We start from the raw sequence: 56,694 nt of genomic DNA, 5'->3' as shown, positions 1-56,694 counted from the left end.
ACACCGGCCGCGTGCGCAGTCCCACCTACACGCTCGTCGAACCGTACGAGCTCGAGCGTCCCGCTGGGGAACTCACGCTCTATCACTTCGATCTGTACAGATTCACCGATCCGGCCGAATGGGCCGATGCGGGCTTTCGGGAATACTTCGACAGCGGCGCCGTATGCCTCGTCGAATGGCCGCAACGCGCGGGGCGTCTGCTGGGCGTGCCGGATCTGGTCTTCACGCTCGAGTTGGACCACACGGGCGAAGGCCGCGTACTCGTCGCACGCGCATATAGCGAATCAGGAAAGGCATGTCTCGAAAGATGTTGATCAAACCGTTCCGCTCGATCGAATCGGCGGCTACCGCCACGCATAACTGGCGGCGGCGGCAGATTCTCTGCGCGGGCGCGTCCACGCTGATGCTCGGCCTCGTCGCGCCGCGTCTCGCGTGGGCCAGCTCGGTGCTCGGCGTGCGGGTCTGGCCGGCGCGCGACTACACCCGCGTGACGATCGAATCCGACCAGCCGTTGCAGAACGCCCAGCAACTGCTGCAGGCACCGGACCGGCTGGTGGTCGACCTGAGCGGCCTGGACCTCGATCAGGCGTTGAAGGATCTGGTGTCGAAGATCACGCCGAACGATCCGCAGATTTCGTCGGTGCGGGTTGGGCAATATCAGCCGCACGTGGTGCGCATGGTGTTCGACCTGAAGGGTTCGGTGAAGCCGCAGGTGTTCACGCTGCCGCCGGTCGGCGCGTACAAGTACCGGCTGGTGTTCGACCTGTATCCGGCGGTCGCGCCCGATCCATTGATGGATCTGCTCGCGCAAACCGAACACAAACAGCAGACGCTGAACGAAAACAGCGCGCCGCCGGCCACGCTGAGCGGCCCCGGCACCACGCCGCCCACGGCCGACAACAGCGAGGCGTTCTTCGAACGCTATGCGCAGAACGGTGGCGCAGGTTCGTCGAACGGCGTGCCGCGTCCGCCGGCGCATGTCGCGCCTACGCCCATGCCGCCGATCATCGCGAAGCCGGCCACGCCCACCGCGCCGGTCGCGCCGCCTGCCGCGATCGCTCGCAACAAAGGCGGCAACGGCGCAGGCAACCTGGGCGGTGACGACGACACCAGCGGCGACGACAACTACGCGTTCACCGCGCCGAAATCGGGCAAGAGCAACACGGTGCGTCTGCTGACCGTCGCGATCGATCCGGGTCACGGCGGCGAAGATCCGGGCGCGATCGGCAGTTCGGGCACGTACGAGAAACACGTCGCGCTCGACATCGCGAAGAAGTTGCGCGCCAAGATCGACGCGCAGCCGAACATGCGTTCCATGATGACGCGCGACGCCGACTTCTTCGTGCCGCTGAACGTACGCGTGCAGAAGGCGCGGCGCGTCGGCGCGGACCTGTTCGTGTCGATTCACGCCGACGCATTCACCACGCCCGAGGCAAAGGGCTCGTCGGTGTTCGCGCTGTCCGACCATGGCGCGTCGAGCGCCGCGGCACGCTGGATGGCGAACAAGGAGAACTCGTCGGATCAGATCGGCGGGATCAACATCAAGAACGCCGACGCCAGCGTCAATCGCGCGCTGTTCGATATGTCGACCACCGCGCAGATTCGCGACTCGATGCGCTACGGCAACTTCGTGCTGAAGGAAATCGGCGGCATCAACAAGCTGCACAAGGGCTCGGTCGAACAGGCGGGTTTCGCCGTGCTGAAGGCGCCGGACATTCCGTCGATCCTGGTGGAGACGGCCTTCATCAGCAACCCCGATGAAGAGCGTCGCCTGAACGACGACGCCTATCGCGACAAGATGGCGGATGCGATCATGAACGGCATCAAGCGGTATTTCGCGGCCAATCCGCCGCTGGCGAAGAACCGCATGACGTGATGATGTGAGCCGGTCCATCGGTTCACCATCCGGCCACCTGCCCGTCGAATCGCCTCGCGCTCAACACGCAAGCCAAACGGCCGCTCTCCGACGAGGCGGCCGTTTTCTTTTGCACGAGACAAACGCCGCTTGCTACGAATTCCCGGAGCGCCAACCGGCAACAGCCTGCGGCAAGGTGCGCCGAACCGTCGTCGTCACGCCCTCCGCAGTAGAATCATCCATCAAGCAAATCCCCACACACTATTCCTGCCGAGCCTGCCCATGTCTTCCTCGATCAAAGCAGTCCTGAAACCGCATCTGCGCGACGTCGGCAGTCTGACCGTGCGGCGTGTGCTGCCCGCCATGGCCGCGCGTCTGATCGGTCCGTTCATCTTCTTCGATCACATGGGTCCGGCCACGCTCGAACCCGGCGTCGGTCTCGACGTGCGACCGCATCCGCATATCGGCCTCGCGACCGTGACCTATCTGTTCGAAGGCTCGATCATGCATCGCGACAGTCTCGGCTCGGCGCAGAAGATCGTCCCCGGCGACGTCAACTGGATGACCGCGGGCCGCGGCATCGTCCATTCCGAGCGCACGCCGGAAGAAGACCGCGCCACCGGCCTGACCATGCACGGCATCCAGACCTGGGTCGCGCTGCCGCTGGAAGACGAAGACATCGAGCCGTCGTTCTCGCATCATGCCGCCAGCACGCTGCCGGTCGTCGAGCGTAACGGCGTGACGCTGCGGGTGATCGCGGGCAACGCGTTCGGCGAGACCTCGCCGGTCGTCACGTTCTCCGGCACGCTGTACGTGGCCGGTGAGTTCGCGCCGGGCGGCGCCTTCGCACTGGAACCGGAACACGAGGAACGTGGCGTCTATCTGGTGGAGGGCGATCTGGAGATCGACGGCACGCCGCTCGAAGTCGGCCAGATGGCCGTGCTCGCGCTCGACGAAACCGTCACGCTCGCCAGCACGCATGGCGCGCGAGTCATGCTGCTCGGCGGTGAGAAGCTGGACGGCGAGCGCTTTATCGAGTGGAATTTCGTTGCCAGTTCGCGCGAGAAGATCGAAGCCGCGAAGCTCGCGTGGACGAATCAGGAGATGGGCAAGGTGCCGGGCGAGACGGAATGGATTCCGCTGCCGGAACGCAAAGGCGCCTGATCCGCGAAAGCGACGCGTGAACATGCGCCGTATTGAATACGCGCCGACCGGCCCCATTTAATAACAAACCGTTTTATCGACGAGGACGCAATGGACACGACTCTGGCCACTTTCGAACAGGACGTCATCACGGCGTCGACGCTGGCCCCCGTGCTGGTCGATTTCTGGGCGCCCTGGTGCGGCCCGTGCAAGACGCTCGGCCCGATGCTCGAAAAGCTCGAAGCCGAAGCCGCCGGCAAATGGAAGCTGGTGAAGGTAAATGTGGACGAGAACCAGGAGCTGGCCGCGCACTTCCAGGTGCGCAGCATTCCGCACGTCATGGCATTTGCCGACGGACGACCGGTCGATCAGTTCGTCGGCGTACTGCCTGAAGGTCAGTTGCGCGAGTTTATCGAGCGGCTGGTGCCGCAAGGCGCGGACGCGGCGCGTCTCGAAGCCCAAACCGCGCTGGCCGAAGGCCGCCGCGACGACGCGTACGACGCGCTGCAAGCCGCCCTCGCCTACGATCCGGGTTTCGACGAAGCGCGCATGGACCGCATCGAGATGCTGCTCGAAGACAACCTGATCGACGAGGCCCGCAACGAGGTCGACCTGCTGTCGCCGAAAACCACGCAAGGCATCGACGCGCGTTTCAACGCGATCAAGACGCGGCTCGACGCCGTGGATGCCGCCGCGGACCTGCCGCCCACGGACGCGCTCGAAGCCAAAGTGGCCGCCGATCCCACAGATCTCGAAGCGCGCTTCGATCTGGCCAGCGCGCTGATTGCGCATCGTAAGTACGAAGGCGCACTGGAACACCTGCTGGCAATCGTGCAACGCGATCGCACCTTCCGTGACGATATTGGCCGCAAGACGATGCTATCGGTGTTCGATCTGGCCGCGCATCAGCCGGAGCTGGTGTCGCAATGGCGGCGCAAGTTGAGCGCGTCGTTGTTTTAAACGAACTGCGCGATGCTCGAATGCAGTGGCGGCCCCGGCGGCAGCCACTGCATGTTTCTTCAAGCCGCGGCCTGCTGGCCCAACGCCCGCAACACATGCGCGGCGGCGGCAAATCCAAAGCTCGCGGTCACGCACACGCTCGAGCCGAACCCCGCGCAATTCAAACCGACCGGACCCGTGGGCGCCGTGTTCACCTGCTCGGCTTCTTCGTCGCCATCGACAGCGGCCACTTCCGGATAGATCAGCGGTTCGTCCGAATACACCGCGCTCACCTTGAACTTCGCTTTCGGCCCGCGCGGGAAACCATGCTGTTTGCGCAATTGCGCGCGCACCTTCGACAGCAACGGGTCCTGAATCGTCAACGCCAGATCGTCGATGCGGATGCGCGTCGGATCGAGTTGCCCACCCGCGCCGCCCACGGTGATCAACGGCTGTTTCCGCTCGACACACCACGCGATTAACGCGGTCTTGGTGCGCACGCTGTCGATCGCATCGATCACGTAATCGAAGCCACCGCCAAGCGTCGCGGCGAAATTATCCGGCTCGACGAAGTCTTCGATCAGGCGCACATCGCAATACGGATTGATCGCCGCGATGCGTTCGGCCATGGCTTCGACCTTCGGTTTCCCGTAGTTGCCGTCGAGCGCATGGATCTGCCGGTTAGTGTTGCTCTCGGCCACGTTGTCGAGATCGATCAGCGTCAGCGTGCCGACCGCGCTGCGCGCGAGGGCCTCGGCTACCCACGACCCCACGCCACCGATACCGATCACCGCGACATGCGCCGCTTCGAACGCAGCCAACGCCGGCGCCCCATACAGACGGGCAATGCCGCCGAAGCGCCGGGCGCGGTCGGCGGTTTCGCTCCCGTCGAGGCTGGTAGTAAGATCGGAATGCGCGGTGGGGCTGGACATGATGGCGGGGCTCGTTGGATCAGGCGAAATCAGGCGAAACAGATAAAGCGGAAACGCGCGGCGTTGGCGCGCTCGCAGCCGGTATTCTGCCTGATCGCGTCAATCCATATTGGCGCAAGGGTGACTCAGCGCAAGCGGTCAGGAATGTGGCGCAATACACTGGTGTACCGCGCGAAGCCTTGGCCTGGTCGCGCGCAAAGATTTTTCTCCTTAGCTATACTGGACTGACTGTAGCGTTCGCATAAGAACATGACCTCACTCGCCGATCTTCGAAACAACTATTCGCTCGGTTCTCTCGACGTTGCCGATGTCGACCGCAACCCGTTTCGTCAATTCGATACGTGGTTTGAACAGGCCGTCAACGCCCAGCTCCCCGAGCCGAATACCATGACGCTCGCCACGGTCGACTCGCGCGGCCGGCCGTCGGCGCGCATTGTGCTGATCAAAGGCGTCGACGAACGCGGCTTCGTGTTCTTCACCAATTACGAAAGCCGCAAAGGCCGCGAAATGGCGGCGAATCCCTACGCGAGCCTGCTGTTTTACTGGATCGAACTCGAGCGCCAGGTGCGCATCGAGGGCAGCATTATCAAAACCAGTGCGGAAGAAAGCGACAAGTATTTCGCGTCGCGTCCGCTCGGTTCACGCATCGGTGCATGGGCATCCAATCAGAGTCAGGTAATTGAAAGCCGCTCGCAACTCGAAACACGCGAACGCGAAATCAGCCTGCTCTACGGCGACCAGCCGCCGCGTCCGCCGCATTGGGGCGGCTATCGTTTGGTACCCGAAGCAATCGAATTCTGGCAGGGCCGACCGTCGCGTCTGCACGATCGTCTGCTCTACACGCGTTCAAGCGAACACAGCGACTGGCAAATCTCCCGTCTGTCGCCCTGAATCGGAATACAACGCCGTCGCGTGCGCCGCCAACGTAGCAGCGCACGCCGGCCGGATGGCATCTCGCGGCAAGGGAGTTGCGCCGCACCGGGCTGCGATCCACACAAGCTTTGCTCTAATTCAACGGACACGGAGAGATCACATGTTCTGGGAGAAGAAGCTGGCGCAGTGGGTGGAAGACGTAAAAACCAAGGCTAACCTGCCCGCACGCCTCGTGCTGTGGGACGGTCAGCAACACGACTTCGGGCAGTTCGCGGCGCCTCAGGTCACCCTTCATGTCAAAAGCGCCACGGCGCTGCCGTATCTGCTCGAACCGAGTCTCGACAATCTCGGCGAGGCTTACGTGAAGGGCAAGATCGATATAGAAGGCAAGCTGTCCGACATCATCAATATCGGCTACCAGCTCGCGCGTAATACGGTCAACAGCGCGAGCAAGCTGGCGCGCGTGCGGCGCTATTTCCATCACTCGAAGGCGTCGGACAAGAAGGCGATCCAGTATCACTACGACGTCTCGAACGAGTTCTACAAGCTGTGGCTCGACGAGAACATGGTGTACTCGTGTGCGTACTTCGAGAATGGCGACGAAGATCTCGCCACCGCGCAGATCAAGAAGATCGACCACATCCTCACCAAGATCCAGTTGCAGCCCGGGCAGCGTCTGCTCGATATCGGCTGCGGCTGGGGCGCGCTCGTGTTGCGCGCGGCGCAGAAGTTCGGCGCGAAGTGCGTGGGCGTGACGCTCTCGCAGAACCAGTTCGATCTCGCCACCGCGCGCGTGAAAGCCGCCGGGCTGGAAGACCGGATCGACATTCGTCTGCAGGATTATCGCGACATCGAAGGACAGTTCGACCGGATTACCAGCGTCGGCATGTTCGAGCACGTGGGTCGCAAGAATCTGCCGGGCTACTTCCAGAAGATTCACGATCTGCTGGTCGACGACGGCGTGGCGATGAACCATGGCATTACGTCGAGCGATTCCGACAGTGGCGAGACCGCGCTGGGCGGCGGCGAGTTTATCGATCGTTATGTGTTCCCGGACGGCGAGCTGCCGCATATCAGCCTCGCGCTCGAAGCGATGCAGCGCGGCGGGCTCGAAGCGGTTGACGTCGAAAGCCTGCGCCGTCACTATGCGCACACGCTGGATCTGTGGGCGGAAGCTTTCGAAGCGCATGCGGACGAAGCCCGCAAGCTGGTCGACGACGAAAAATTCCGCATCTGGCGCGTGTACCTCGCCGGTTGCGCGTATGCGTTCGAAACCGACGACGTCTCGATCTACCAGGTGGTGTGCCGCAAAGCCGGCCGCAGCGCGAAAACCTTGCCGTGGTCGCGCCGCTATATGTACGACAAAGCCCCGTGATGCGCTTGCGCCGCGGCGTCGTGCAGTAGCGGCCCGGCGCGGCGCAACCTTTGAACGGCAGGTCGACGATCGATGGGTCAGAGTGGGACAAGTCAAGTTGAGCAGGCGGTGAATGGCGCGGTGGACGCCGACGGCGAAGCCGCGCAGTTCGATCTGTTCGGGATGCCGGTGGCGCAGGCGGTGGCGGCTACGGAAAATGACGGGGTCGGGAAGGCGTCGCGCGGGCGACAGCCTCGCGCCCAAACCACCGCCGCCGCCTCCCTTTGGCACGAAGACGAAGCGCCTTCCGAAGAGGCAACGCGACCCGATCCTGAACTCACCGCGGCCCCACCCGCTCCAGCAGAACCGAAGAAAAAACGCCGCGCTCGCGACGTTATCGCCGCCCCGCCTTCGCCTGAACTCATCGCGCTCGCCGCCGGCCTTCCGCCGCAGATCCACCTCGGCACCTCCACCTGGTCGTTTCCGGGCTGGAACGGCATCGTCTACGGCGACGAATACAGCAACAGCAAACTCTCGCGTGAGGGTCTCACGGCCTATGGCGCGCATCCGCTGCTAAAGACGGTCAGCATCGACCGCTCGTTCTATCAGGCGCTCACGGTCACCGAATACTTGCGCTATGCGCAGCAAGTACCCGAGCATTTCCGCTTTATCGTCAAAGCGCCGATGACGATCACCGACGCCACGGTGCGCGCCGAACGCGGCGAGCCGGTCTCGCTGAACCCCTGTTTTCTGAACCCGCAAATGGCGATCGACGACTTCGTCACGCCGTGCGTCGAAGGACTCGGCGCGAAAGCCGGCGCCCTGGTGTTCCAGCTTTCGCCGCTGCCGGATCAGATGCTCGCGCAGCCGGCGGTGTTCATCGAACGTCTGGCCGAATTTTTGACGGCGTTGCCCACGCTGCCCGCCGGCACCTGCTACGCGATCGAAATCCGCGACGCGAGCCTGCTGACCCCACGCTTCATCCGTACGCTGAAGACAGCGGGCGTGCGCTATTGCGTGGGGATTCATGCGCGCATGCCGGACCCCTTGCGGCAGGCAGCGGCGCTCGCGCTGCTGGACGGCGAACCGGCCGGGCCGCTGATCGTGCGCTGGAGTTTGCACGGCGGCTTCAAATACGAACAGGCGAAGGCCAAGTACGAACCGTTCAACCAGTTGGTCGATCACGACCCGGCAACCCGCGCGTCGCTCGCCGAACTGGCCGCGCGCTACGCGCTGGCCGGCCAGCCGGTGGTGATTGCGATCAACAATAAGGCCGAAGGCTCCGCGCCGCTGAGTTGCGTGGAATTGGCGCGCGAGATTATCGAAGCGTACGCGCGGCAAGCTCACGAGCATGAGCATGACGCCGGGAGCCGGGAGCACGAGACTGAGCGTGAGGACCCGGCGCCGCAGCAGGGTGAACCGTAACGCAACGAGCGTCAGGCGCTAACCCGACAAACCCCGGGCGACACCCCCCGCGCGACAAGAAAAAAGCGGCCATCGCTGGCCGCTTTCCTTCACCCCGCCTTGATCCGATGCGCGAACTTCTGCCGAAACTTGGCGACCTTCGGCGCCACCACGAACGAGCAGTAGCCCTGATTCGGATGCTGCGCGAAATAGTTCTGATGATAGGCCTCGGCCGGCCAGTAGTTGCCGTCCAGCGGCAGCACCTGGGTGACGATCTGGTCGTCGTCAATCCGCTGCTCGCCGATCTCGCGAATCGCCTGCAACGCCGTCTCGCGTTGCGCTTCCGAGTGCGTGAAAATCACCGACCGGTATTGCGTGCCGACGTCGTTACCCTGCCGGTTCAACTGCGTCGGATCGTGGATCGCGAAGAAAATATCCAGAATCTCGCGATAGCCGATCTTCGCCGGATCGAAATCGACGTTCACCACTTCAGCGTGACCAGTCACGCCGTCGCAGACCTGTTCATAGGTCGGATGCGGCGTCTGGCCGCCCGCATAGCCCGACTCCACCGCATTCACACCGTCGACGCCCAGATACACCGCTTCGAGGCACCAGAAACACCCGCCACCGAGGGTGGCGACTTCGCCTGTCTGACTCATGCTGCACACTCCTGGATATGCATAAACGGCCGATGCCGGTTCCACGATCCCGCAACGCTCATGCCACCACCGGGTCTTTCCCGTTTAGTGTGCTTAGCCACATGTCGGCTGGGGTCGCGGCCAATTCGCTGCGATTGCAGTTAAAATTGGGATAAATCGACGATTTTCACTATGACTTTCGAATCATTTGTTTTCGGCCGCGCGTGCGACGGGTTCAACTTGGGGTGGGTCCCGTTTGCACGAGGGACATCCTGCCGATGAAGCACGCCAGTCCGCCCAACTTCGACCAGAGCGCGTTCAAACAGGCGCTCGGCCAATTTGCCACCGGCGTCACCGTCATTACAACGCGTGCGGCGTCCGGCCAATTGATCGGCATCACGGCCAGTTCGTTTAATTCGGTTTCGCTCGACCCGCCGCTGGTGCTGTGGAGTCTGGCCACGCGCTCGGCCTCGATGCCGGTGTTTCGCTCTAATAGCCACTACGTGGTGAACGTGCTGGCCGCGTCGCAGATCGATCTGTGCAAACGCTTCGCGACCGTCAAGGGCGACCGCTTCGAAGGTGTGTCCCATGCGGCGGGCGACTCCGGCATGCCGGTGCTCGACGGCGCGCTAGCGTGGTTCGAATGCCATAACCGTAGCCGCTACGAGGAAGGCGACCACGTGATTTTCGTCGGCGAAGTGGAGCGCTGCGGCGTGCATGAGCATGCCGCGGAAATCTCGCCGCTGGTGTTTCAGAGCGGTCAGTTCCACGGGCTCAAATCGATCTGAAGCGCGGCGGCCCGGCAGCGCCGTGGCTCGTTGGCCGACGGCGCTTTCACCCGATCAGCGGTCGTTATGCGCGGTGCCGTGGCTGGTGGTTTTGGTCACCAGCGCCACCGGTACGCCGGAATCTTCCTTCAACGTCTGCAGCACGATATTCGAACGAATATCCATCACGCCTGGCGCCTTGTAGAGGCGTTGCAGCACGAAATCCGAATAGTGTTTGAGGTTGTGCGCGAGAACCCGCAGCAGGTAATGGGTCTCGCCGGTCACGACGAACGCGCCGACCACTTCCGGCCAGTCCCGCACCGCTTCGGCAAAGCGCTCGTGCCAGTTCTCCTGGTCGTTGCGCATGGACACCTGCACGAACGCTTCCAGTTCGAAACCCAGTACTTCGCGGTTCAGACACGCACGGTAATGTTCGATGACGCCCTGCTCCTCCAGGAGGCGCAGACGTCGTAGACAGGCCGAGGGCGAGAGCGAAATGCGCTCCGCCAGGTCGAGATTGCTGATCCGTCCTTCTTGCTGAAGCACCGTCAAGATACGGCAATCGGTGGCGTCGAGCGAGATCGCGTTCATATTCGGTCTCCCTTTCCCATTTATGCCAAATTATGTTCCAAGACACGACGCAGAAGGAGATTTTTTCGCAATCACATTTCGCGGCAAGCCACCTATCATTTCGAGATAGACACGATCCGCCGTTGGAGACATGCAAACAATCTGGGACATCACCCCCGCCGTCGACACCGCGACGCCCGTCTGGCCGGGCGATACGCCGGTCGGCATAGAGCGCGTGTGGCGCATGGAGGCGGGTTCGCCCGTCAACGTCGCGCGCCTGACGATCTCGCCGCACACCGGCGCCCACACCGACGCGCCGCTGCACTATGACGCGCAAGGCGCCGCAATCGGCGACGTGCCGCTCGACGCCTACCTCGGCCGATGCCGCGTGATTCATTGCATCGGCGCCGCGCCTGTTGTGACGCCACAACACCTGACCGGCTCACTCGACGACCTGCCGCCGCGAGTCTTACTGCGCACTTACAAAAACGCGCCCACCGCCGCATGGGACAGTGCGTTTTGCGCGGTCGCGCCGGAAACGATCGATCTGCTCGCCGCGCGCGGCGTGCAGCTGATTGGCATCGATACACCGTCGCTCGATCCGCAAGAATCGAAGACGATGGATGCGCACCACCGAATCCGCGCGCACCGCATGGCGATTCTCGAAGGCATCGTGCTGGATGCCGTCGCGCCCGGCGACTACGAGTTGATCGCGCTGCCGCTCAAGCTGACCACGCTCGACGCGAGCCCGGTGCGCGCGATCCTGCGTGCGCTGCCGACGGCGAACGGCGACGCCCGCTGAACGCCGAGCACCGGTTGGCGCCGAACCCCCACTATCCCGCTCCCGATCCGACTGACGGAACCACCATGAACCACCGTGAAGAAGCCCTCGCGCTCGACAGCGCCGACCCGCTCGCCTTACTGCGCGACCAGTTCGCGCTGTCGCCGACCACCATCTATCTCGACGGCAATTCGCTCGGCGTGCCGCCGGCCGCCGCCGCGCAACGCGCGCAGACCGTGATCGCCGCCGAATGGGGCGAAGGCCTGATCCGTAGCTGGAACAGCGCCGGCTGGTTCGCGCTGCCGCGCCGCCTCGGCAACAAGCTCGCGCCGCTGATCGGCGCGGCGGACGACGAAGTCGTCGTCACCGATACGATTTCGGTCAACCTGTTCAAGCTGCTCTCCGCAGCGCTGCGCGTGGCGAATGCGCGCGACCCCAAGCGTCGTGTGATCGTGTCCGAGCGCTCGAATTTCCCGACCGATCTGTACATCGCGCAAGGTTTGATCGAACAGCTCGATCGCGGTTATGAACTGCGCCTGGTCGACGATCCGTCCGAACTGCCTGCCGCGATCGGCGACGACACCGCCATTGCGATGATCACGCATGTGAACTACCGCACCGGCTACATGCACGACATGGCTGCGCTGACGAAGCTGATTCACGACAAAGGCGCGCTCGCGTTGTGGGACCTCGCGCATTCGGCGGGCGCTGTGCCGGTCGATCTGAATGGCGTCGGCGCCGACTATGCGGTGGGTTGCACGTACAAGTATTTGAACGGCGGGCCGGGTTCGCCGGCATTCGCGTGGGTGCCCAAGCGTCATCAAAACGATTTCACGCAGCCGCTGTCCGGCTGGTGGGGTCATCGCGCGCCGTTCGAGATGGACCCGGCGTATCGGCCGGATGACGGCATCGGCCGGTTTTTGTGCGGCACGCAGCCGATGGTCTCGATGTCGCTGGTCGAGTGCGGACTCGATGTGTTTCTGCAAACCGATATGCAGGCGATTCGCCGCAAGTCGCTGGCGCTGACCGATCTGTTCATCGAACTGGTCGAAGCGCGTTGCGCCGAGTTCCCGTTGACGCTGGTCACGCCGCGCGAACATGCGCAGCGGGGTTCGCATGCGAGCTTCGAGCATCCGCATGGGTATGAGGTGATGCAGGCGTTGATCGCGCGTGGCGTGATTGGCGATTATCGCGAGCCGCGCGTGTTGCGGTTTGGTTTTACGCCTCTGTATACGCGTTTCGTGGATGTGTGGGATGCCGTGGAGACGCTGCGCGACGTGCTCGTGCATGAGACCTGGCGGGCGCCCGAATTTGCCGCTCGCGGCGCGGTGACCTGAGGAGCGGGCGATGAACGATCATATGGAAACGCCGGGGCTGCCGGAAGAGAAGCCCGCGCAGGGGTGCCCGTTTGGGCATGGGGCGATTTCTGCGACGTCCGCAGGCGATGGCTGGCATGATGCGCAGCTCGATTTTTCGGACTCGATGAGTTATGGCGACTATCTGTCGCTTGGGTCGGTGCTCGAAGCGCAGCATCCGTTGTCGCCGGATCACAATGAGATGCTGTTTATCATCCAGCACCAGACGAGTGAGCTGTGGATGAAGCTTGCCTTGTACGAACTGCGCGCGGCGCTGCAGGCCGTGCATCGCGATGAATTGCCGCCGGCGTTCAAGATGCTTGCTCGCGTGTCGCGCATCATGGAGCAGCTCGTCCAGGCGTGGAGCGTTCTTGCCACCATGACGCCGTCTGAATACACCGCTATGCGGCCGTTTCTCGGGAGTTCTTCCGGGTTTCAGTCTTATCAGTATCGGCAGATCGAGTTTTTGCTCGGCAACAAGAATGAGCAGATGCTGAAGCCGCATGCGCATCGGGCTGACGTTTTTGCTGAGGTTAAAGCTTCGCTCGAGGCGCCTTCTTTCTACGATGAAGTGGTCCGGTTGCTGGCGCGGCGAGGGTTTCCTATTTCAGCTTCGCGGTTGGAGCGGGATTGGACTCAGCCTACTGTGCACGATGCTTCGGTCGAAGCTGCGTGGCTGGAGGTTTATCGGAATCCTTCTCAGCATTGGGAACTGTATGAGATGGCCGAGGAACTTGTCGATCTTGAAGACGCGTTTCGGCAATGGCGGTTTCGGCATGTGACTACCGTCGAGCGGATTATTGGGTTCAAGCAGGGGACCGGTGGGACGAGTGGGGCGACCTATCTGCGGAAGATGCTGGATGTGGTTTTGTTTCCTGAGCTTTGGCATGTGCGGACCATGCTTTAGGGGCCTGCTCGGCGGGTTGGGGTTTGGGGTTGGTGTTGGCCTTTACTTGAATTGTTAGTGGTCTATTAGCGTTGCCCCTGTGCGGGGCGGCACCTACTTCTCTTTGCCGCGGCAAAGAGAAGTAGGCAAGAGAAAGCCGCTCACACCGCCAGCTCATAAGCGGGTCCCCCGCGCAGTCACGGTAGTGGCTCATCTGGAATCCGGGTTCTCGCGCACTCCGCGTTCGTGGTTCAGCAGTCATTCTTCCGGCGGCGCTTCGCGCGCCGTCGCGGCCATTCTTCAAACCATTTGGTGGTTGCGGCGCTCACGGCATTTTGTCGCGCCACGCCCGAGCCCGCCCCTCGTTTTTAAGCGCACCGTTCCGGCGAGCGCGCAGCGCGAGGCGGGATGCATGACTGCTGTACCGCTTCCGTCAAATGCGCGAGAACCCGGATTCCAGATGAGCCACTACCGTGACTGCGCGGGGGGCCCACTTATGGGCTGGCGGTGTGAGCCCGCTTTCTTTGCTTACTTTCTTTGCGGCGGCAAAGAAAGTGAGTGCCGCCCCGCACAGGGGCAACGCTAGCAGACCACTACCAAAGCAAGAAAAGGCCAACACAGCAATCGCCAAGCAGACAAAAACCCCAAGAACTACCGAGCCGTATACCCCCCATCGACAGCCAAACAAACCCCACTAACCATAGAAGCAGCCTCGCTGAGCAGAAACAGCACCGGCGCAGCAACTTCGCGAGACTCAGCAAAGCGCCCCAAAGGAATAGCCTTCAAAGCAGGCCCCCGCTTAGCGGGATCACTCCAGGCCTGCACCGCCATCGGCGTCAAAGTAACCGTAGGATTCACACTATTCACCCGAATCCCAAACGCCCCCAACTCAACACACAAAGCCCGAGTAACCGCATCAAGCGCAGCTTTAGAAGCCGAATAACTCAAATGATCATCCAGAGCCACGAGCGCAGCCTGACTCGAGACGTTGACGATACTGCCCGCGCGCCTGGCCCCGATCATTCCTCGCGCCACATGCTTGGCCACCAGCACAGCCCCCCGTGCATTCACCGCCATCACCCGATCGAAACTCGCCGCCGTGGTGTCCACTGCCCGCTCGAGCAAAGCAATCCCGGCACAATTAACCAGCCCATCGAACACCCCAAGCGACGCGAACGCCTCGTCGATAGCGGCCTCATCGCTCACGTCGAGCACCAACGGCTCACACCCCGTCTCTTCAGCCAACCGCGCCAGTTCATTCACATTCCGGGCAGCGGCGACAACATGCGCACCCGAGGCACACAACGCCTCGACGATAGCCAGGCCAATCCCGCTAGAAGCGCCCGTCACCAGAACCGACCGACCGGAGAAATCAAAAGTAGCATTCATGATGTCTGCAACCGATGCATGACCGGCTTCAACGCCGGATACAAATCCGTATAAACGCCGAAGCGCTGTTCGTACAGCGCCATCCGCACCGCGTCCGGCTGCGCCCGTTCGACCAGCGTCACCCACCCGCCCTGCGCCTCTTCGCGCGACACCAGGCCGACACCCACAGCCGCCAGCAACGCCGCACCCATCGCCGCTTCGACATCCTGCTCGATCGTATAGACCGGATAACCGGTCACGTCCGCGATAATCTGCATCCACAAATCCGAATGCGCGGCGCCGCCCACCACGATCAATTTGTCATCCAGCGACAATGCGCCCTGACGCCCCGCCTCGATGTTGTGCTTCAACGCAAAAGACACGCCTTCCAACACCGCGCGATACAAATGCCCGCGCGTATGAAAGAGACTGAGTCCGACAAACGCGCCGCTCGCTTTCGCATCCCACACCGGGCTGCGCTCGCCCATCAGATACGGCAGGAACATCACACCATCGGACCCAGCCGGCACGTTCGCCGCCGACTCCTCCAGCAACCGATGCGGATCGCCATGCGGCGTCGCCCGCGCCGCCTCGATCTCGGCGTGACAGAACTGCTCGCGATACCACGTCACCGACGCCCCCGCCGTAATCGCGCCGCCGAACACATAAATATCGTGCTGCCCGTTGAACACATGCGGCATGCTGATCAACCCATGCCGCGCATCGACGCGCTGATTGATATAACCCCAGCACATACTGGTGCCGATCATCGCCACATGCTGTCCCGCACGCGTGACGCCGGCGGCGAACGTCGCCATCGCCGCATCGACACCGCCGGCCACGATTGCCGTACCCGCTTCGAGCCCGAGCGTTTCGGTCCATTGCGATAGCAAGCCGCCCACCACGTCGGACGATTCGACCAGTCGCTCCGGCATCATGGTCGCGGGAATGCCGAGCATGTCCAGAGCCTCGTCCGACCAGTCGCGTTTCGCTATATCGTAGATACCGCCGATATTGCCGGCCGAACTATGATCGACCGCCACCTCGCCGGTCAGCATGTAGATCACGTAGGCATTCGGCGGCAGGAAGTAACGCGTATGCGCCCACACTTCCGGCTCGTTATCGCGCAGCCACAACATCTTCGTATAACCGTAATAGCTGTCCACACCATTACCGGTAATCGTGTAGAGCCGTTCGAGATCGACGTTCGCGCGCACCGATTCCACCTGCGCCGTGGCGCGGCGATCCATCCAGATCAGACACGGATAAAGCGGCCGCATTTCGCTATCCACCGGAATGCCCGATCCGCCGTACAGACTGCTCACGCAGACCGCCTTGATCGACTTCGTCGCGATGCCGGCCTCTTTCGCCTTCGCGACGCACGCGGCAATGCACTCCACGACCGCTTTGAACCATACTGCGGGCCATTGTTCGGCCCACAGCGGTTTGGGCGTGTCCGGCTGATAGCTCGACGCGTGTTGCGCGACGATCGCGCCGTGCCGATCGACGAGCACTGCCTTGGTGCTCTGCGTACCGATATCGACGCCGATGACGTAATCCATACAGTCTCCGTTTTATAGGCCGCTTGTCCCGTCCCGCCGACGAGGCTCAGGCGCGCGGCTTCAGCAACACCTTGATCGAATCGAGCGAGTTCGCGACCTTGATCGCCTCGTCCCATTCTTCCAGCGAAAAGCCGTGCGTCACGATGCCTTTCGACGTCACCAGTCCGCGCGCCAGCAGATCGATCGCGATCGGATAGCAGTAAGGTCCGAGATGCGCGCCACGCACGTCGAGCTCCTTGCGGTCGCCGATCACCGACCAGTCGAGCGTCGTATCCGCGCCAAACACGGAGAACTCGACGAAACGCCCGAGCTTGCGAATCAGGTCCATGCCCTGATTGACGCCGATCGGCGCGCCGGTGGTTTCAATATACACATCGCAACCGTAGCCGTCAGTGAGCGAATGAACGATGGCCAACGCGTCGTCCTGTTTCGGATTGATCGTCACGTCGGCGCCGTATTCGCGTGCGAGCGCAAGCCGTTCTTCCACCAGATCGATCACCACCAGTTTCTTCGGCGTTTTCAGATGCGCGATCTGCGTCATCATGAGACCCAGCGGCCCGGCACCGGCGATCACGACGACGTCGTCGAGCTGCACTTCACCGCGATTGACGGTGTGAATCGCACACGCCAATGGTTCGATGATCGCGGCGTCTTCGAGCGAAATGCCGTCGGGAATCTTGTGGACGATCGCCGTCGGCGGAATCCGCATGTATTCGGCCATGCCGCCGTCCGCGACTTCACGCTGAAAGCCGAAGATGTTGTGCACCTCGCACATCCAGTACTGACCGGATTTGCAATACCGGCATTTACCGCACGGCACGATCTGTTCTGCGATCACCCGGTCGCCGAGCTTCACGCCGAAATGGTCCGCCGCGCCCTCGCCTATCTGCTCGACGAAACCAAAAAACTCGTGCCCCGGAATCACCGGCGCTTTTACCCATGGACTCGGGCCGCCCCAGAACATCTTCGCGCCGGAATGGCATTTGCAATCGCTCGCGCAGATGCCGCACGCGGCAATGCGGATCACCAGTTCATGCGCGCGCGCAGTGGGTTTCGACACCTGTTCCACGCGATAGTCTTTCGGTGCATGACAGACAATCGCTGTCATGTTCTGCTTGTCGGTTTGAGTCGTCATTGCCGTGGTCCTGCTTTAAATGGGAAGTCGGTGGGGAGTTACTTTCTACGGTCGCGGCTGATATAGATCGCCAGCAAAATGATTCCGCCCTTGATCACGTTCTGCACATACGGATTCACGCCGACCATGTTCAGACCGTTGTTCAGCACACCGAGCAGCAACGCGCCGATCAGCGTGCCGATGATCGAGCCGCGTCCGCCCGAAATCGACGTGCCGCCCATCACCACGGCGGCGATCGCGTCGAGTTCGAAGCCGACGCCAGCGTTCGGCTGGCCGCTCATCAGGCGCGCGGTCAGCACGATCGCAGCGAACGCCGAGGTCAGGCCGGCAATCGTGTAGACGATCAGCTTGACGCGCGCCACGCGCACGCCGGACAAACGCGTCGCCTGTTCGTTGCCGCCGATCGCGTACACGTAGCGACCGAACGGCATGCGTTCGAGCAGCACCCACGCGATCGCGTAGATCACCACCATGATCACGACCGGCGCCTGCACGCCGAGAATCTTGCCGCTGCCGAAGAACGCGACCCAATCGGGCAAACCGTCGATCGGATAGCCGCCGGTGTAGATCAGCGCGAGACCACGGGCGATGCCCATGGTCGCCAGCGTGACGATGATGGGCGGCATGCCGGCAAACGCGACGAAAAAGCCGTTCGCCGCGCCGAAGCCGAGGCCAACGGCAATGCCGATCGCCAACGCGGCCACGGCATTCATACCGGCCACCATCAAGCCTGCCGCGAGCGTGCCGGCCAAAGCCATCACCGAGCCCACCGACAGATCGATCCCGCCGGTCAGAATCACGCACGTCATCCCCACGGCGATGATCGCGTTGATCGACACCTGACGCAGCACGTTTTCGATGTTGGCGGCGGAGAGGAAACTGTCGCTCGCGAACACCATCACGATGCAGACCACCAGCAGTCCAATGAACGGATAGAACAGGGTGGAGCGTTTCAATGCGGCCCACGTGAAGCGCACCGGCGCGCCCGGCGTGTCGCCGCTGACGGTAGAGGTTTTCGGTGAGGAAGAAGGATTAGGCGTGTTCATGTTTTGCTCCCAGCGAGCCGGCGGTGGCATAGGTCATCACGGCATTCGCGTCGATCGCTTCGCCTTCGAGCATCGCTTCGATGCGGCCCTGGCGGAACACGGCGACGCGATCGCACATGCCGACGATCTCCGGCAGTTCGGACGAGATCATGATGATCGAGTAGCCGCGCGCGGTGAGTTCGCGCATCAGCAGATAGATTTCGGCTTTGGCGCCGACGTCGATGCCGCGTGTCGGTTCGTCGAAGATCAGGATGTTGGTGTGATGGTTCAGCCAGCGCGCGATCACCACTTTCTGCTGGTTACCGCCCGACAGCGTCGCGACTTCGGTGTGCATGGTCGGCGCCTTGACGCCCACGCGTTTCATGATGTCGGCGGTGGCGCGTGCTTCGCTGCGCTGGTCGATGAAGAAACGCAACGAGCGATACTTGCCGAGGTTGTTGATCGAGATGTTCTGCTTGATCGAGAAGTCGGTAATCAGACCTTCGGTCTTGCGGCTCTCCGGCAAAATGCCGACGCCGGCGCGCAGCGCATCGGCGGGATCGGACAGTTTCGCCGCCTCGCCGTTGATGCGGATCTCCTTCACGTAGGCCGGATCCGCACCGATCACGGCGAGCGCGGTTTCCGTGCGGCCTGAACCGACCAGTCCCGCGAAACCGAGAATCTCGCCTTCACGCAGCGCGAAACTCAGCACGGGGCTGTCCTTCAGCAATTGCAGCTTCTGAACCTCCAGCACGATTTTCGCGTCGGCACGTAACGGCGGCTTCGGCGGAAAACTGCTTTCTATGCGGCGGCCCACCATCATTTCCACGAGGCGGCCCACGTCGGATTCGGCCACTTCCATCATGCCGACGTATTGCCCATCGCGTAGCACGGTGATGCGGTCGCACACTTCGAAGATTTCTTCGAGGTGATGCGAGATGAAAATCATCGCCACGCCCTGCTGTTTCAGATCGCGCATGATCGTGAACAGATGCTCGGCCTCGGCGGGCGTGAGCGTCGCGGTCGGCTCGTCCAGAATCAGAATGCGCGCTTCGAGCGACAAGGCCTTGCCGATTTCGACGAACTGCTGCTGCGCGACAGAGAGCTCGCGAATCGGCACCGACAGATCGATCGCCACGCCGAGCCGCTGAAAAATCGCCGCTGCCGCGCGTCGCATCCGGCCGCGTTCGAGCAGGCCCAAACCGTTCTTCAATTCGCGGCCGAGAAACATGTTCTCCACCGCGTTCAGATACGGAATCAGGCTGAATTCCTGAAACACGATGCCGACGCCCGCCGCCACCGCGTCGTGATAGTTCGTGAAATGGCGCGCCTCGCCCGCGATCGTGATCGTGCCTTCATCCGGCTGATAAATACCGCTGAGAATCTTCATCAGCGTCGACTTGCCGGCGCCGTTTTCGCCGAGCAACGCGTGGATCTCGCCACGCGCGATCTCGAGATGAATGCCTTGCAGCGCTTTCACGCCGGGAAAGCTCTTGGTGATGTTGTCGAGTCTGAGAATGGTGTTCATCGGGTACTCCTCTGCGGCGCGCCGCCGTGTCGTGTGCCGCGTGTCAGGCAACGCGAGCACGGCGTGACGCGCCTGTCGTCTTACCAGCTGAAACCCTTGGCATTGCTCTTGTCGATCATCTTCACGTCGACCGGAATCGTTTTCGGCACATTGGCGCCCCACTTCTTCGCGAGTGCAATGCCGAGCGCGATCCGCACCTGGTCGGCCGGGAATTGCGCGGAGGTTTCGATGAACTTCGAGTTCGGCTTCTGGATCGCGGCAATCGCTTCCGGCGCACCGTCGACGCTGGTCAGCTTGATGTCCTTGCCCGACGATTCGATCGCCGACAACGCGCCCATCGAGCCACCGTCGTTCACACTGAACACGCCCTTCAGATTCGGATGCGCCTGAATCATGTTCTCGGTGACCGACAGCGCGGTGGCGCGTTCCTGTTTGCCGTTCTGCGTATCGACGACTTTGATGCCCGGCACTTTCGCGAGCGCCGCCTTGCAGCCCCGCACGCGTTCGAGAATCGGCACGACCGGAATGCCGTCGAGAATCGCCACCTCGCCGCTGCCGCCAATCGCCTTCGCCAGGTAGTCGCAAGCCATTTCGCCGGCGTCGTAGTTCTTCGAACCGACGAACGAATCGACCGGACCATTGGCGTTCGCATCGACCGCGACCACAACCACACCCGCCTTTTTCGCCGACGTCACCGCCGACTGAATCCCGGTCGAGTCGGTCGGATTCACCAGCAGAATGTCGATCTTCTTCTGCAGCATGTCTTCGACGTCACTGACCTGTTTGCTGACGTCGTGATGCGCGTCGGTCACGACCACGGTCGCGCCGATCGAGGCGGCCGCGTCGTTGAGCGCCTTCTGCATCGTCACGAAATACGGGTTGTTCAGCTCCTGAAACGTCATGCCGATTTTCAGCGGCGCGGCCTGCGCGGCGGGCGCGGCGATAAACGACAGACCGAAGGCGAGCGCGGCCATGGCCGCGGCGTGGCGAGAGCAGTTCTTCAACGAGGCCGGCTTCGAAAGGGATTGCGTCATGGTTGTCTCCGTTATTAAAAGTAAGCACGTCCCTCACGCTGTCGTCGGACAGCGCGATACGTGTTGCAACGCGGGTGAAGTGAAACGCTTCGGCCAGGACGTCAGGTCGGCGTCGGCGGGAAACTACGTCGGTGGATAAGCGGCGGCGGCCGGGCGCGGCAGCCCCGGCGCGAGCACGATGGCAGGCGCGTCGTCGATGCCCACGCCGCGCGCGGCGGCCTGTTCGGAGGCGTCGCGGCTCGCGTCGTTGAGTTGCTGATAGCGGCGGAATTTCGAAGGCGCCATGCCCTTCACCGCGAGGAACTGCCGGTTGAAATTCGACAGGTTGTTGAAACCCGCCTTGAAACAGATATCGGTCACGCTGAGTTCGCCGTCGGTCAGCAACTGACACGCGAGATTGATCCGCATCCGGTTCACGTATTGCACGAACGGCAGCCCGGTATGACGGCGGAAGTAGCGCGAGAACGCGCTGACGCTCTGGCCGGCGAGCTGCGCCAGATCCGATTCACGCAGATCGTTCGCGAGGTTCTTGCCGATATACGACAGCGCATGATTGATCCGGGTCGACGCGAAACCGGTCGAGTCGGCCTGATACGCCGGGCTCGCGAGCGCTTCGCGGTCTTCGGCGTTCATCAGCATTTCGAGCATGGACATGAACAGGACCAGACGCCGCAAGCCGCGCGCGCTCAGCAGTTCGAGGAACAGCGGCTTGACCGCCTCGCTGGTCTGCGCGCCGAACGACACGCCACGACGCGAGTCGGCAAGCAATGCCTCGACTTGACGCCACTCCGGAAAACTGTCCACGCAGCTCGACACGAACTCCTGACCAAACTGCACGACCAGATTGCGCTGCGCGATGGTCTCGCCTTCCGGCACGTCGCTGACCCAGTTGTGCGGCAGGTTCGGCCCCATCAGCACGAGATTGCCCGGCGTATAGCTGCTGATGTGATCGCCGACGAACATCTTCCCGGTCGTCGCGACGATCAGGTGAATCTCGTACTCCGGGTGGAAATGCCAGCGCACCGTGCGATACGGATAGCCATGCGACCACACTTTGAACGATTCGTCGCGGCGCACGGCCACGAGTTCGAGATCGGGTTGCACTGTCTGCCTCCATGAAGCGGCTCGCCGGGAGGCGTCGCCCATGCTTCGTCTTGTTGTCTTCTATAGCGAAAAGTAGCGCTCAAACGCGGCCGCCACCACTAAAAATGAAACCAACAACCGATACTTTTTTGCATTCGGGTTAGTCCTGGACCGGAAAACGTCAAATTTGATGCAATGCAATACGCGCCGCCGCGCACGGCAAAGCACGTCCGCATTGCAGCCATAGCCCGTGAGAGTGGCTCGCAAGCCCCGTCACGCCGCGCTGCGCCACGAAAACCCGACCGCCTCGCCTTGACATTCGTTTCGCCCGGTACGATCATTCGCTCACACGCAGAGCAAATGCTCCACCAGACAATAAACGCCGGCTCCGAGCCGTGCGGGCCAAGGACATTCAGGAGACGTACATGAACAGCGGGCAAGGCAGCGGCGCGGCCGCACACGTGATCCTGCACATCGGCGCGGGATCGTTTCATCGCGCGCATCAGGCGTGGTATCTGCACCGGTTGAACGAGGCGAAGGTGCCCGGCGAGCCGCACTGGTCGCTCACCGTCGGCAATATTCGCAGCGACATGAACGCGGTGCTCGACGCGCTTGCCGCACAGAACGGCGTGTACACGCTCGAAACCGTCACACCGCAAGGCGAACGCGCGTACGAGACGATCCGTTCGATCGAGCGCGTGCTGCCCTGGACCGAGAGCCTCGACGGCCTGATCGAAGCGGGCGCCGATCCGGCCTGCAAGATCATCGCGTTCACGGTGACCGAAGGCGGCTACTACCTCGACGAAGAGGACGAACTCGATACCGCGAACGCCGATCTCGCGGCCGACCTCAATGGCGGCCACACCACGATTTACGGCGCACTCGCGGCGATTCTCGACGCGCGCATGAAGCGCGGCGCGGGCCCGGTCACGCTGCAAACCTGCGACAACCTGCGCAGCAACGGCGAGCGCTTTCACGCAGGCATGAGCGAGTTTCTCGAACGACGCGGCGCGAACGAACTCGCGCAATGGTTCGACGACAACACCGCGTGCCCGAGTTCGATGGTCGATCGCATCACGCCGCGTCCCACGCCGGACGTGAGCGAGCGCGTGAAGGCCGCGACCGGCGTCGACGATGCCTGCCCGGTGATGGGCGAAGCGTTCATTCAATGGGTGATCGAAGACCGCTTCATTGCCGGCCGCCCCGCGTGGGAGAAAGTCGGCGCGGAACTCGTCGATTCAGTGATGCCGTACGAGGAAGCGAAGATCCGTATTCTGAACGCGCCGCATAGCTGCATTGCGTGGGCGGGCACGCTGGTCAGCCTGAACTACATCCACGAAGGCACGCTCGACGCCGACATCAACAAGTTCGCCTTCGACTACGTGACCGAAGACGTGATTCCGTGCCTCACGCCGAGTCCGCTCGATCTGGACCGGTATCGCGACGTGGTGCTCGAACGCTTCAGCAATCCGTATATCCAGGACACCAATCAGCGCGTCGCGGCCGACGGTTTTTCGAAGCTGCCCGGCTTTATCGCGCCGACTCTCGCCGAGTGTTTCGAACGTGGCGTCACACCTGCTGCCACGGCGATGCTGCCCGCACTGTTCTTCCGTTTCCTGCAGCGCTGGCAGGCGGGCGAGTTGCCGTACGCGTATCAGGACGGCGTGATGGACGAGAAGGTCGCGCGCGGTTTCTTCACCGCGCCCGATCCGCTGAAGGCATTCGCCGCCGACCGCCTGCTGTGGGGCAGCATGGCGCAGACGCCGGAACTGGAGTCGGCGCTGGAAGGCGCACTCGCGCGTGTCGACGTGTGGCTGGCCAAACGCGGCGCGGCCTGAAGCGCTGCGGTGTGGAGCGCCGCAGCCTGCAGCGCCGCGCTCCGAACTCAGCACCCGTGGCGACCCTTGCAACGCAACCACGCCGCGCGCCGCTGCCAGGCTTAATGCGCATGGCAGCGCGCGCGGCGTGCGGCTAAAGTAGCGCATCTCCAACGACGAAGGTTCCGCGCCCATGTATCTCGGCATCGACCTCGGCACGTCCGAAGTGAAAGTCCTGCTGCTCGCCTCCAACGGACGCGTGATCGGCACCGCAGGTTCCCCCTTTACCGTTTCACGGCCGCATCAGCGTTGGGCCGAGCAGAATCCCGAAGACTGGTGGGCCGGCACGCGCACGGCGCTCGCCGCTTTGCGCGCCAAACATCCGGACGAGTTCGCGCAGATTCGCGGCATCGGCCTGTCGGGGCAAATGCACGGCGCCGTGTTGCTGGACGCGGAAAACCGCGTGCTGCGCCCGGCGATTCTGTGGAACGACATGCGCAGCGACAAGGAATGCGCGGAGCTGACCGAACGCGCGCCCGATCTGCACAGCGTGGCGGGTAACCTGGCCATGCCCGGTTTCACCGCGCCGAAGCTGCTGTGGGTCGCGCGCCACGAGCCGGAAATTTTCGCGCGAACGGCCTGCGTGCTACTGCCGAAGGATTACTTGCGCCTGCAACTGACCGGCGGCAAGGTGTCCGACCCGTCGGACGCGGCCGGCACGCTGTGGCTCGACGTCGCCAAACGCGACTGGTCCGATTCGTTGCTCGAAGCCTGCAACATGACGCGCGCGCAAATGCCGAGCCTTTGCGAAGGCAGCGCCCCGTCCGGCACCTTGCTGCCCGAGGTGGCGCGCGAATTCGGTTTGAGCGACGGCGTGATCGTCGCGGCCGGCGGCGGCGATAACGCCACCAGCGCGATCGGCATCGGCGCGACGCAACCGGGCGACGGCTTCGTGTCGCTCGGCACCTCGGGCGTGCTGTGCGTGGTCGGCGACAGTTTCCGGCCGAACCCGGCCTCCGCCGTGCATGCGTTCTGCCACGCGATCCCGGATCGCTGGCATCAGATGAGCGTGGTGCTGTCGGCCGCGAGTTGCCTGCGCTGGGTCTGCAAATTGACCTCGACCGACGAACCGACGCTGCTCGCCGAAATCGAAGCGCTGTCCGCCGACGCGTTGAACACCGCGCCGCTCTTTCTGCCCTATCTGTCCGGCGAACGCACGCCGCACAACGACCCGTACGCGCAAGGCGTGTTCTTCGGCATGAATCACGCGACCGATCGCGCGCTGCTCGGCTATGCGGTGCTCGAAGGCGTGACGCTCGCGCTCACGGACGGCCTCGACGCACTGCGCGCGGCCGGCACCGAAGCGAAGGCGCTGTCGCTGCTCGGCGGCGGCGCGCGCAGCGATTACTGGGCGCAGTTGCTGGCCGACGCGCTCGACACCGCCACCCGCAAGCACGGCGGCGGCGAAACCGGCGCGGCGCTCGGCGCGGCCCGTCTCGGCTGGCTGGCCGCGGGCGGCGATCCGGCCACGGTGCTGACCAAGCCGCCCATCGAAAAGGAATTCACGCCGAATCCGCGCCGCCATGCCGAACTGCGCGCGCGGCTCGAAGCGTATCGCGCGCTGTATCGCCACGTGCGGCCGCTGTTCGACCCGGCACGCACGCCGCTCGCCTGAGCGACGGCAAACCGCAGCCGCTCTCCGGGGAGACAGGGGAGCCGGCTGCTATCATCGGCGCACTACAAGCGAGCCGTTACCGTGCCCAAGTCCACAGAAAAACTAGATCTAGCTACCCGCGCCGCGTGGCTTTACTACGTCGCCGGCAACACCCAGAACGAGATCGCCGAGAAGCTGCAGGTGTCGCGTCCGGTCGCGCAACGTCTGGTCGCGTTCGCCGTCGAGAAGAACCTGATTCGCGTGCGCGTCGATCATCAACTGGCGGACTGTCTGTCGCTCGCCGATCAACTGTCGAAGCGCTACGGCCTCAGCATGTGCGAAGTCGTGCCGGTGGACAGCGATACGTCCGAGGAAGTCGACCGCAAGCTCGCGGTAGCCGGCGCGCAGGTCATGGAGCGCCATCTGAACGAAGAAAAGCCGATGGTCGTCGCGGTCGGCAGCGGCCGGACGTTGAAGGCGTCGGTCGATCAGATCGCGCAGCTGGACCGTCCGCAGCACCGGTTGGTGTCGTTGGTCGGGGCGATCGCCCAGGACGGCTCCTCGAACCGCTACGACGTCGCGCTGCACATTTCCGAGAAGACGGGTGGCAAGCATTTTCTGCTGCCGGCTCCGTTGCTCGCCGATACGGAGGCGGAGCGCTCGCAGTGGTGCAATCACCGCCTGTACCGGATCGTCGAAACGCTGGCGGCCGAGGCGGACGTCGCGTTCGTCGGCGTCGGCAATATCGGGCCGACCTGCCCGCTGCACGAGGACGGCTTCATTACGTTGGCGGAAGTGAAGGAAATGATGCAAGGCGGCGCCGTGGCCGAAATGCTCGGTCTGCCGATCGATGCAACTGGCGCGCACGTCGAGTCGCCGACCGGCCGGCGCGTGACCAGCCTCCCACTCGATTCGCCGCCGCGGCGCCCGACGATCGGCTTCGCCGGCGGCGAGCGCAAGCGGGAAGCGTTGATCGCGGTGCTGAAAGGGGGCTGGTTGTCGGGGTTGGTGACCGACGAGTTGTGCGCGCGAGCGGCGCTTGAGGCTTGAGGCTTGATAGCAGTCAGGGGCCGGGCGGTTTGCTCGGCCACGGTGAATTGATCACGCCCCTCATTAAACCAGCGGCAAACCCTCGGTAATGATGATCCGGTAATCGCCGCCCTGCAGACGCGTCTCGCTGACTGCCTGATACGCCGGGCTGCGATACCACGCGATCGCCTCGTCATAGCCGGCGAATTCGAGAATCAGAATCTCTTCGATCGCGGGCCCTTCCACCACTTCCTTGCGCCCGTGGCTCGCCAGCATGGTGACCGGATGCTGCTCGAAGGTTGCGGGCGCAACCTGCTTGTATTCGTCGAGCTTGGCCTGGTCGAGCGTTTTCTCGCGCGTGATGACAACGTAGGCGGACATGAGCGTTTCCCGGCGTGGTTGAAAGGAAAGCGGCGCGCCCGCCGCTTTCGCCAACATCACGCGGTCAGGCGGCCAGCACTTCGACGATCTTACGCTGGAATGCTTTCCCCGCGCTGTCGAACAGATGGCAGTGCTCCGGCGTCGCGCCCAGCTTCTGCATCTCGCCCTTGGTATGCCGTTCGAGCGGCGGAATCCGCGCGATCAGGCCGTCCGGCGAGACACTGGATTCCGCGTACAGATACGCCGCGTCGCCGAGCGATTCGAGTGCCATGGTGCGGGCGGAAATGCCGTCATCGCTATTGCCCACGTGCAGATGCTCGGGGCGAATGCCGACCGTCACCTTGTCGCCCTGCTTCACCGCGCCCGGTTCCACCGCGACGCGCTGCGTCTCGCCGGTTTCGTAGCGCACCGTCACGCCGTCGTGCGTGACCGACTGCACCACGCCTTCCATGAAGTTCATTTTCGGCGAGCCGATAAACCCGGCCACGAACCGGTTGGCGGGCGCGTGATACAGCATGGTCGGACTGCCGACCTGCTCCAGATTGCCCGCCGACAGTACGACGATCTTGTCGGCCAGCGTCATGGCTTCGACCTGATCGTGCGTCACGTAGATCATCGTGGTTTTCAGTTCGTCGTGCAGACGCGCGAATTCGAGGCGCATTTTCACGCGCAGCGCGGCGTCGAGATTCGACAGCGGTTCGTCGAACAGAAAGACTTTCGGCTTGCGCGTGATCGCGCGGCCGATCGCCACGCGCTGACGCTGGCCGCCGGACAACTGCTTCGGCTTGCGATCCAGCAGATGATCGATGTGCAGAATCTTCGCGGCGTTGCGCACGGCCGCGTCGATTTCTGGCTTCTTGGTGCCGGCGAGTTTCAGGCCGAACGCCATGTTGTCGTACAGCGTCATGTGCGGATACAACGCGTACGACTGGAACACCATCGCGATGCCGCGTTTGGCGGGCGCCACGTCGTTCACGCGCACGCTGTCGATGCTGAGGTCGCCGCCGCTGATGTCTTCGAGGCCGGCGATCATGCGCATCAGCGTCGATTTACCGCAACCGCTCGGGCCCACGAACACGACGAACTCGCCGTCTGCGATGTCGAGGTTGATGTCGCGCATCACCTCGTTGTCGTCATAAGCCTTTCTGATGTTGCGCAGAGTTACGCTTGCCATGATGTGTCTCCCTGTAATGCTCTAGATGCTGCTTGTCCGTTGCTTGCGCTGCTTCGTCTGCTTCAGCAGCTCGCTTCTCTATTTCCGGGTTGAACCCGGCACGCCGTTGTATCGTTCAAGGCGGCGTGGCCGCCGTCGCGCTCAGCGTCCATTGCGCGACCAGTTCCGGCAGTTGCTGCATGTCGTCGAACACGTGACGCGCGCCGGCCGCATGCAGCTTGTCGATCTGCGCGTCGCTCGCGTGACCGCCGCCGATAAATCCCAGCACCGTCATGCCCGCCGCGCTCGCCGCCGTCACGCCGGTCACGCTGTCTTCCACCACCAGACACGCCGACGGCGCGAGTCCCAAACCGCGTGCCGCCGCCAGATAGACGTCGGGCGCGGGCTTCGGATTCGGTACCGTGTCGGCGCAGAACAGGCGGTCGCCGAAGAACTTCACCAGCCCCGTGCGCGCCAGCACCGATTCCACATACGGCCGGAAACTGTTGCTCGCGCACCCTTTGGTGAGCGGCACCTGCGCGAGCGCCGCCTCGATGCCTTCCACCGCCGGCGCCTGCATCGCCGCCGCTTCGACCGCGCGGCGAATCGCGTCGATATCGTCGACAGATAGACGCTTGCCGAGCTGCGTCGCGGTGCCCTGCAACACCGCTTCGATGCGCAGACCGAGTAGCGGCAGCACCACCGGTTCGACGTCGGTATCGGGCCAGCGCGCCTCGAGTTCGTGCACCAGCATGCGCGCCGCCACGGCTTCGCTGTCGATCAGCACGCCGTCGCAATCGCAGATCAGCGCGAACTGGCCCACACCCGAACCCCTCTCCGAACCTGCCGTCATTTGACCGCCCCGAACGTGAGGCCGCGCACCAGTTGCTTCTGCGACAGCCAGCCGACGATCAGGATCGGCGCGACCGCCAGCAGCGAAGCGGCCGACAGCTTGGCCCAGAACAGGCCTTCAGGACTCGAATACGACGCGATGAACACGGTGAGCGGCGCGGCATTCGAGCTCGACAGGTTGATGCTCCAGAACGCCTCGTTCCACGACAGGATCACGAGCAGCAGCGCGGTCGAGGCAAGCCCTGGCAGCGACATGGGCATCAGCAGATAAACGATTTCCTGCCACGTCCGCGCGCCGTCGATCCGCCCGGCTTCGAGAATGTCGCGTGGAATTTCGGCGAAGTACGTGAACGACATCCATACCGCGATCGGCAGATTGATCAGCGTGTAGACGATCACCAGACCCGACACGGAATCGAGCAGGCCGGTGTTCTTCCACAGCAGATAGATCGGCACCAGCACGCCGACCGACGGCATCATCTTGGTGGACAGCATCCACAGCAGCACCTTCTGCGTGCGGCGGGTCGGGAAGAACGCCATCGCATACGCGGCCGGCACGGCGAGAATCAGGCACAGCACCGTGACGCCCGCCGAGATCAGCACCGAATTCCATGCGAACGAAAAGTAATTGCTGCGCGCGAACACCTCGCGGAAGCTATCGAGCGTCGGCATGAAAAACAGCGACGACGAATAAGCCTGCTGTTCCGTCTTGAACGCGGTGATCGTCATCCAGAAGATCGGGAAGAACAGCAGCAACGCGACCAGCCAGGCGATCACGCCGGGAATGGTGCGGCGAATCGCGGCGAACGGCGACTTCGCCGGCACGGTCATGGGTGTCGAGCTCGACACCGGAGTGGAGGCAACCTGGCTCATTTTTCGTACTCCCCTTTCAGGTTCTTCGCGAGCATGCGCACGAGGAAGAACGACACGACATTTGCCAGCACGACCGCCAGAATGCCGCCGGCGGAAGCAAGCCCGACGTCGAACTGTTGCAGGCCGAGCGAATAGATCAGGTACGACAGATTGGTGGTCGCGGTGCCCGGACCGCCGCCCGTGGTCGTATAGATTTCGGCGAAGATCGACAGCAGGAAAATCGTCTCCATCATCACCACCACCGCGATCGCCCGTTTCAGGTGAGGCAGCGTGATGTAGAAGAACATCGAGAATGGACCCGCGCCGTCGATCTTGGCGGCTTCCTTCTGCTCCTGATCGAGCGACTGGATCGCGGTGAACAGAATCAGGAACGCGAACGGCAACCACTGCCACGCGACGATCATGATCACGGCGGTGAGCGGATAGTCGGCGAACCAGTCGATCGGTTGCATGCCCATCGCGCGCATGCCCTGCGCGATCAGGCCGTACACCGGGTGCAGGATCATGTTCTTCCAGATCAGCGCGCTGACCGTCGGCATCACGAAGAACGGGCCGATGGCGAGCAGCCGCGCAATGCCCTGGCCGTAGAACTTGCGGTCGAACAGGATTGCCATCAACACGCCGCCGACCACGGTGATCACCAGCACCGAGATAATCAGCTCGAGCGTGTGGCCGATCGAGGGGCCGAACGACGGATCGGTGGCGAGGTATTTGTAATTGTCGAAACCGGCGAAACCTTTGAGGTCCGGATTCAACAGGTTGTAGCGCGAGAACGAAAACCAGATCGTCATGGCGAGCGGAATCGCCATCCACAGCACGAGGACCGCGACCGAGGGCGTGACCAGCCAGCGGGCGGAATTGGCTTTGCGGATTTCGCGTTCTTTTTCTGTCTGGGGATGAGCTTGCATGAGAGGTAGGCGCAGAGGACGCATGGTGGACCACCTGTTCGGTAATGCGCGGACTGTCCGCTGGAAACGGCTCGAAACTCGAAGCCTGAAGCGCGCCGGCCGGCGCGACCCCTTGCGGGTATCGCGGCGCACCGTGCGATCCAGGACAGCCCGCTGTGCTGCGTGAGCCGGCTGACGGGCGTCAGCCGGCGCGTGCCACATGCTTCAGGTGGCGTATTACCGCGTAGCTTCGATCGTGACTTCCGACCGTTACTTCTGATACCCGGCCTGTTGCACCGCGCGATTCGCGGTCGCATTGCCGGCGGCCAGCGCCTGGTCGACCGTCATCTGACCGGCTACCGCGCCGGAAATACTTTGACCGACCACCGTGCCGAACGACTGGAACTCAGGAATACCCACGAACTGCACACCGGTGTACGGCACCGGCTTCAGCGTCGGGTGATCCGGGTCCGCCGATTCGATCGCCTTCAGCACGAAGTCGCCGAACGGGGCAGCCTGTTTGTACTCGGGGCGAGCGTAGGTGGATTGACGCGTGCCCGGCGGCACCGAGGCCCAGCCTTCGTCCTTCGCGACCAGTTCGATGTATTGCTTCGAAGTCGCCCACGCGATGAACTTCTTCGCCGCGTCAGTCTGCTTCGACGACTTCGGAATCGCCAGCGCCCACGCCCACAACCAGTGCGAACCCTTCGGCGTGACAGCGACCGGGGCCGCTGCGAAACCGACCTTGTCGGCAATCTGCGATTGCTGCTTGTTGTACAGCATGCCGGCCGCGACCGTCGCGTCGATCCACATCGCGCACTTGCCCGAGGACATCAGCGTGAGGTTTTCGTTGAAGCCGTTCGAGCTCGCTCCCGGAGGGCCGTCTTTCTTCAGCAGATCGACGTAGAAGCCGATCGCCTTCTTCCATTCCGGCGAGGTGAGCTGCGCGTTCCACTTCTCGTCGAACCAGCGGCCGCCGAAGGTATTCACCACCGTCGTCGCGTACGCCATGTTTTCGCCCCAGCCCGCCTTGCCGCGCAGGCAGATGCCGTACATGCCGTTGGCCTTGTCGGTCAGCTTGTCGGCGAATTGCGCGATCTGATCGTAGGTCGGCTGGTCGGGCATTTTCAGACCCTTGGCTGCGAACAGGTCCTTGCGGTAATACGTCATGGAGCTTTCGACGTAGAACGGCAGCGCGTACAACTGGCCGCCGCTGGACAACCCGTCGCGGGCCGTCTTCACCACGTCGTTCAGATCGTAATCGGCGGGCAGGTTGGTGAGCGGCGTGAGCCAGCCGCGCTTGCCCCATTGCGGCGTTTCATAGGCGCCGATCGTCATCACGTCGAACTGGCCGCTGCCGGTCGTGATGTCGGTCGTGGCGCGCTGACGCAGCACGTTTTCCTCGAGAATCACCCAGTTCAGCTTGATGTCCGGATTCGCCTGCTCGAAAGCGGGCGAGAGCTTCTTCAGCTCGATCATGTCCGGATTGTTCAACGTGGCGATCGTCACCGTGGCCGCCGACGCGCTCAGCGCGAAGCACGCCATGGCGCCGACGCTGGCCGCTTTCAGCGCGGATTTGAGGACTGGCTTCATGTGTTGTCTCCTTTCTCGTACGTTATGTGGTGCTGCGTTTGTTTTACGAAAATGACGGGGATGATGCGCACGTACGTATCGCTGTGACGTGCCTCGTTCTTCAACTCATCCAGTTGCCGCCGTCGACGTTCAGCGTTTGCGCGGTAATGTAGTCGGCATCCGCCGACGCGAGAAACAGGGCGGCGCCGGTCAGGTCGTCCGGCACGCCCATGCGGCCGAGCGGCACCGCTTCGCCGACCAGGCGCTTCTTCTCGCCGAGCGGACGGTTTTCATAACGGGCGAAGAGCGCGTCGACTTCCTTCCACATCGGCGTGTCGACGACGCCCGGCGCGATGCCGTTGACATTGATCTTGTGCGGCGCGAGCGCAAGCGCCGCCGATTGCGTGTAGCTGAGCACCGCCGCCTTGGTCGCGCAGTAATGCGACACCAGCGCCTCGCCACGCCGCCCCGCTTGCGACGACATATTGACGATCTTGCCGCCGTGGCCCTGCTCGACCATTTGTTGCGCGACGGCTTGCATCAGGAAAAACAGACCCTTCACGTTGACCGCGAACAGGCGGTCGAACACGTCCCAGGATTCGTCGAGGAGCGGGCGCATATCGAACAGCGCCGCGTTATTGAACAGAATGTCGACCTGGCCGAAACGCTCGAGCGTGCTCGCCACGATACGGTCGATATCTTCGCGGCGCGTGACGTCGGCGCTGACGCTCAGCACACGGTCGCCATGGTCGGCGCGCAACGTGTCGCCGAAACTGTCGGCCGGCTTCATGTCCACCAGCACGCAGCGCGCGCCTTCGTCCAGATAGCGGCGCGCCACGGCCTCGCCGATTCCGCTTGCCGCGCCCGTCAGAATGGCCACCTTGTCTTGCAATCGTGCCGCCACTGCCTGTCTCCGGTTCATTGCGTTTTGTTTCGCACTGAGCGAACGCTCATTGCGCGAACAATTGCTCTGTTAGTGATCGAATGATCGGATACGGACCGGGTCATGTCAAGGCACCCGCGCAGATTTCGATGGTGCAGCGCGGCAGGACGTGCGCACTTCCGTCCAGGCCCTGAACAACACTAATACGAGAAATCAGGCAAGGCCAAGTCGCTTTCTGCATAAGGCGCTGACAATTATTTGAGATACGTTATATCATTTCGACCGCGCTTCATTGGCGGGTCGCAGTTGCCTGCGGCCGGCCGCAAGACCCTCTCCTAACGTTAGTGACTCACCCACCTCTCACGCAGCAGGAAACGACGATGAACAAACTCGGCTCGATGTTGAACGGAGCGCACCGCGCGCTGAAGCTGTCGAAATACGTTGCGGCGGCCACGGCCGCGTTCGCGATCGGTCACAGCGCCTTCGCCGCCGATGCGAAAATCCCGGTGGTCGCGGCGGAGAATTTTTACGGCGACGTGGTGCAGCAGTTGGGCGGCGATCGCGTCGACGTGACCAGCATTCTCAGCAACCCGGACCAGGACCCGCACCTGTTCGAAGCCAGCCCGAAGACGGCGCGCGCGTTGCAGCATGCGAGCCTCGTGGTGTACAACGGCGCCGACTACGATCCGTGGATGGCAAAATTGCTGGCCGCGTCGAAGGGGTCGAAGCGTGTGACGATCGTCGCCGCCGACCTCACCGGCAAGAAAGGCGGCGATAATCCGCACCTCTGGTACGACCCGGCCACCATGCCGAAGGTCGCGCGCGCGGTGAGCGAAGCGCTCGTCGCGGCTGACCCGGCGCACAAGTCGGCGTACGATGCGAACCTCGCGAAGTTTCTCGATTCGCTGAAGCCGATCGACGCCAAGGTCGCCGACCTGCGTGGCCGTTACGCGGGCGTGCCGGTCACGGCGACCGAGCCGGTGTTCGGTTATATGTCGGACGCGATCGGGCTGAGTATGCGCAATCTGCGCTTCCAGCTCGCCACGATGAACGACACCGAAGCCAGCGCGGCCGATATCGCCGCGTTCGAACGCGACCTGCGCGAAAAGCGCGTGCGCGTTCTGATCTATAACAGCCAGGCAACCGAGGCCCTGACCAAACGCATGTTGAAGCTCGCGCAGCAATCGAAGGTGCCGTCCATGAGCGTCACCGAGACCGAACCGGCCGGCAAGACCTATCAGACGTGGATGCTGACGCAGCTCGACGCGCTGAACGCCGCGCTGATCGCGGGCGAAGCGAACGGTGCGGGCGCGGTGGCGGCTTCCGGCGGCAAAGGAACGACACCATGACTTTGACTGGCCGCAACACGCCGGCCCCTGCAGCAAGTGCGCCCACGGGCGCACCGTCCACCGCGCCCGTGCTCGAACTCGACCAGGTCACGCTCGAACTCGGCGACCGCACGATCCTGCGCGACACCGGCTTCGTGGTGAACCAGGGTGAATTCATCGGCGTGCTCGGGCCGAACGGCGCGGGCAAGACCACCTTGATGCGCGCGGTACTCGGCCTCGTGCCGGCCGCGAGCGGCACGATCCGCGTGCTGGGGCAGCCGGTGGAGCGCGGCAATGCGTCGATCGGCTATATGCCGCAGACGCGCAGTGCGCTCGCCGGACGGCGTGTGCGCGGCCGCGATTTCGTCGCGATGGCCGCCGACGGTCATCGCTGGGGCTTGCCGCATGCGGACGCTCACACCCGCGCGGATGTCGAGCGCGTGCTGGATCTGGTGGGCGGTCGCAAGCTGGCCGAGCGGCCGTTGTCGGAACTGTCGGGCGGCGAGCGGCAGCGCCTGCTGCTCGCGCAATGCCTGCTCGGCAATCCGAAACTGCTGTTGCTCGACGAACCGCTGATCAGTCTCGACCCGCATCATCAGAAGAGCGTGGTCGAACTGGTGCGGCGCGTGCAGCAGGAACTCGGCATTGCCGTGCTGTTTTCGGCGCACGAATTGAATCCGCTGCTCAACTCGATCGATCGCGTGCTGTACCTCGGCAGCGGCGTGGCCGCGCTCGGCACCGTCGACGAGGTCATCACCCGCCCGGTCCTGTCGCGCCTGTACGGCTCGCCGATCGACGTGATGCGGGTGAACGGCCGCATCTTCGTGATGTCGGGCGACGTCGAAGTCGAAAAGCACGATCACGAGCACGAACACGACGAAAACGGCGGCCATTCACACGGCCACTCACACCCGCACGACTCACGCGACGGACACACGCACGATGTTTGAATACGATTTCATGGTCAACGCGTTCGCGGCGTCGGGGATCGTCGCGGTGCTGGCGGGTATCGTGGGCTATTTTCTGGTGATGCGCGGCCAGACCTTCGCGGGCCACGCGCTGTCGCACGTCGGCTTCACCGGCGCGACCGGCGCGGTGCTGATCGGCATCTCGCCGATCTGGGGGATGATCGGCTTCACGCTCGCGGCGGGCGTCGGCATGGGCGCGCTTGGCGAACGCCTCGCCGGGCGCGACGTGGCGATCGGCGTGATCCTGTCGCTGTCGCTCGGTTTCGGTTTGCTGTTTCTGCACTTCTTCACCGCGTACGCGACGCAGGTCACCGCGCTGCTGTTCGGTAATGTGCTCGGCGTGAATACGTCGACGCTCGGCGTGCTGGCGGCGTTGGGCGTGGTCAGTTTGCTGGCGCTGGCCGCCATCATGCGGCCGCTGCTGTTTGCTTCGTTGCAGCCTGAACTGGCCGAAGCCAAGGGTGTCTCGCTGCGGCTCGTGTCGGTGCTGTTTCTGGCGATCGCCGCGCTGGCGGTGGCCGCGTGTACGCAGATCGTCGGTGTGCTGCTGGTGTTCACGCTGATGGTCGGCCCAGCCGCCGCCGCGCAAAACATGACGACGCGTTTGTCGACCGGACTCGTGCTGGCCGCGCTGTTCGCGCTGCTGCAGGCGTGGCTCGGCCTGACGCTGGCGTTCTATACCGATTGGCCCACGAGCTTCTGGATCACCGTGCTGTCGGCGGTGGTGTATGGCGGGAGTCTGTTGAAGCGGCGTTGAGTGAAGAGCGATGACGGCGGCCGTTTTGACGCGCTACCGTCATCGCCATGCGACGACAGGTTCAGCCGAGCAACACCCTCGCGTGATGCGCGAGATGGTCCTCGATAAACGTCGAGATGAAGTAATACCCATGGTCGTAACCCGCGTGACGGCGTAACGTCAGCAGCTGACCCGCCGCCTGGCAGGCGGCTTCGAACACGTCCGGGTTCAGCTGTTCCGCGAGGAACTGATCCGCCAGCCCCTGATCCACCAGGATCCCCGCCGCGAACTTGCGCGACGCATGCGCGACCAACTCGCTCGCGTCGTACTGCTTCCACGCCTCGCGAGCGTCGCCGAGATACCCGCCGAACGCTTTCTCGCCCCACGGGCAACGCGTGGGCGCGGCGATCGGCGCGAACGCCGACACCGAGCGATAAATCTCCGGATTGCGCAGCGCCAGCATCAATGCGCCGTGACCGCCCATCGAGTGCCCGAAGATGCCGAGGCGCGCGCCGTCCAGCGGCAGGTTCGCCAGCACCGTTTCACGCAGCTCGTCGCGCACGTACGAGTACATCCGATAGTGCTGCGCCCACGGTTGCTGGGTCGCGTCGACGTAAAAGCCCGCACCCACGCCGAAATCCCACGCCGCGCTTTCGCCCGGCACGCCCGCGCCGCGCGGACTTGTATCCGGCGAAATCAGCGCGATGCCGTGCTGGGCCGCGAAACGCTGCGCGCCGGCCTTGATCGGAAAGGTTTCTTCCGTGCAGGTGAGACCTGCGAGATAGAACAGCGCCGGCACGTTCGCGTTCGCCAGCAAGGCCTGCGGCGGCAGATAGACGGAGAAGCGCATCGGCAGACCGATGGTCTGCGAATCGTGCCGGTAGATACGCTGCTCGCCGCCATGGCAGGCATGCGACGACAGGAGTTCAAGCATCGCCCTGCTCCTTGCGATAGGTTGCGTGGGTTGCGTGGGTTGCGTGGGTTGCATCCATTACGTTCGACATCAGTACAGCACGACCGAGCGGATCGACTCGCCCTTCTTCATCAGGTCGAAGCCTTCGTTGATGCGTTCGAGCGGCAGACGGTGCGTGATCAGATCGTCGATATTGATCTTGCCTTCCATGTAACAGTCGACGATCTTCGGCACGTCCGTGCGGCCGCGCGCGCCGCCGAACGCCGAGCCCTTCCACTCGCGGCCCGTCACCAGCTGGAACGGACGCGTGCTGATCTCCTCGCCCGCCGCCGCCACGCCGATGATGAACGACTGGCCCCAGCCCTTGTGCGTGCATTCGAGCGCCTGACGCATCACCTTGGTATTGCCGATGCATTCAAACGAATAGTCCGCGCCGCCGTCGGTGAGTTGCACGATGTGGTCGACCACGTTCCCGACTTCGTTCGGGTTGATGAAGTGCGTCATGCCGAACTTCTTCGCCAGTTCCACGCGACCCGGGTTGATGTCGACGCCGATGATCTTGTCCGCGCCGACCATCTTCGCGCCCTGAATCACATTCAGGCCGATACCGCCGAGGCCGAACACGACCACGTTCGCGCCCGCTTCGACCTTCGCCGAATACACCACCGCGCCGACGCCCGTCGTCACGCCGCAGCCGATGTAGCAGATCTTGTCGAACGGCGCGTCTTCACGCACCTTCGCGACCGCGATTTCCGGCACGACGATGTAGTTCGAGAACGTGGACGTGCCCATGTAGTGAAACAGCGGCTTGCCGTCCAGCGAGAAGCGCGAGGTGGCGTCGGGCATCAAGCCGCGGCCTTGCGTCGAACGGATCGCCTGACACAGGTTGGTCTTGCGCGACAGACAGAACTTGCACTGACGGCATTCCGGCGTGTACAGCGGAATCACGTGATCGCCCTTCTTCAGCGTGCCGACGCCCGGCCCCGTATCGACGATCACGCCTGCGCCTTCGTGGCCGAGAATCGCCGGGAAGATGCCTTCCGGGTCCGCGCCGGAGAGCGTGTAGTAGTCGGTGTGGCAGATGCCCGTCGCTTTCACTTCGATCAGGACTTCGCCGGCGCGCGGGCCTTCCAGGTCCACTTCCTCGATCGTCAACGGGGCGCCGGCTTTCCATGCAATGGCGGCTTTGGTCTTCATCTGAATGCTCCTTGAGGTCTGTGAGTGCGACGCGCGTCCGGCATGATGTGCCGCGCTCTAACTTAGCGCGCGAAAAGCGTAATGGTATTGCAAAGTGCGTCACGGCATTGTCCGTAGCGGACATCGGCGCGGCCGTTTTCGGCCAGCGCCGGCAGCGTCACCGTTGTGTCGTACCGTCGAACCAGCTTTCGACCCGGCCGTAGAGATCGAGAAAGCGCGCGTAGCGTTGGGCCAGCGCCGCATCGCCTTGCGGACCGGCTACCCGCGTCGCGCCCGGCGCCAGCGCGGCGAGATCGTGCGCGTGCCAATGGCCGCTCGCCAGACCGCCGAGCATCGCCGCGCCACGCGGCGCCGCGTTGGGGCAATCGACCGCATACAGCTCGACGTCCAGCGCAACGGCTAACAATTGCCGCCAGCGCGCGTCGACCGAGCCGCCGCCCGCGAGCTTCAGCGTCGTGACCGTTGCGCCGCTCGCGCGAATCGCGTCGAGCCCGGCGCGCAGCGAGAACGCGACGCCTTCGAACGCGGCGCGCATCATCGTGCCGCGCGTGTGGTCGAGCGCGAGGCCGAGCCAGCCGCCGCGCGCCGATGGGTTCAGCCACGGTGTGCGTTCGCCGGTGAGGTAAGGGAGAAAGGTTAGGCCGGTTGCGGGCGCTGCGGTGCCGGGGGTATGCGCTAAGTGGTTGCCGGAGGTTGCGTTGCTTGCGTTGCTTGCGTTGCCTGTGCTGCTTACGCTGCTTGCGCTGCTCATTGCAGCGGCATTAGCGTCACCAGGCACTTCACTGAGCGCAGCGGCATTGATCTCGCCAAACGCATCGCGATAAGCATCAGTCCATTCATACGACAGCCAGCCGCGCACGCGTTCCAGCGCGATGCCCACGTTCTGCATCGCCGCCATCCGGTACCAGTGATCGCTGGCGGCTCGATACCGATGCAAGCCCTTCGCCGCCGTCGGCTCCTGCTCCGCCAGCACGACGATCTGTCCGCCCGTGCCGGTGGTGAGCAATGCGTCGCCATCGCGCGCGAGTCCGCTGCCGAGCGCCGCGCACGGCGTGTCGGCGGCGCCGGTCGCGAGCACGATGCCGGCGCGCAGACCCAATGCCTGCGCCGCATTCCGCGATAAAACACCGCCCGCCGCATACGAAGGCGCCAGCGGCGCGAACCACTCGCGCGGAATCTCCAGCCGCGCCAGCAGCGCCGTATCCCATACGCCGGCCGGATCGGCGAGCGCGGTCGCGCAGGCGTCGGACGGATCGGTGAGCACCTCGCCGCCCAATGCCACGCGTAGCCAGTCTTTCGGTTGCAACGCCCAACGCATTCTACGCACGGACTGCGGTTCGTTCAGCACGATCCAGCGTAGCAACGGGCCGGCCATGCCCGGCGCCACCGGATTCGCTTGCGGTTCGGGCCACGCGTCGAGCAAACCCAGCGCACGCGTATCGGGCCACAGCATGGCGGGCCGCACGGCTTCGCCGGCGGCGTCGATCAGCACGACGCCGTGCATCTGCCCGGAGAAGCCGATGGCGCGCACCTCGCTGCGCAACGCCTGCGGCAAACGCGCCGCCGCTTCGCACAGTGCGCGCCACCAGGTCTGCACCGACATCTCCGCCCAGCCCGCGTGCGGTGTCTCCAACGTATAAACGACGCTCGCGACCGCCTGCTCGCGGCCATTTTCATCGACGATTGCGACTTTGAGGGAACCGGTGCCGAGGTCGATACCAAGAAAACTCATGGGCGATTGCACGTTAAAAGAGGGGTAAAAAAGAAGGTCGCGAGGCGCACGCGAAAGCTGCGCCGAAGGCGGTTTTTTCGTCACCGCGACACACCTCGGGCAACGCTGCCGAAAACGCGCCGATTTTGCCGAATCGCGGGTTAACCCCGCCGCGCCGCGAGCCGCATGAAAACAGCACTATGCGTTCAATGAGATACACCTCATTGATTCTCACACATATCAGTCTGGCGATGGCGCGCACGGCCTGACGACCCGCACCGCGGCTGCAAGGGGCTGTCCGCCGATGGGACAGATGCGTAGCTTTAAATTGCCTTTCAAACCGGCTCGACGCATATCGTCACCGGGAATGCCGGAATAGGCCCCAGTGGTCTTGTTGCGCTTTATCGTCCCCGATACCTTGGAGTCATCTCAAAAACTAGATGGTGGAGACAGAAATATGCAATCGAACACGGTTCACCCGTGCGACGAGCGACTGCCCGCGGGCCAGTTGCTGACCCTCGGCATCCAGCACGTGCTGGTGATGTATGCCGGCGCCGTCGCCGTGCCGCTGATCGTCGGCGCAGCACTCAAATTGCCGAAGGATCAGATCGCCTTCCTGATTAGCGCCGATCTGTTCTCCTGCGGCATCGCCACGCTGATTCAAACGCTCGGTCTGTGGATCTTCGGGATCCGCCTGCCGGTCATCATGGGTTGCACGTTCGCGGCCGTCGGTCCGATGCTGGCGATCGGCACCAATCCCTCGCTCGGCATTCTCGACATTTTCGGCTCGACGATCGCGGCCGGCGTGGTCGGCATTCTGCTTGCGCCCGCGGTCGGCAAGTTGCTGCGCTTCTTCCCGCCGGTCGTGATCGGCGTGGTGATTTCGGTGATCGGTCTGTCGCTGATGGAAGTGGGCATCAACTGGGCGGCCGGCGGCGTGGGCAATCCCGACTACGGCAATCCGGTTTATCTCGGCCTGTCGTTTATCGTGCTGACGCTGATTCTGCTGATCAACAAGTTCGCCAAAGGCTTCCTCGCCAACATCTCGGTGCTGCTCGGCATCGTCGCCGGCTTCGTGATCGCGCTGGTGCTCGGCCGCGTCAACATGGACGGCGTCACGCACGCACCGTGGGTCGGCTTCGTAATGCCGTTCCACTTCGGCATGCCGCATTTCGATCCGCTGTCCATCGCGACGATGGTCACCGTGATGTTCGTCACCTTCATCGAATCGACCGGCATGTTTCTCGCGGTCGGCGACATGGTGGATCGCCCGGTCGATCAGAAAGCGCTGGTGCGCGGTCTGCGCGTGGACGGACTGGGCACGTTGATCGGCGGTATCTTCAACTCGTTCCCCCATACGTCGTTCTCGCAGAACGTCGGTCTGATCGGTGTGACCGGCGTGAAGAGCCGCTTCGTCTGCGCGATGGGCGGCGTGATTCTGGTGCTGCTGGGCCTGTTCCCGAAGATGGCGCAAGTGGTCGCCTCGGTGCCGGCCTTCGTGCTCGGCGGCGCGGGCATCGTGATGTTCGGCATGGTGGCGGCAAACGGCATGAAGGTGTTGTCGCGAGTCGATTTCGTGAAGAACCAGCACAACCTGTTCATCGTCGCAGTGAGCGTCGGTCTGGGTCTGGTGCCTGTCGTGTCGCCGCACTTCTTCTCGAAGCTGCCCGCCGCGCTCACGCCGCTGCTGCACAGCGGGATTCTGCTGGCTTCCGTGTCGGCGGTGGTGCTGAACCTGATCTTCAACGGTGTGAAGAGCGAGAAGAAGGCGCAATGCGAGATTCGCCGGGCCGGTCACGATTTCGACGGACGCGGTGGGAAGGACGAGCCGCCGCGCGACGAAATGCTGCGCGCCGCGGATCTGCATTGAGCGACTGAGTTGCAGCAGAGGTAGTCATCGCATCGCGTCCTCTGCGGACAAAAAAAACGCCACGGCATGCCGTGGCGTTTTTGTTTCCAGCTAGCAGGTGTTGCTGTTTGCTGCCGCGTGTTGCCGTGTGCTGCTGTGTCGTTTGCCGGTGCTGGCCGCGTAGAACGGCTCTCGTGACACTGCTGAAAGCCGCCCTCCGCATCACCTCTGCTACACGACGCCGACCTAACCCGCCGTCGCCGCCGAAGCCGCCGCCGGCGCGCTCGCCGCACCGTAATCGACCGGTGCGTCGGCCGGACGCGGCTGATCGCCGTTATGCTCGATCCAGCCACCGCCAAGCGCCTGATACAACGTCACCAGGTTCTGGAGACGCTCCATGCGCGCGGTGATCAGCGACGTTTGCGACGTGTACAGATCGGTCTGCGCGGTCAGCACCGACAGATAGCTGTCGACCCCGTTCGTATAACGCAGATTCGACAGATCCAGACGACGCTGTTCCGCAAACGTATTGCGCTCCAGCGCCTGAATCTGCTGGTCATACGTACCGCGCGCCGCCAGACCGTCCGCCACTTCGCGGAAGGCCGTCTGGATCGCCTTTTCATACGTGGCGATCTGGACGTTCTTCTGGATGTTGGCAAGGTCGAGGTTGGCCTTGTTCTCGCCACCGGCGAAGATCGGCAACGTGATCGTGGGCGAAAAGCCCCACGCCGCCGAACCGGGCTTGAACAACCCGCCGAGCGACGGGCTCAGCGTACCGAAATTGCCGGTGAGCGAGACCTTCGGGAAGAACGCCGCACGCGCCGCGCCGATATTCGCGTTGGCCGCGAGCAGATTCTCCTCGGCCTCCATGATGTCCGGACGACGCGTCAACAGATCCGACGGCAAGCCCGCCGGAATATCCGTCAGCAGATTCTGATCGTTCAGCGTCAGACCCGGCGGCATATCGGTCGGCATCGGCTCGCCCAGCAGCAGCACCAGCGCGTTCTCGCCTTGAGCCCGCAAGCGCGCCTGCGCCTGCAGGTTCGCGTTGGCCGTCTCGACCACCGTCTGCGCCTGGCGCAAATCGAGTTCCGAACCGGTCCCGTTGTCGAACTGCAGCTTGGTGATCCGGTACGACTCCTGCGCGGTCTTCAACGTGTCTTGCGTGACCTTCAGCAAGTCGTCGAGCTCGAGCACCGTCAGATACTGATTCGCCACCTGCGACACCAGCGAGATTTCCGCTGCCTTGCGCGCCTGCGTCGTGGCCAGGTACTGCGCCAACGCCTGGTCCTTCAGGCTCTGCACCCGCCCGAAGAAGTCGATTTCCCACGACGCGTTCAAACCGACCGAGTACGAGTTGGAAATGTTCTGGCCGCCGAACGCCAGGTCCGTCGGCGTACGCGATTTGGTTTGCGAAGCCGCCGCATTCAACGTCGGGAACAGGCCGGCGCGCACGACGCGGAACTGCGCCTGCGACGCCTGCATGTTCAGCACCGACACGCGCAGGTCGCGGTTGTTCTTCAGCGCAATCTCGATCAACCGCTGCATGCGCGGATCGACGAAGAAATTGCGCCAGCCGATGTCCGCAGCCGCCACGCCGTTCGCGCTGCGCGCGCTTTTGGCGTCGGGCTGGGTCGCGCCCGGCTGCGTGGCATACACGCCGCCGGTCGGGAAGCTCGCGTCCACGGGCGGCGCCGGGCGCTGGTAATGCGGCGCCATCGTGCAACCCGCGGCGAACAACGCGACCGCCACTGCAATCAAAGAGTGTTTTTGCATCTCAATGTCCGTCCTTGCCCGAGCCGTTACCGCCCGACGCACCACCTTGCGGATCGTGCGGATGGAGCTGGTTGGAATGTTCGAACGCTGCATCCGGGTCTTCCGTCTCACCGCCGAATTTCGCGCGGATCACGACGAAGAACATCGGGATCATGAAAATCGCGAGGAAGGTTGCCGTCAACATCCCGCCGATCACGCCGGTACCGATTGCGTGCTGGCTGGCCGAACCCGCGCCGTTGCTGATCGCGAGCGGCATCACGCCGAGAATGAACGCGAGCGAGGTCATCAGAATCGGACGCAGCCGCAGACGCGCCGCTTCCAGCGCCGCTTCGACCGGCCCCATGCCTTCACCCTGCTGCAACTCGCGGGCGAATTCCACGATCAGAATCGCGTTCTTCGCCGACAGCCCCACCGTGGTCAACAGACCCACCTGGAAGAACACGTCGTTCTCGAGTCCGCGCAGCGTGGCGGCCAGCAGTGCGCCGATCACGCCGAGCGGCACCACCATGATCACCGAGAACGGGATCGACCAGCTTTCATACAGCGCCGCGAGACACAGGAACACGACGAGGATCGAGATGCCGTACAGGATCGGCGCCTGCGAACCGGACTGGCGTTCCTGCAGCGACAAGCCGGTCCATTCGTAGCCGATACCCGCCGGCAGCTTCGCCACGAGCGCTTCCATTGCCGTCATGGCCTGACCGGTCGACTTGCCCGGCGCAGCCGCGCCCTGGATTTCCACTGCCGAGATACCGTTGTAGCGTTCGAGCTTCGGCGAACCGTAGGTCCACGTGCCGCTGGCGAACGACGAGAACGGCACCATGGTGCCCGCCGAATTGCGCACGTACCAGGCGTTCAGGTCTTCCGGGTTCATACGGAACGGGGCGTCGCCTTGCAGATACACCTTCTTGATCCGGCCGTCGGTATCGAGGAAGTTGTTCACGTACTGCGAGGCCCACGCGATCGAGAACGTCTGGTCGATCGTGGCCAGCGACACGCCGAGCGCCGACGCCTTCTCGTGATCGATATCCACCTTGAACTGCGGCGTATCGTTCAGGCCGTTCGGACGCACCTGGGCCAACGTCGGATCTTTCGCCGCCATGCCGAGCAACATATTGCGTGCTTGCATCAGCTTGTCGTGACCGATACCCGCGCGATCCTGCAACTCGAAGTCGAAGCCCGCGGCGGTGCCGAGTTCGGGAATCGACGGCGGATTCACCGGATACACGAGCGCGTTCTTGTAGCCGCCGAAATGCATGAACAGACGACCGACCAGCGACTGCACCTTCTGGTCCGTATGCTGACGCACCGAATAGTCCTTCATCCGCACGAACACGAGACCCGCGTTCTGGCCGCGACCGGCAAAGCTGAAGCCGTTCACCGTGAAGGTCGATTCGACAATGCTCTTCTCGTCATTCAGCAGATAGTCCGACACGTCCTTCAGCGCGCGCGCCGTGGTTTCCTGGGTCGAGCCCGACGGCGTTTGCACCAGCACGAACATCGTGCCCTGGTCTTCGTCGGGCAGGAACGACTTCGGCAGCTTCACGAACAGCAGGCCGACCGCGAAGATCACTACCATATAGATGATCAGCCAACGGCCCGAGCGCTTGATCACGTGGTGCACGCCCGAGTGATACTTGTCGCGGCTCTTGTTGAAGGTGCGGTTGAACCAGCCGAAGAAACCGGTGGTGCGTTCCTGGTGACCCTTCTCGATCGGCTTGAGAATCGTCGCGCACAGCGCCGGCGTCAGAATCAACGCGACCAGCACGGACAGCACCATGGCCGCCACGATCGTCAACGAGAACTGCCGGTAAATCGCACCGACCGAACCGCCCGAGAACGCCACCGGCACGAACACCGCCGACAGCACGAGCGCCACGCCGACCAGCGCGCCGGTGATCTGGTCCATCGCCTTGCGGGTCGCCTCGCGAGGCGATAACCCCTCCTCCTGCATGACCCGCTCGACGTTTTCCACCACCACGATCGCATCGTCCACCAGCAAGCCAATGGCCAGCACGAGCCCGAACATGGACAGCGTGTTGATCGAGAAGCCCACCAGACCCATGATCGCGAACGTGCCCAGCAGCACCACCGGCACGGCGATCGTCGGGATCAGCGTGGCGCGCAGATTCTGCAGGAACAGGTACATGACCAGGAACACCAGCACGATACCTTCGAGCAGCGTCTTGACCACTTCTTCGATCGACAGACGCACGAACGGCGTGGTGTCGTACGGATACTTCACGACCAGACCATGCGGGAAGTACTTCGACAGATCGTCGATCTTCGCGCGAACGGCCTTGGCCGTGGCCAGCGCGTTAGCGCCGGTCGCGAGCTGAATACCGAAGCCGGCCGTCGGCTGGCCGTTGTACTTGGTGTCGAAGTTATAGTTTTCGCCGCCCAGCTCGATCCGCGCCACGTCCTTGATACGGACTCGCGAACCGTCCGGATTCACCTTCAGCAGCACGTTGCCGAACTGTTCAGGCGTATTCAGCAGCGTGGCTTCCGTGATGGTTGCCTGCAGCACCTGACCCGGCACCGACGGCGTGCCGCCGAGCGAACCGCCCGCGACCTGCACGTTCTGGGCCGTCAACGCGGTTTGCACGTCGACCGGCGTCAAGCCGAAGTTGGTGAGCTTGTTCGCGTCCAGCCAGATCCGCATGGCGTACTGCGAGCCGAACAGCGTCACGGTACCCACACCGTCGATCCGGCTGAGCGGATCTTCGATGTTCGACGCGACGTAGTTCGCCAGGTCGTACTTGTTCATACTGCCGTCTTCGGAGTTGAACGCGAGGACCATCAGGAAGCTGCTGCTCGACTTCGTGACCTTGGTGCCCAACTGTTGCACGGCCTGCGGCAGCAACGGCGTGGCCAGTTGCAGCTTGTTCTGCACCTGCACCTGTGCAATGTCAGGATTGGTGCCGGCCGCGAACGTCAGCGTGATGGTTGCCGTACCCGAGTCGTCCGACGTGGACGACAGGTACAGCAAGTGGTCGAGACCACTCATCTGCTGCTCGATCACCTGCGTGACGGTGTTTTCCACCGTCTTCGCCGAGGCGCCCGGATACGTTGCGCTGATCTGCACGGCCGGCGGCGCGATCGTCGGATACTGCGCGATCGGCAACGTAAAGACCGACGCGATACCCGCGAGCATCAGAATAATGGCGATCACCCATGCAAAAATCGGGCGATCAATGAAGAACTTTGCCATGAGGCGGGCTCCCTGTTATTACGCGCCCGATGCCGCAGAGGCGGGTTGCGCCGTCTGTGCAGCACCGCTGGCGGCCGGCGCAGCCTGAGCGGATGCGTCGGAAGCGGGTGTGGCGGGAAGTTGCGCGGCAACCGGCTTGACCTGCTGACCCGGACGCGCCTTCTCGGTGCCCGCGACGATCACGCGGTCCCCGGGCTTCAGGCCACTCTCGACCACCCAGTTCGAACCGTACGTGCCCGACGTGACGAGCTGACGCAACGCGACCTTGTTGTCGTCGCCGACGACCAGCGCGGTCGGCTGACCCTTCTGGTCATGCGTGACACCGACTTGCGGCACCACCAGCGCGTTGTCGTTGACGCCTTCTTCGATCCGCGCGCGCACGAACATGCCCGGCAACAAGACCTTGTCCGCGTTCTTGAAGAGCGCGCGCACCGTGACCGAGCCGGTGCTCTGGTCGACCGTGACGTCGGTGAACTGCAGCTTGCCCTTTTCCGAATAGGTACGGCCGTCTTCGAGAATCAGCGAGACCTTGGCCGCGTCCGGGCCGCTCGTCTTCAAACGGCCTTCCTGCACTTCGCGACGCAGCTTCAGACCGTCGAGGCTCGATTGCGTCAGGTCTACGTAAACCGGATCGAGTTGCTGGACGGTCGCCAGCAGCGTGGCGGCGCTCGCCTGCACATACGCGCCCGGCGTGACTTGCGACACGCCGATCTGGCCGGTCACCGGCGAAGTCACGTCCGTATAGCCGAGATTGATCTGCGCCGTGTCGACCGCTGCCTTGCCCGCGGCGACGTCTGCCGCGGCCTGGCCTTCCGAGGCGACCGCGTTGTCGTAGTCCTGCTTGCTGACCGCGTTCGCGGCCACCAGCACCTTGTAGCGGTTAGCCTGCGCGGTGGTCGACACGAGGTTGGCTTGCGCCTTGGCCAGCGTGGCCTTCGCGTTGTTCAACGTGGCGATGTACGGCGCCGGATCGATCTTGTACAGACGCTGACCCGCCTTGACTTCGCCGCCTTCCGTGAACTCGCGGCGCAGCACGATGCCGTCGACCCGTGCGCGCACTTGCGCGACGAGGAAGGCGCTGGTGCGGCCGGGCAGTTCGGTGACTACGGGTACCGAAGTCGGTTGAACGGTGATGACGCCCACCTCGGGCGTTTGCTGCGGCGGGGCAGATTGTTTTGGTCCGCACGCTGCCAGCAATACGGCAGCCGTCGCGGCACTGATTAAGCGGAATGGAACCCGTTCGACGCGCATGGAGCGACCTCTGTCAAAGACTGAGAATGAAAAAGTGCGCGCATCCCTACCCCGGGGACGACAGCGCACACATGCGTCTTGCGACGCTTGACCGAAAGCCCGTGAACGCAAACCGAAGCTGCCGGGCACCCTGAGCAAAATGCGCCATACCTGGGAAATGCCGCACGGCGCCGCCCGTCCAGGCGCGGCACAAGAGCGTTTTGAAAGGCAACAGTGACGGATATTAACCGGTCGTCACGGCTTGGGCTATCCGATCGTGGGATGCTATTATATATACATTCACGAATGCATGTATAAGTGCGTTTACTTCTCTTGCGGGCGGGGGCCTGCAGGAACGCTTCGCAATTCGCTTAACTGCAGACAGATTGTCATCCCGCGGACTTAAAAGTGCTCGGGAAAACCCCACAATCACGGTAAGTCACACGAATATGGTCCGAAGAACTAAAGAAGAAGCGCTTGAGACGCGCACCAGCATTCTCGACGCTGCCGAGCGGGTCTTCTTCGAGAAAGGCGTATCGCGCACGTCGCTGGCCGATATCGCGCAGGCGGCGGGCGTCACGCGCGGCGCGATCTACTGGCACTTCGCGCATAAGAGCGATCTGTTTACCGAAATGTTCGACCGCGTGCTGCTGCCGCTGGACGAACTCAAGGCCGCGTCGCTGGACCCGAACGAGCCCGATCCGCTTGGACGTCTGATGGAAATCTGCGTGGTCTGCCTGCGCGACACCGCTAACGACCCGCACCGCCGTCGCGTGTTCGACATCCTGTTCCTGAAATGCGAGCTGGTCGAGGAAATGGGCCCGGTGCGGATCCGCTATCAGACCAACATGCGCGAGGGGCTGATGAAAATCGAAGGCGGTCTGCGCAATGCGATCTCCAAAGGGCAAATGCCGGCGCAACTCGACACGCGGCTGGCGGCGGCCATGGTACATGCGTTCGTCAGCGGGTCGCTGCGCGACATGCTGTTCCTGCCCGACGCCACGGATTTCGGCGCTTACGCGCAGCGCATGGTGGATGGGATGTTCGACGCGTTGCGGATGAGTCCGGCGTTGTTGAAGAGTCCGGTGTAAGGCTTGGCGGATAGGCCGGCTTGTTAACTAGGAAGAACGTATCGGGCCACGCAAAAAAAGCGGACGGGTGAGCAAACCCGGCCGCTTTTTTTACGCCCTCGTGCTTACGCGGCGTTCCGGCGTGCCCGCGCCTTCTGGTTCGACGAATAGATATCGCCTTTCTGAAGCAGCGTGCCGTTCTTCACTGCCGCGAGCCACGCGTCCGTGCTCGCCACTGCCGCGAAGGTGGATTGCAACACCACGCTGAACGCGTGGTGAATGTCTTTCGCGCTGGCAAAACCCGCACTGTTTTCGTACGGCACCGAACCCGTCGCGTCTTCCAGAAATTCGACGGCCAGGCCGGCGTGGACCGCATGGTTGATGGTCGACGCATCGCAGTTGTGCGTCATGTAACCGACGATGGTCAGCGTATCGATCTGCCGCGCGGCCAGCCAGTCGGCGAGATCGGTCCCGGTGAACGCGCTGGCCAGCGACTTTTCCACGAGGTGAGCGCGCGCCCGCGAGGCCACCACCGGATGCAATTCCGCGCCGGCGCTGCCGCGCGCGAACAGCGGCGAGGTCGCCGCCGAAAGGTGCTGGACGACCACGACCGGGATGTCGGCGGCATGCGCGGCATCCATCGCGCGGCCGACGTTGGCGAGCGATGTCTGCACGTCCGGATATTCGATCGGCAGATCGCCGCTCACGTATTCGTTCTGCACGTCGATAACGATCAGCGCACGGCGCGGTGTGGTCATGGTCAGACTCCTGTCGGAAAGGGTTCGATGATTCGATGCGTCGCGTCGCTGGCGCCCGCCCGGACGGGCGGCGCTTCATGCGTGGCCGCGATGACAGCATTGTTGGCCGGCGGCCGGTTCCCTGACAGTGACCCGAATGACACAAATCGATAGAATCGGGCCATTGTTGAATTGTCGAGGTGATCGATGGCAGTCTCCGTGCTCGCGTCCGGTTCGGCTTCGGCCCCGCCCGTCCCACCCCGCCACGTCGTCGCCGTCGTTGCGTTCGACCGCATCAGCCCGTTTCACCTGGCCGTCCCCTGTGTGGTATTCGGCGAAGATCGCAGCGACGGCGGCCTGCCCGATTTCGACTTTCGCGTCTGCGCCGCCGAAACCGGTCCGCTCACCACGACCGCCGGTTTCTCGATCGCCGTCACGCATGGACTCGAAGCGCTTGCCGACGCCGACACGATCATCGTCCCAAGCTGGCGCGATCCGGACGAGACACCGCCCGCCGAACTGCTCGCCGCGTTGCGCGCGGCGCACGCACGCGGCACGCAACTGGTCGGGCTCTGTCTGGGCGCATTCGTGCTGGCGGCCGCCGGGATTCTCGACGGCCGGCCGGCCTCCACCCACTGGGCCTGCGCCGACGACTTCGCGCGCCGTTACCCGCGCGTGCGGCTCGATCCCGACGTGCTCTACGTCGACGACGGCAACGTGCTCACTTCCGCCGGCACGGCTGCCGGACTCGACTGCTGTCTGCACGTGCTGCGCAAGATGTGCGGCGCGGAAGTCGCCAACTATGTGGCGCGCCGGCTGGTGGTATCGCCGCATCGGCAGGGCGGTCAGGCGCAATACGTCCAGCAGCCGATTCCGCCGAACCTGCGCGGCGACCGGCTGTCCGGCCTGCTCGACTGGGTGAGCGGCAATCTGGACGTACCGCACACGCTCGACACGCTGGCCGCGCGCGCATTGATGAGCCGCCGCACCTTCACGCGACGCTTCCGCCTCGCCACCGGTACGACCGTCGGCGCGTGGCTGCTGGCGCAGCGGCTCGCGCGCGCGCAGCAACTGCTGGAAAGCAGCGATGAATCGGTGGAAGCGATCGCGGCGATCGCGGGGTTCGGTTCCACTGCGTCGTTACGACAGCATTTCGCGGAAGCGTTTTGCACGTCGCCTTCCGCCTGGCGGCGGGAGTTTCGGGGAACGTGAAGGCGGGAAGGCGGCGTGCGGAAGCCTATGCCGCCAACGGCGTTTCGTAGTCGGTCGCCAGGATTTCGTAGTCGCATCGACGCGACAATCCAGCTCTCAGCGCTCGCTAATCCAGCGCGCGACATACAGCAACAAGGCGACCAGAAAGATCATCGCCGCCCATGCCCAGTAAGGCAGCGCATGCGGACTGGACTCGTGCCGCGACACCCCGTGCGATGCGCCATGCGACGCACTCGCCGCGCGCCCGGTCAGCTCGTTGTGATCCGCGCGCGCGCGCCGCGCGATGCCGCCAAGGTTGATCGGCCGTAGAAACACATGCTGACGACGCGCCGCCGAACCCCGCGCGCGATTCGGACCTTCACCGTATTTCGCCCGCACCACCGCGTCGAATTCGGCGAAGAAATCATCCGCCAGCTGATGCAGCGCGTTTTCGAGCTGGCGTGTCGGCAGTTCGGCGAGCGGTCCGGACGAAGTCGCCCAGATCGTGTAATCGATCCGTGTGCCGCGCTGTTTGCCCGCGCCGAGCGGGCTTTCGTCCGCCCGCAGACGCACCTCGATCTGCCCGCGCAACGCGCCGATCCCTTCGGCGCGGGCCTTGAAGTTGATAGTGCGGCGCTGCGCGTCGGCCGGTCCGGAATCCTGCCCCGCTACGTGGGCACGCGCTTCGTAACGCGCGCGCAACGGCCCGAGCGGCACCGTCAGCACCAGCTCATATTCGCCGTGAGCGAGACGCGTGAACGACTCGCAGTTGTCCAGGCTGGCGCGCAACAGCGCGAGGTCTTGCAACGCTTCCCAGACGTCGGAGGCGCCAAGCGGAATTCTCAACGCGTCGTTCAATTCCATTGCAGCCTCCCCGGATAAACGCGTGCGGTCGGATCAGGAAGTCTGATCGATCCGATCGACACGCGATGCGTAGAACGCGAGATACCCTTTGATCTGTTGCGCCGGCTCGAGCGGCGTTTCGTAGCTCCAGACGGCGTTCTCGATCAGGCCATCTTCAGTGCGTAGATGGAAGTATGACGCGTCGCCCTTGAACGGGCAGTGCGAAGTATGCGTGGAGCGTTCGAGGCGGGCCATGTTCACGTCCGCGCGCGGGAAATAGAACACGTCCGGCAGACCGGTTTCCGAGAGCGTGAGACCGGCCTGGGTATCGGCCATGGTGACGCCGCCGTGAATCATCCTCACCCGGTGGCTATTGCCGACGATCGAGATGGTGTGTCCGCCCGCGCCCGTGCCTGGGCTTCCGTGAGGTGTCAAGGCATCGCTCATGTCCCGGCTCCGTGATGAGGTGCGATCGTGCGAACGGGTCTACAAACGCGTCGCACAAACGGCTGGTACAAACGGGTCGTACAAACTGAAAAGCCACGGGGGGCGCCCGTGGCTTCATTATCGGCCAAACTCCCGGCAAGTGTGCGCGCTTCCTGACGCGCGCAACAGAAGCCGCTCGGCCCAATTACACGGTCACTGCGTCGTCCAGTAGAAATCCGCCTTGGCGGAGCCCTTGGCCGGGATCGTCACGGTCTTGCTCTGGTCGCGATCCTTGTACTGCGCATGCACCGTATAGCGGCCGGGGCGCAGCTTGACCAGCATGTACGGTCCGCGCGACGTGGCGCTCAGCACCTCGCCGTCATGGGCGTCGACCACTCGCACGTGGACATCCGCGAGAAAGTCGGAGCCGGGGCCCGTGAAGCGCAACGACAACGGCCACTGGCCTTGCGCATGTTGCAGCGCCTTCGATTCGTCCTGGCCGACGCCGCCCGACACGAACGCGACGTCGCCCTTGTGCTGGATTTGCGGCATGCCCCCGCCGTTGGCATTGCCCGCGCTGCTATCGTCGGCGGTCGTGCCGCCGGTGGTGCCGTTCGACTGCTGTGCATACGCGCCGCCCGCCAGACCGAGCGTGAGCGCTGCGCATAGCGCGGCGGCTACGATCCTTCGCTGCTTGCGTTGGGTTTTCATCGGTTCGCTCCTTGTTGAAGTCGTATCCCTTCCGGCACCGTCACTCGACGGCCCGGATCAAGGCAGACGCAACCTGCGTGCCACGAGGCAGATCGCGTCGTCTGAAAACCGCTGTTGCGCCGCGCTGCACGGCGCACAGCACCTTGCTTCGGTATCGCTCGATCGAAAACAGCAATAGAAAGCGGATAAAAAAATGCCGGTTCGCAGGCAGTAAGTGCAAGGACCGGCAAGCGTTACTTCAATTCCCGGGCAAATCGGCCAGGCGCTCCGCCAGTCCGTCGGCAGATCAGCCGGCAGGACCCGGCACAACCGAACCCTGCCCGCTCGACGATCAACCCAGATCCACCGGCACGAAGATCTGCGCGTTGTCGCGCTGGATCAGCAGCGCGATGCTATTGCCGGCGCCGGCGATGATCTGCTTCAACTGATCAACGGTGGTGATCGGCCGGCCGTTGACCGCGAGAATCACGTCGCCCGGCTGGATGCCGGCGCTTTCCGCCGCCCCGCCCGACTGCTGCACCAGCAGACCGTGCGAAATCGAGGCGCCGCTCTTCTCTTCCGGCGTCAGCGGCCGCACCGCCACGCCGAGACGGCCTTGCAACTGGGTCGGCTGATCCACCTTGTCGGAGGCGACCTTCGCATCCGACAACGAACCGATCGTCACCTTCAGATCTTTGGTGGCCTTGTCGCGCCACACTTGCACGGTAGCCGAGCTACCCGGCGTCAGCCCCGCGACCTGCGCCGGCAGATCCGTCGAGTCGCCGACCGTCTCGCCGTTCACCGACAGAATCACGTCGCCCGGTTGCAAGCCGCCCTTCGCGGCGGGGCCACCCGGATCGACCGAGCTGACCAGCGCGCCTTGCGGCTTCTGCAGGCCGAACGAATTGGCCAGCGTCTGGTTCATGCCCTGCACCGCGACGCCGAGACGGCCGCGGCTCACATGACCGGTCTTGACGATGTCGTCCTTGACCTTGATCGCCTCGTTGATCGGGATCGCGAACGACAGCCCCTGGAAGCCGCCGGTCTGCGAGTAAATCATCGAGTTGATGCCGATCACCTCGCCTTGCAGATTGAACAGCGGGCCGCCCGAATTACCCGGGTTCACCGGCACGTCGGTCTGGATGAATGGCGTGTAATTCTCGTTCGGCAGCGAACGCGACTTCGCGCTGATGATGCCCGAGGTCACGGTGTTGTCGAAACCGTACGGCGAGCCGATTGCGACCACCCACTGGCCGACCTTGCTCTGACGCGGATCGCCGATCTTCACGGTCGGCAGATTGCTCGCGTCGATCTTCAGCACGGCGACGTCGGACTGCTTGTCGGCGCCGATCACCTTGGCCTTGAATTCGCGCTTGTCGGTCAGCTTCACGGTGACGACGTTGGCGCCGTCCACCACGTGCGCATTGGTCAGGATGTAACCGTCGCTGCTGACGATAAAGCCGGAGCCCAGGCTCGCGCTCGGCTGATCGGCCGCATCGCCGCCGCCGTCGCCGCCTTGCATGCCCGGCATACCGCCGAAGAAGTGCTTGTAGAACTGGTAGAACGGATCGCTCGGATCGATCGGCAACTGATTGCCGCCGGCGTTACCGCCGTTGCCCTGACTGCGCAGCGCGGTCTGCTTGACCACGTGCTTCGCGCTGATGTTGACGACGGCCGGGCCGTAGGTTTCGACCAGCCCCGAGAAATCGGGAATGCCGGTTTTGGCTGCGGCTTCGGCGGGCATCATGGCGGCTTGCGCCGGCGTGATCACCTGCGGCGCGGGCACGTCGCGATGCCCCGCCACATAGCCGGCGGACAGCGCCAGGGCGACAGCTACTGCAACAGCGCTGCGGGACAAGGTTTTCGCGTTCATCGTGTACTCCTGACTGGGAGAAAGAGGCTACTGGATGACTCGAAGCGTACGGGGCATCGCTTAAAAGAGTCTTAAGCAGCGCCAGATCGCTCCAAGCCTATCGTCAGGGCCGCTTTAAGTCCCGTTCAAGCCGGATTTAAGCCACTTTACGAACGGAAAGCCTCGACTTCCTCAGAAGCGCACGTTGACCTGCAAGCCACCCGCGGGCGACTCGTCGAGCGACACGGCCGCATGGTGTTGCGTCGCGATCCTGCGCACGATCGCCAGCCCCAGGCCGCTGCCCGCGACATCGGTGCGCGCGCGATTCGCACTGGCGCCCGCGCGATAGAAACGGTCGAACACGCGATCCCGTTCGGCCGGCTCGATGCCCGGACCGCTGTCGGCGATGCGCACGATGGGGTGTCCGTCTTCGACATGCAGACTGACGTCCACCCGGCCGCCGCGCGGCGTGTATTTGGTTGCGTTGTCCACGAGGTTGTTGAACATCACGCGCAACGCGTCGGCGTCGCCGATTACCGTGGCGGCTTCGCTCGCGTCGATGCCGAGATCGACGCCGCGATTCTGCGCGAGCGGCAGGTACTTCATCACGCAGTCCTGCAGCAACGCGCGCAGATCGATTGCGTCGGTGGCGGCGAGGCCGTCCGGTTCGGAACGCGCGAGCGCGAGCAGTTGTTCGGCAAGACGCGTGGCACGCGTCACACCCGCCTGCAGATCGGTCAGCGCTTCACTACGGGACGCGTCGTCTTTCGCGCGCGCCACCAGTTGCGCCTGAATCTGCACCGCGGCGAGCGGCGTGCGCAACTCATGCGCGGCATCGGCAACGAACGCTTTCTGAATGTCGAGCGCGGTGGCGAGCCGCTCGAGCAGGCCGTTCAGCGCCCGCACGAGCGGTTGCACTTCGAGCGGCAGACGCTGATCGGGCAACGGATCGAGCGCTTCGGGATGGCGCGTGTCGAGCGCGCTGGTCACCCGCCGCAACGGCTTCAGGCCGCGCCCGACGATCACCCACACCGCCACGCCCATCAACGGCAGCAGCACGATCAGCGGCCACAGCGTGCGCAGCGCGACACTCGCCGCGAGACGGTTGCGCACCGACACCGGCTGCGCCAGTTGCACGACGTTATCGCCGACGATCGCGCCATACACGCGCCAGTCGCCACGCTCGGTGTGCTCGGTCGAAAAACCCAGCTCGGCGCGCGGCGCGAGCGGTGCGCGCGGCCGCGAGTAGTACATCAGCACGCCGTTGCGGTTCCAGATCTGCAGCACGATGCCTTCGTCGCCGGTATCGCGCGAACCGAGCACTTGCGAGAACGGTTCCGACGGCAACGCCGCGGCAATCTGCTCTAACTGGTAATCGAACAGTTCGTTGGCTTCCGCCAGTGCCTGGCGGTAAATCAACCACCCCGCAATGCCGACGCCGAGCAACACCAGCGCCAGCAGCCAAATGAGCAATTGACGACGAATCGAACGCATCGGCTCAGGCGTCCTTCGCGATCATGTAGCCGAGGCCGCGTACGTTGCGAATCAATTCCGCGCCGAGCTTCTTGCGCAGTGCGTGAATGTAGACCTCGACGGTATTGCTGCCGATCTCTTCGCCCCAACCGTACATTTT

The 56,694-nt window shown here is 63.6% G+C and carries 51 protein-coding genes (2 of these 51 cut by a window edge); 21 read left to right on the top strand and 30 right to left on the bottom strand.

Going from position 1 to position 56,694, the window contains the following annotated elements; all coding sequences use genetic code 11:
• From tsaE to trxA, 4 genes are all read left to right on the top strand, one after another.
• Window positions 1-314 carry the 3' portion of a tRNA (adenosine(37)-N6)-threonylcarbamoyltransferase complex ATPase subunit type 1 TsaE gene (tsaE, locus tag BX591_RS04560; RefSeq protein ID WP_111929541.1) on the top strand. Its footprint begins 271 nt before the window's first position, so the window shows 314 of its 585 coding nt (coding positions 272-585); its start codon lies beyond the left edge, outside the window; its stop codon occupies window positions 312-314.
• Entirely contained in the window at window positions 296-1,876 is a 1,581-nt protein-coding gene (locus BX591_RS04555; RefSeq protein WP_111929540.1) for an N-acetylmuramoyl-L-alanine amidase, read from the top strand. Before tsaE ends, BX591_RS04555 begins: the two co-directional genes overlap by 19 nt.
• A 261-nt stretch (window positions 1,877-2,137) precedes the next feature.
• Entirely contained in the window at window positions 2,138-3,019 is an 882-nt protein-coding gene (locus BX591_RS04550) for a pirin family protein (RefSeq protein WP_111929539.1), read from the top strand.
• A gap of 90 nt (window positions 3,020-3,109) precedes the next feature.
• Complete coding sequence (gene trxA / locus BX591_RS04545) at window positions 3,110-3,958, top strand: thioredoxin (RefSeq protein WP_111929538.1); 849 nt, start codon at window positions 3,110-3,112, stop codon at window positions 3,956-3,958.
• Window positions 3,959-4,017: 59 nt separating this feature from the next.
• Here trxA and tcdA read toward each other — a convergent pair whose 3' ends face one another.
• Window positions 4,018-4,869 carry a tRNA cyclic N6-threonylcarbamoyladenosine(37) synthase TcdA gene (tcdA, locus tag BX591_RS04540; RefSeq protein WP_111929537.1) on the bottom strand — a complete coding sequence of 284 codons (852 nt, stop codon included), beginning with the start codon at window positions 4,867-4,869 and terminating at the stop codon, window positions 4,018-4,020.
• Window positions 4,870-4,883: 14 nt separating this feature from the next.
• On the opposite strand from tcdA, the gene BX591_RS35985 reads away from it, so the two are divergent.
• The 4 genes from BX591_RS35985 (at window position 4,884) to BX591_RS04525 (ending at window position 8,521) form a co-directional block, all read left to right on the top strand.
• Complete coding sequence (locus tag BX591_RS35985) at window positions 4,884-5,114, top strand: hypothetical protein (protein WP_146749724.1); 231 nt, start codon at window positions 4,884-4,886, stop codon at window positions 5,112-5,114.
• 4 nt (window positions 5,115-5,118) lie between these two features.
• Window positions 5,119-5,760, top strand: coding sequence for a pyridoxamine 5'-phosphate oxidase (gene pdxH / locus BX591_RS04535; RefSeq protein ID WP_111929536.1), 642 nt, complete (start codon window positions 5,119-5,121; stop codon window positions 5,758-5,760).
• Between the two features lie 142 nt (window positions 5,761-5,902).
• On the top strand, window positions 5,903-7,117 hold the full coding sequence (locus BX591_RS04530; protein ID WP_111929535.1) for an SAM-dependent methyltransferase: 1,215 nt from the start codon (window positions 5,903-5,905) through the stop codon (window positions 7,115-7,117).
• A gap of 72 nt (window positions 7,118-7,189) precedes the next feature.
• A complete protein-coding gene (locus BX591_RS04525; RefSeq protein ID WP_111929534.1) occupies window positions 7,190-8,521 on the top strand; it encodes a DUF72 domain-containing protein in 1,332 nt (443 codons plus the stop codon).
• Window positions 8,522-8,610: 89 nt separating this feature from the next.
• On the opposite strand, the gene msrA is transcribed toward BX591_RS04525, so the two are convergent.
• On the bottom strand, window positions 8,611-9,159 hold the full coding sequence (gene msrA, locus BX591_RS04520; RefSeq protein ID WP_111929533.1) for a peptide-methionine (S)-S-oxide reductase MsrA: 549 nt from the start codon (window positions 9,157-9,159) through the stop codon (window positions 8,611-8,613).
• A 257-nt stretch (window positions 9,160-9,416) separates the two neighbouring features.
• Here msrA and BX591_RS04515 point away from each other — a divergent pair, with 257 nt between their 5' ends.
• Window positions 9,417-9,926, top strand: coding sequence for a flavin reductase family protein (locus BX591_RS04515; protein WP_111929532.1), 510 nt, complete (start codon window positions 9,417-9,419; stop codon window positions 9,924-9,926).
• Between the two features lie 54 nt (window positions 9,927-9,980).
• On the opposite strand, the gene BX591_RS04510 is transcribed toward BX591_RS04515, so the two are convergent.
• Window positions 9,981-10,496: an Lrp/AsnC family transcriptional regulator gene (locus tag BX591_RS04510; RefSeq protein ID WP_111929531.1), complete on the bottom strand. Its 516-nt coding sequence runs from the start codon at window positions 10,494-10,496 to the stop codon at window positions 9,981-9,983.
• Window positions 10,497-10,626: 130 nt separating this feature from the next.
• Between BX591_RS04510 and kynB the strand changes: the two genes are divergently transcribed.
• The 3 genes from kynB to kynA all read left to right on the top strand — a co-directional run bounded on the left by kynB (window position 10,627) and on the right by kynA (window position 13,518).
• Complete coding sequence (kynB, locus tag BX591_RS04505) at window positions 10,627-11,277, top strand: arylformamidase (protein WP_111929530.1); 651 nt, start codon at window positions 10,627-10,629, stop codon at window positions 11,275-11,277.
• Between the two features lie 65 nt (window positions 11,278-11,342).
• Entirely contained in the window at window positions 11,343-12,593 is a 1,251-nt protein-coding gene (kynU, locus tag BX591_RS04500) for a kynureninase (protein WP_111929529.1), read from the top strand.
• Window positions 12,594-12,603: 10 nt separating this feature from the next.
• Window positions 12,604-13,518, top strand: a complete 915-nt coding sequence (gene kynA, locus BX591_RS04495) for a tryptophan 2,3-dioxygenase (RefSeq protein ID WP_111929528.1) — start codon at window positions 12,604-12,606, stop codon at window positions 13,516-13,518.
• Between the two features lie 630 nt (window positions 13,519-14,148).
• Here kynA and BX591_RS04490 read toward each other — a convergent pair.
• The 7 genes from BX591_RS04490 to BX591_RS04460 all read right to left on the bottom strand — a co-directional run bounded on the left by BX591_RS04490 (window position 14,149) and on the right by BX591_RS04460 (window position 22,253).
• Complete coding sequence (locus BX591_RS04490) at window positions 14,149-14,886, bottom strand: SDR family oxidoreductase (RefSeq protein WP_111929527.1); 738 nt, start codon at window positions 14,884-14,886, stop codon at window positions 14,149-14,151.
• A complete protein-coding gene (locus BX591_RS04485; protein WP_111929526.1) occupies window positions 14,883-16,427 on the bottom strand; it encodes an FGGY-family carbohydrate kinase in 1,545 nt (514 codons plus the stop codon). Before BX591_RS04485 ends, BX591_RS04490 begins: the two co-directional genes overlap by 4 nt.
• A gap of 46 nt (window positions 16,428-16,473) precedes the next feature.
• On the bottom strand, window positions 16,474-17,562 hold the full coding sequence (locus tag BX591_RS04480; protein WP_111929525.1) for an alcohol dehydrogenase catalytic domain-containing protein: 1,089 nt from the start codon (window positions 17,560-17,562) through the stop codon (window positions 16,474-16,476).
• 38 nt (window positions 17,563-17,600) lie between these two features.
• Window positions 17,601-18,608 (bottom strand): ABC transporter permease, encoded by a 1,008-nt coding sequence (locus BX591_RS04475; protein ID WP_111929524.1) that lies wholly within the window; start codon window positions 18,606-18,608, stop codon window positions 17,601-17,603.
• Complete coding sequence (locus tag BX591_RS04470) at window positions 18,595-20,115, bottom strand: sugar ABC transporter ATP-binding protein (RefSeq protein WP_111929523.1); 1,521 nt, start codon at window positions 20,113-20,115, stop codon at window positions 18,595-18,597. Before BX591_RS04470 ends, BX591_RS04475 begins: the two co-directional genes overlap by 14 nt.
• 80 nt (window positions 20,116-20,195) lie before the next feature.
• Window positions 20,196-21,149: an ABC transporter substrate-binding protein gene (locus BX591_RS04465; RefSeq protein WP_111929522.1), complete on the bottom strand. Its 954-nt coding sequence runs from the start codon at window positions 21,147-21,149 to the stop codon at window positions 20,196-20,198.
• Window positions 21,150-21,272: 123 nt separating this feature from the next.
• On the bottom strand, window positions 21,273-22,253 hold the full coding sequence (locus BX591_RS04460; RefSeq protein ID WP_111929521.1) for an AraC family transcriptional regulator: 981 nt from the start codon (window positions 22,251-22,253) through the stop codon (window positions 21,273-21,275).
• A gap of 404 nt (window positions 22,254-22,657) precedes the next feature.
• Between BX591_RS04460 and dalD the strand changes: the two genes are divergently transcribed.
• The 3 genes from dalD (at window position 22,658) to BX591_RS04445 (ending at window position 26,753) form a co-directional block, all read left to right on the top strand.
• A complete protein-coding gene (gene dalD, locus BX591_RS04455) occupies window positions 22,658-24,070 on the top strand; it encodes a D-arabinitol 4-dehydrogenase (RefSeq protein WP_111929520.1) in 1,413 nt (470 codons plus the stop codon).
• Window positions 24,071-24,242: 172 nt separating this feature from the next.
• On the top strand, window positions 24,243-25,724 hold the full coding sequence (xylB, locus tag BX591_RS04450) for a xylulokinase (RefSeq protein ID WP_111929519.1): 1,482 nt from the start codon (window positions 24,243-24,245) through the stop codon (window positions 25,722-25,724).
• Between the two features lie 81 nt (window positions 25,725-25,805).
• Window positions 25,806-26,753 carry a sugar-binding transcriptional regulator gene (locus BX591_RS04445; RefSeq protein ID WP_111929518.1) on the top strand — a complete coding sequence of 316 codons (948 nt, stop codon included), beginning with the start codon at window positions 25,806-25,808 and terminating at the stop codon, window positions 26,751-26,753.
• Between the two features lie 63 nt (window positions 26,754-26,816).
• On the opposite strand, the gene BX591_RS04440 is transcribed toward BX591_RS04445, so the two are convergent.
• The 7 genes from BX591_RS04440 to BX591_RS04410 form a co-directional block, all read right to left on the bottom strand.
• Window positions 26,817-27,113: a DUF1330 domain-containing protein gene (locus tag BX591_RS04440; RefSeq protein WP_111929896.1), complete on the bottom strand. Its 297-nt coding sequence runs from the start codon at window positions 27,111-27,113 to the stop codon at window positions 26,817-26,819.
• Window positions 27,114-27,177: 64 nt separating this feature from the next.
• The gene (locus tag BX591_RS04435; protein ID WP_035548290.1) at window positions 27,178-28,287 is read right to left on the bottom strand and encodes an ABC transporter ATP-binding protein; all 1,110 of its coding nucleotides are present in this window, start codon (window positions 28,285-28,287) and stop codon (window positions 27,178-27,180) included.
• 115 nt (window positions 28,288-28,402) lie between these two features.
• Window positions 28,403-29,119 (bottom strand): HAD family hydrolase, encoded by a 717-nt coding sequence (locus tag BX591_RS04430; RefSeq protein WP_111929517.1) that lies wholly within the window; start codon window positions 29,117-29,119, stop codon window positions 28,403-28,405.
• Window positions 29,116-29,949 (bottom strand): carbohydrate ABC transporter permease, encoded by an 834-nt coding sequence (locus BX591_RS04425; RefSeq protein WP_244146856.1) that lies wholly within the window; start codon window positions 29,947-29,949, stop codon window positions 29,116-29,118. Before BX591_RS04425 ends, BX591_RS04430 begins: the two co-directional genes overlap by 4 nt.
• A gap of 38 nt (window positions 29,950-29,987) precedes the next feature.
• Complete coding sequence (locus tag BX591_RS04420; RefSeq protein ID WP_111929515.1) at window positions 29,988-30,923, bottom strand: carbohydrate ABC transporter permease; 936 nt, start codon at window positions 30,921-30,923, stop codon at window positions 29,988-29,990.
• Window positions 30,924-31,148: 225 nt separating this feature from the next.
• A complete protein-coding gene (locus BX591_RS04415; RefSeq protein ID WP_111929514.1) occupies window positions 31,149-32,471 on the bottom strand; it encodes an ABC transporter substrate-binding protein in 1,323 nt (440 codons plus the stop codon).
• A gap of 100 nt (window positions 32,472-32,571) precedes the next feature.
• Window positions 32,572-33,372, bottom strand: a complete 801-nt coding sequence (locus BX591_RS04410) for an L-iditol 2-dehydrogenase (RefSeq protein WP_111929513.1) — start codon at window positions 33,370-33,372, stop codon at window positions 32,572-32,574.
• A 341-nt stretch (window positions 33,373-33,713) separates the two neighbouring features.
• Between BX591_RS04410 and BX591_RS04405 the strand changes: the two genes are divergently transcribed.
• From BX591_RS04405 to BX591_RS04395, 3 genes are read left to right on the top strand one after another with little or no spacing between them, the layout of a single operon-like run.
• A complete protein-coding gene (locus BX591_RS04405) occupies window positions 33,714-34,682 on the top strand; it encodes a metal ABC transporter solute-binding protein (RefSeq protein WP_111929512.1) in 969 nt (322 codons plus the stop codon).
• Window positions 34,679-35,611 (top strand): ABC transporter ATP-binding protein, encoded by a 933-nt coding sequence (locus BX591_RS04400; RefSeq protein WP_111929511.1) that lies wholly within the window; start codon window positions 34,679-34,681, stop codon window positions 35,609-35,611. Before BX591_RS04405 ends, BX591_RS04400 begins: the two co-directional genes overlap by 4 nt.
• On the top strand, window positions 35,604-36,386 hold the full coding sequence (locus BX591_RS04395) for a metal ABC transporter permease (RefSeq protein ID WP_111929510.1): 783 nt from the start codon (window positions 35,604-35,606) through the stop codon (window positions 36,384-36,386). Before BX591_RS04400 ends, BX591_RS04395 begins: the two co-directional genes overlap by 8 nt.
• 61 nt (window positions 36,387-36,447) lie before the next feature.
• Here the strand turns inward: BX591_RS04395 and fghA are convergent, their stop codons facing one another.
• The 3 genes from fghA to BX591_RS04380 form a co-directional block, all read right to left on the bottom strand.
• Complete coding sequence (fghA, locus tag BX591_RS04390) at window positions 36,448-37,299, bottom strand: S-formylglutathione hydrolase (protein ID WP_111929509.1); 852 nt, start codon at window positions 37,297-37,299, stop codon at window positions 36,448-36,450.
• Window positions 37,300-37,368: 69 nt separating this feature from the next.
• Window positions 37,369-38,475, bottom strand: coding sequence for an S-(hydroxymethyl)glutathione dehydrogenase/class III alcohol dehydrogenase (locus BX591_RS04385; RefSeq protein WP_111929508.1), 1,107 nt, complete (start codon window positions 38,473-38,475; stop codon window positions 37,369-37,371).
• 157 nt (window positions 38,476-38,632) lie between these two features.
• Window positions 38,633-40,207 carry a xylulokinase gene (locus tag BX591_RS04380; RefSeq protein WP_111929507.1) on the bottom strand — a complete coding sequence of 525 codons (1,575 nt, stop codon included), beginning with the start codon at window positions 40,205-40,207 and terminating at the stop codon, window positions 38,633-38,635.
• A 436-nt stretch (window positions 40,208-40,643) separates the two neighbouring features.
• On the opposite strand from BX591_RS04380, the gene BX591_RS04375 reads away from it, so the two are divergent.
• On the top strand, window positions 40,644-42,056 hold the full coding sequence (locus BX591_RS04375; protein WP_167444496.1) for a nucleobase:cation symporter-2 family protein: 1,413 nt from the start codon (window positions 40,644-40,646) through the stop codon (window positions 42,054-42,056).
• Window positions 42,057-42,281: 225 nt separating this feature from the next.
• On the opposite strand, the gene BX591_RS04370 is transcribed toward BX591_RS04375, so the two are convergent.
• Genes BX591_RS04370 through BX591_RS04360 form a run of 3 tightly spaced genes read right to left on the bottom strand, consistent with a single transcriptional unit; the run spans window position 42,282 to window position 48,273 of the window.
• A complete protein-coding gene (locus BX591_RS04370) occupies window positions 42,282-43,811 on the bottom strand; it encodes an efflux transporter outer membrane subunit (protein WP_111929505.1) in 1,530 nt (509 codons plus the stop codon).
• 1 nt (window position 43,812) lies between these two features.
• Window positions 43,813-47,022 (bottom strand): efflux RND transporter permease subunit, encoded by a 3,210-nt coding sequence (locus tag BX591_RS04365; protein WP_111929504.1) that lies wholly within the window; start codon window positions 47,020-47,022, stop codon window positions 43,813-43,815.
• Between the two features lie 18 nt (window positions 47,023-47,040).
• The gene (locus tag BX591_RS04360) at window positions 47,041-48,273 is read right to left on the bottom strand and encodes an efflux RND transporter periplasmic adaptor subunit (protein WP_111929503.1); all 1,233 of its coding nucleotides are present in this window, start codon (window positions 48,271-48,273) and stop codon (window positions 47,041-47,043) included.
• Window positions 48,274-48,701: 428 nt separating this feature from the next.
• Between BX591_RS04360 and BX591_RS04355 the strand changes: the two genes are divergently transcribed.
• Window positions 48,702-49,343 carry a TetR family transcriptional regulator gene (locus BX591_RS04355; protein ID WP_111929502.1) on the top strand — a complete coding sequence of 214 codons (642 nt, stop codon included), beginning with the start codon at window positions 48,702-48,704 and terminating at the stop codon, window positions 49,341-49,343.
• Window positions 49,344-49,447: 104 nt separating this feature from the next.
• On the opposite strand, the gene BX591_RS04350 is transcribed toward BX591_RS04355, so the two are convergent.
• On the bottom strand, window positions 49,448-50,080 hold the full coding sequence (locus BX591_RS04350) for a cysteine hydrolase family protein (protein ID WP_111929501.1): 633 nt from the start codon (window positions 50,078-50,080) through the stop codon (window positions 49,448-49,450).
• Window positions 50,081-50,266: 186 nt separating this feature from the next.
• Here BX591_RS04350 and BX591_RS04345 point away from each other — a divergent pair, with 186 nt between their 5' ends.
• Entirely contained in the window at window positions 50,267-51,271 is a 1,005-nt protein-coding gene (locus BX591_RS04345) for a helix-turn-helix domain-containing protein (protein WP_111929500.1), read from the top strand.
• A 96-nt stretch (window positions 51,272-51,367) separates the two neighbouring features.
• Here BX591_RS04345 and BX591_RS04340 read toward each other — a convergent pair whose 3' ends face one another.
• The 6 genes from BX591_RS04340 to BX591_RS04315 form a co-directional block, all read right to left on the bottom strand.
• Window positions 51,368-52,114 carry an SRPBCC family protein gene (locus tag BX591_RS04340; RefSeq protein ID WP_111929499.1) on the bottom strand — a complete coding sequence of 249 codons (747 nt, stop codon included), beginning with the start codon at window positions 52,112-52,114 and terminating at the stop codon, window positions 51,368-51,370.
• Between the two features lie 33 nt (window positions 52,115-52,147).
• Window positions 52,148-52,540 (bottom strand): DUF427 domain-containing protein, encoded by a 393-nt coding sequence (locus tag BX591_RS04335; RefSeq protein WP_111929498.1) that lies wholly within the window; start codon window positions 52,538-52,540, stop codon window positions 52,148-52,150.
• A 192-nt stretch (window positions 52,541-52,732) separates the two neighbouring features.
• Entirely contained in the window at window positions 52,733-53,230 is a 498-nt protein-coding gene (locus BX591_RS04330) for a carboxypeptidase-like regulatory domain-containing protein (protein WP_111929497.1), read from the bottom strand.
• 331 nt (window positions 53,231-53,561) lie between these two features.
• Window positions 53,562-55,082, bottom strand: a complete 1,521-nt coding sequence (locus BX591_RS04325) for a DegQ family serine endoprotease (RefSeq protein ID WP_111929496.1) — start codon at window positions 55,080-55,082, stop codon at window positions 53,562-53,564.
• Between the two features lie 171 nt (window positions 55,083-55,253).
• On the bottom strand, window positions 55,254-56,555 hold the full coding sequence (locus tag BX591_RS04320) for an ATP-binding protein (RefSeq protein ID WP_111929495.1): 1,302 nt from the start codon (window positions 56,553-56,555) through the stop codon (window positions 55,254-55,256).
• 4 nt (window positions 56,556-56,559) lie between these two features.
• Window positions 56,560-56,694 carry the 3' portion of a response regulator gene (locus BX591_RS04315; RefSeq protein ID WP_111929494.1) on the bottom strand. 528 nt of this gene lie beyond the right edge of the window, so only the last 135 of its 663 coding nucleotides appear in the window; its start codon lies beyond the right edge, outside the window; it ends in the stop codon at window positions 56,560-56,562.

This window comes from Paraburkholderia bryophila (assembly GCF_003269035.1).
Taxonomy (GTDB): domain Bacteria; phylum Pseudomonadota; class Gammaproteobacteria; order Burkholderiales; family Burkholderiaceae; genus Paraburkholderia; species Paraburkholderia bryophila.
This window is presented reverse-complemented; position numbering and strand designations above follow the sequence as displayed.

What these genes read in the sequence shown, in the direction of transcription:
- BX591_RS04485 (WP_111929526.1), bottom strand. Translation starts at nt 16,427, where the DNA reads ATGGATTACGTCATCGGCGTCGATATCGGTACGCAGAGCACCAAGGCA.
- dalD (WP_111929520.1), top strand. Translation starts at nt 22,658, where the DNA reads ATGAACAGCGGGCAAGGCAGCGGCGCGGCCGCACACGTGATCCTGCAC.
- BX591_RS04410 (WP_111929513.1), bottom strand. Translation starts at nt 33,372, where the DNA reads ATGAACCGGAGACAGGCAGTGGCGGCACGATTGCAAGACAAGGTGGCC.
- BX591_RS04420 (WP_111929515.1), bottom strand. Translation starts at nt 30,923, where the DNA reads ATGCGTCCTCTGCGCCTACCTCTCATGCAAGCTCATCCCCAGACAGAA.
- BX591_RS04360 (WP_111929503.1), bottom strand. Translation starts at nt 48,273, where the DNA reads ATGCGCGTCGAACGGGTTCCATTCCGCTTAATCAGTGCCGCGACGGCT.
- BX591_RS04340 (WP_111929499.1), bottom strand. Translation starts at nt 52,114, where the DNA reads ATGGAATTGAACGACGCGTTGAGAATTCCGCTTGGCGCCTCCGACGTC.
- BX591_RS04395 (WP_111929510.1), top strand. Translation starts at nt 35,604, where the DNA reads ATGTTTGAATACGATTTCATGGTCAACGCGTTCGCGGCGTCGGGGATC.
- BX591_RS04385 (WP_111929508.1), bottom strand. Translation starts at nt 38,475, where the DNA reads ATGAAGACCAAAGCCGCCATTGCATGGAAAGCCGGCGCCCCGTTGACG.
- BX591_RS04400 (WP_111929511.1), top strand. Translation starts at nt 34,679, where the DNA reads ATGACTTTGACTGGCCGCAACACGCCGGCCCCTGCAGCAAGTGCGCCC.
- BX591_RS04425 (WP_244146856.1), bottom strand. Translation starts at nt 29,949, where the DNA reads ATGACCGTGCCGGCGAAGTCGCCGTTCGCCGCGATTCGCCGCACCATT.
- BX591_RS04375 (WP_167444496.1), top strand. Translation starts at nt 40,644, where the DNA reads ATGCAATCGAACACGGTTCACCCGTGCGACGAGCGACTGCCCGCGGGC.
- BX591_RS04515 (WP_111929532.1), top strand. Translation starts at nt 9,417, where the DNA reads ATGAAGCACGCCAGTCCGCCCAACTTCGACCAGAGCGCGTTCAAACAG.
- BX591_RS04465 (WP_111929522.1), bottom strand. Translation starts at nt 21,149, where the DNA reads ATGACGCAATCCCTTTCGAAGCCGGCCTCGTTGAAGAACTGCTCTCGC.
- msrA (WP_111929533.1), bottom strand. Translation starts at nt 9,159, where the DNA reads ATGAGTCAGACAGGCGAAGTCGCCACCCTCGGTGGCGGGTGTTTCTGG.
- kynU (WP_111929529.1), top strand. Translation starts at nt 11,343, where the DNA reads ATGAACCACCGTGAAGAAGCCCTCGCGCTCGACAGCGCCGACCCGCTC.
- BX591_RS04435 (WP_035548290.1), bottom strand. Translation starts at nt 28,287, where the DNA reads ATGGCAAGCGTAACTCTGCGCAACATCAGAAAGGCTTATGACGACAAC.
- BX591_RS04355 (WP_111929502.1), top strand. Translation starts at nt 48,702, where the DNA reads ATGGTCCGAAGAACTAAAGAAGAAGCGCTTGAGACGCGCACCAGCATT.
- BX591_RS04320 (WP_111929495.1), bottom strand. Translation starts at nt 56,555, where the DNA reads ATGCGTTCGATTCGTCGTCAATTGCTCATTTGGCTGCTGGCGCTGGTG.
- BX591_RS04490 (WP_111929527.1), bottom strand. Translation starts at nt 14,886, where the DNA reads ATGAATGCTACTTTTGATTTCTCCGGTCGGTCGGTTCTGGTGACGGGC.
- BX591_RS04325 (WP_111929496.1), bottom strand. Translation starts at nt 55,082, where the DNA reads ATGAACGCGAAAACCTTGTCCCGCAGCGCTGTTGCAGTAGCTGTCGCC.
- BX591_RS04365 (WP_111929504.1), bottom strand. Translation starts at nt 47,022, where the DNA reads ATGGCAAAGTTCTTCATTGATCGCCCGATTTTTGCATGGGTGATCGCC.
- BX591_RS04480 (WP_111929525.1), bottom strand. Translation starts at nt 17,562, where the DNA reads ATGACGACTCAAACCGACAAGCAGAACATGACAGCGATTGTCTGTCAT.
- BX591_RS04475 (WP_111929524.1), bottom strand. Translation starts at nt 18,608, where the DNA reads ATGAACACGCCTAATCCTTCTTCCTCACCGAAAACCTCTACCGTCAGC.
- BX591_RS04335 (WP_111929498.1), bottom strand. Translation starts at nt 52,540, where the DNA reads ATGAGCGATGCCTTGACACCTCACGGAAGCCCAGGCACGGGCGCGGGC.
- trxA (WP_111929538.1), top strand. Translation starts at nt 3,110, where the DNA reads ATGGACACGACTCTGGCCACTTTCGAACAGGACGTCATCACGGCGTCG.
- BX591_RS04430 (WP_111929517.1), bottom strand. Translation starts at nt 29,119, where the DNA reads ATGACGGCAGGTTCGGAGAGGGGTTCGGGTGTGGGCCAGTTCGCGCTG.
- BX591_RS04330 (WP_111929497.1), bottom strand. Translation starts at nt 53,230, where the DNA reads ATGAAAACCCAACGCAAGCAGCGAAGGATCGTAGCCGCCGCGCTATGC.
- BX591_RS04350 (WP_111929501.1), bottom strand. Translation starts at nt 50,080, where the DNA reads ATGACCACACCGCGCCGTGCGCTGATCGTTATCGACGTGCAGAACGAA.
- BX591_RS04380 (WP_111929507.1), bottom strand. Translation starts at nt 40,207, where the DNA reads ATGAGTTTTCTTGGTATCGACCTCGGCACCGGTTCCCTCAAAGTCGCA.
- BX591_RS04415 (WP_111929514.1), bottom strand. Translation starts at nt 32,471, where the DNA reads ATGAAGCCAGTCCTCAAATCCGCGCTGAAAGCGGCCAGCGTCGGCGCC.
- BX591_RS04345 (WP_111929500.1), top strand. Translation starts at nt 50,267, where the DNA reads ATGGCAGTCTCCGTGCTCGCGTCCGGTTCGGCTTCGGCCCCGCCCGTC.
- BX591_RS04555 (WP_111929540.1), top strand. Translation starts at nt 296, where the DNA reads ATGTCTCGAAAGATGTTGATCAAACCGTTCCGCTCGATCGAATCGGCG.
- BX591_RS04470 (WP_111929523.1), bottom strand. Translation starts at nt 20,115, where the DNA reads ATGAACACCATTCTCAGACTCGACAACATCACCAAGAGCTTTCCCGGC.
- kynB (WP_111929530.1), top strand. Translation starts at nt 10,627, where the DNA reads ATGCAAACAATCTGGGACATCACCCCCGCCGTCGACACCGCGACGCCC.
- tcdA (WP_111929537.1), bottom strand. Translation starts at nt 4,869, where the DNA reads ATGTCCAGCCCCACCGCGCATTCCGATCTTACTACCAGCCTCGACGGG.
- BX591_RS04405 (WP_111929512.1), top strand. Translation starts at nt 33,714, where the DNA reads ATGAACAAACTCGGCTCGATGTTGAACGGAGCGCACCGCGCGCTGAAG.
- BX591_RS04525 (WP_111929534.1), top strand. Translation starts at nt 7,190, where the DNA reads ATGGGTCAGAGTGGGACAAGTCAAGTTGAGCAGGCGGTGAATGGCGCG.
- fghA (WP_111929509.1), bottom strand. Translation starts at nt 37,299, where the DNA reads ATGCTTGAACTCCTGTCGTCGCATGCCTGCCATGGCGGCGAGCAGCGT.
- BX591_RS04440 (WP_111929896.1), bottom strand. Translation starts at nt 27,113, where the DNA reads ATGTCCGCCTACGTTGTCATCACGCGCGAGAAAACGCTCGACCAGGCC.
- xylB (WP_111929519.1), top strand. Translation starts at nt 24,243, where the DNA reads ATGTATCTCGGCATCGACCTCGGCACGTCCGAAGTGAAAGTCCTGCTG.
- BX591_RS04370 (WP_111929505.1), bottom strand. Translation starts at nt 43,811, where the DNA reads ATGCAAAAACACTCTTTGATTGCAGTGGCGGTCGCGTTGTTCGCCGCG.
- BX591_RS04510 (WP_111929531.1), bottom strand. Translation starts at nt 10,496, where the DNA reads ATGAACGCGATCTCGCTCGACGCCACCGATTGCCGTATCTTGACGGTG.
- BX591_RS04550 (WP_111929539.1), top strand. Translation starts at nt 2,138, where the DNA reads ATGTCTTCCTCGATCAAAGCAGTCCTGAAACCGCATCTGCGCGACGTC.
- BX591_RS04530 (WP_111929535.1), top strand. Translation starts at nt 5,903, where the DNA reads ATGTTCTGGGAGAAGAAGCTGGCGCAGTGGGTGGAAGACGTAAAAACC.
- kynA (WP_111929528.1), top strand. Translation starts at nt 12,604, where the DNA reads ATGAACGATCATATGGAAACGCCGGGGCTGCCGGAAGAGAAGCCCGCG.
- pdxH (WP_111929536.1), top strand. Translation starts at nt 5,119, where the DNA reads ATGACCTCACTCGCCGATCTTCGAAACAACTATTCGCTCGGTTCTCTC.